We start from the raw sequence: 54,753 nt of genomic DNA, 5'->3' as shown, positions 1-54,753 counted from the left end.
TCCCAGCGGGGTCCGCCTGTGCTAAACGCGCACGCAAGCGCACACAACGCCCTAGTCGCTGAGATCGTCCAGCACGGCACGAAGCCCCTTGATCAGATCACCGAGCCGGTTGGTCGCGGTCGTGTAGAGGATCTCCAGATCGATCGACCAGTACCCGTGCACGATCCGGTTGCGTGTATCGGCAGGCCTGCGCCAGGCCACTTCGGGATGCTCGGCTTTCAGCTCGTCCGACACCTTCACCGAAGCCTCACCCAGGACGGTGAAGTTCCAGAGCAGCGCATCACGACGTTGCCGGTCGCTTTCGAGTTCATCCAGCGTGATTCCGGTGACCAAGGACCGCGCTTGTTCCGCGGCGTCGATCATCTCGGTGACGAACAGGCGATCACGCCGCATAGACCGGCTTCGATTCCGTCAGCACGTCCTCGCGCAGTAGCGGATGCAGGGCCCTCTTCGAAACCAGATCGACCGGTCGTCCGAAGAACTCGGCGAGCTCGTGCGCCAGGTCCTCGATCTCCCAGCCCAGCTCCACACCGGGACTCAACTCATAGATCAGGTCGATGTCACTCGAAGGCGTGTCTTCGTTCCGAGCCACAGAACCGAACACCGCGAGCCCGGCGACGCCGTACCTCAGGCATATCTCCCGGAGCTTGGCGTGGTCGATGTGATCGAAGCTCATCCTCCCACGCTCCTTCCAGCCGACTGCTAGAAGGAATTCTACTCTCGGGCGGTTGGCGTGCTCAGGAACCTTCGGGGGCGGTGAGGACCCAGGGGCCGTCTTCGGTGATCGCGACCGTGTGCTCCCAGTGGGCCGCGCGCGAGCCGTCGACCGTGACGACCGTCCAGCCGTCGTCGAGTTCGCGGGTCTCGCCGCCGCCGCCGGTGAGCATCGGCTCGATCGCCAGCGCCATGCCGACCTTGAGGCGGGGGCCCTTGCCGGGCTTGCCGACGTTCGGGAGGAACGGGTCCATGTGCATCTGGCGGCCGATGCCGTGGCCGCCGTACTCGAGGATCATCCCGTACTCGACGCCGTCCGCCTCGCCGACCTTTTCGGCCGCGGTCTGGATGGCGTGGGAGATGTCGGTGAGCCTGCCGCCCGGGGTCACCGCTTCGACGCCCGCCCACATCGCGGCCTGGGTGGCCGCGGACAGGGCGAGGTCGGCGTCGGAGACCGCGCCGATGGCCAGTGTCACCGCGGAGTCGCCGTGCCAGCCGTCGAGGATGGCACCGCAGTCGACCGAGATGAGGTCGCCGTCGGCGAGCACCTGGGTCTTGGACGGGATGCCGTGGACGATCTGCTCGTTGACCGAGGCGCAGATGGACGCGGGGAAACCGTGGTAGCCCTTGAAGGACGGGATGGCGCCGGCGTCACGGATGGTCTGCTCGGCGATCTCGTCGAGCTCGGCGGTGCTGACACCGGGTTTCGCGGCCTCGGTGACCAGCGCGAGTGTGCGCGCGACGACCAGTCCCGCCGCGCGCATCGCCTCGAGTTCGCCGTGGGTCTTGACTTCGATCATGCGCCCACGACGGAAAAACTGCAGAACACGCAATCCTCCGAGATTCACTGGCGTTCGCGCAGAGCTTCCAGCACCCGCGAGGAGATCTCGTCGACTTCGCCGACGCCGTCCACGGTGATCAGCTTGTCGGCGTAGTACTCCAGCAGGGGCGCCGTCTCCGACGCGTAGATCTGCTGACGGCGCCGGATGACGTCCTCGGTGTCGTCGCCGCGGCCACGCGAGAGCAGGCGCTCGACCACGACGTCCTCGGCGACATCCAGCTGGATGACCGCGTCGAGCGCCAGGTCGGCGTCGGACAGGATCTGCCCGAGCACCTCGGCCTGCTTGGTGTTGCGGGGGAAGCCGTCGAGCAGGAAGCCGGACTTGGCGTCCGGCTCCGCGAGCCGCTCCCTGACCATCTCGTTGGTGACCGTGTCCGGCACGAGCTCGCCGGAGTCCAGGTACCGCTTGGCCTCCTGGCCGAGCGGCGTCTGGTTGCCGACGTGCGCGCGGAACAGGTCGCCGGTGGAGATGTGCGGGATGCGGAGCTGCTCGGAGAGCGCCACCGCTTGGGTGCCTTTGCCCGCGCCGGGCGGGCCAACGAGAACCAGTCGGGTCACTTCAAGAACCCTTCGTAGTTCCGCTGCATCAGCTGGCTCTCGATCTGCTTAACGGTGTCGAGGCCGACGCCGACCATGATCAGCACGGCCGTGCCACCGAACGGGAAGTTCTGGTTGTTCGACGGGCCGGTGATCGAGAGGAAGAAGTTCGGGAGGATCGCGATGATGCCCAGGTACAGCGAGCCGGGCAGGGTGATCCGGCCGAGCACGAAGCTCAGGTACTCCGCCGTCGGGCGGCCGGGGCGGATGCCCGGGATGAAGCCACCGAACTTCTTCATCTCCTCCGCACGCTCGTCCACGTTGAACGTGATCGTGATGTAGAAGTACGTGAAGAAGATGATCAGCGAGAAGTACAGCAGCACGTGGACCCAGCTGGACTGGTTGACCACGTAGTTCTTGAGGAAGACCTGCCACCCGGAGTTGCTGTTCGGGTCGCCGACGAGGCGGCTGATCAGGTCGGGCAGGTACAGCAGCGACGAGGCGAAGATGACCGGGATGACACCGGCCTGGTTCACCTTGATCGGCAGGTAGGTCGAGGTACCGCCGTACATGCGGCGGCCGATCATGCGCTTGGCGTACTGCACCGGGATCCGGCGCTGGCCCTGCTCGATGAAGATGACGCTCGCGATGATGACGAGGCCGAACACCAGGATCAGCGCGAACACCACACCACCGGAGGACTGCAGGATGTTCATGCCCTCCTGCGGGATGCGGGCCGCGATGTTCAGGAAGATCAGGACGGACATGCCGTTGCCGACGCCGCGCTCGGTGATGAGCTCACCCAGCCACATCATGACGGCGGTGCCCGCGGTCATGGTGATGACGATGATCGCCAGCGTCCAGATGCTGTTGTCCGGGATGACCGGGTCCTTGCAGTCCTGGAACAGCGCACCGCGGTCGGCCAGCGCGACGACGCCGGTGGCCTGCAGGATCGCCAGCGCGACCGTCAGGTACCGGGTGTACTGCGTCAGCTTGGACTGGCCTGCCTGGCCTTCCTTCTTCAGCTCCTCGAACCGGGGAATGACCACGGTGAGCAGCTGGATGATGATGCTCGCGGTGATGTACGGCATGATGCCGGTCGAGAAGATCGACAACTGCAGCAGCGCGCCGCCGCTGAACAGGTTCAGCAGCGAGTAGACGCCCTGTTCCTGTACCGCGTTCTGGCAGGCCTGCACGTTGGGATAGGAGACCCCGGGAGCCGGGGTGACCGCACCGATCCGGTAAATAGCCACGACCATCAGCGTGAACAGGATCTTCTTACGCAGATCCGGCGTCGCGAGAGCCGAGCGGAAGGCGCTGAGCACGCGGGGGACCTCCTCGGCGTCGTCGGCCATCGAACCGACGAACGGCTTAGCCGGCACTGCGTCCGGCGGGAACACAAGCTCACTGGCAGGCAAGCCAGGAACGCTTCGGGGCACACTCGTCCCGAAGCGTGTCGCCGACTCTAACAGCTTCACGGACCGTGCCCGCAATGTGTGCGGCTTTTACCTACTCAGGTAGGTCGGGACGGATTTCAGGTCAGGCTTAAAAGGGCATGTCGCCACCTTTGGTGTCGATCATCGGGACCTCCGGTTCGACCGTCTGGCCCTGGGCCTGTTCGCTCCCGGCGTAACTCGCCAGGCAGGCGGCGAAGCCGATCAGAAAGGCTCCGACGGCCAGCCAGAAGCCGAGCCCTGGCGTGGTGCCGTTCGAATTGAAGGCTTGTAAACCCAGAGTGAGCAGATACCCGCCCAAGAATGCCGTGCCCGCGACCACCGGTCCCCTGGCGCCCCTGAGGCCGCCCAGCAACAGCAGCAGCGCAGCCACCACGGGCGCGAGGCCGTTCAGCGAGCCTTGGCCCGGTCTCTTCGTCCCCGGCGCTTCCGGATCGACGGCTTCGAGCCACCAGCCGGTGGCGGTCAGGTCGAGGGACGTACGGCCGCTCAGGCTGACGTGGGTGACCAGCTGCGGCAGGAACGTCGCGGCCACGGCCACCGCGGCGGCCACCACCCCGAGCACGAGAATGAGCTTCTTCTTCGCCATGGGGCCGAATCCTGCCAGCCCGCCTCCCGCTGGGGGTCGTGAGTGGTATCGCCGGTTCTAACCGGCGAAAACACTCACGACCCCGTTCTCGGTGGGTTCGCCCGCACCACGCGTGTGGCCTGGCTTGGGTGAGGGAGGCCCTCACCCAAAACGTGCAGTGAGGGCCTCCTTCACCCGCATATCTGGGTGAGGGAGGCCCTCACCACCTTGGGTTGGGTGAGGGAGGCCCTGACTCGGCTGCCTGGTGCACGGCCGGAACACTCACGACCCCGCGCTATCGAGCGGGCTTTGGGCGGGCGGGGGCGCTGGGGGTCGTGAGCGTTGCGGGCGGTTAGAACCGTCCGCAACGCTCACGACCCCCAGCGCCCACAAGTCAAGCAAGTTGACTGAGGTGGATTTGCGGCGTTGAACGACCCATTTCCCACTCAGTCAACCGGCCTGACCCTTGCACGGAGGCGGTCAGCCACCGCGAGCGGAAGTAATCCGGCCGTTCTCGGGGGTCGTGAGTGGTACGGCCGGTTCTAACCGGCGAAAACACTCACGACCCCCGAGCAAGCGAAAGGCCCCGCACTCCCGAGGGAGTGCGGGGCCTTCGCGGCGTAAAACCTACAGCGCGGTGGCGGAGCCACCGGCGGCTTCGAGCTTCGCCTTGGCGGAGCCGGAGAAACCGTCGGCGGTGACGTCGAGCTTGACGCCGTTGACCTCACCGTTGCCGAGGACCTTGACGAGCTTGCCCTTGCGGACGAGACCGTTCGCCACGAGCTCCTCGGTGCCGACCTTGCCACCGTCCGGGAAGACGCGGGCGATGTCGCCCACGTTCACCGGCTGGTACTCGGTGCGGAAGCGGTTCTTGAAGCCGCGAAGCTTCGGGAGCCGCATGTGGATGGGCATCTGCCCACCCTCGAAGCCGGCGGGCACGTTCTTGCGGGCCTTGGTGCCCTTGGTGCCGCGACCGGCCGTCTTGCCCTTCGAGCCTTCACCACGGCCGACACGAGTCTTCTCGGTCTTGGCGCCCGGGGCCGGGCGCAGGTGGTGGATCTTGATGGCCGTCATGCCTTGACCTCCTCGACCTCCACGAGGTGGCGGACCGTGTGGATCAGGCCGCGAACCTCGGGGGTGTCTTCACGCACGACGCTCTGGCGGATCTTGCGCAGCCCGAGGGTGCGCATCGACTCGCGGTGAGCGTGCTTCGTGCCGATGGTGCTCTTGACCTGGGTGACCTTGACCTGTGCCATGTCAGACCCCCTGGCCTGCGCGCTGACGCAGCATCCGGGCCGGAGCGACGTCCTCGAGCGGAAGACCGCGGCGGGCCGCGACCTCTTCGGGACGCTGCAGGCCCTTCAGGGCCGCGACGGTGGCGTGCACGATGTTGATCGCGTTGTCGGAGCCGAGCGACTTCGACAGCACGTCGTGGACACCGGCGCACTCCAGCACCGCGCGGACCGGGCCACCGGCGATGACACCGGTACCGGCGCTGGCCGGACGCAGGAGCACCACACCGGCGGCTTCCTCACCCTGGATGGGGTGCGGGATGGTGCCGGCGACGCGAGGAACGCGGAAGAAGTTCTTCTTCGCCTCCTCGACGCCCTTGGCGATGGCCGCGGGAACTTCCTTGGCCTTGCCGTAGCCGACGCCGACCTGGCCGTCGCCGTCACCGACGACGACGAGGGCGGTGAAGCTGAACCGGCGGCCACCCTTGACGACCTTGGCGACACGGTTGATCGCCACGACCTTCTCAAGGTGCGGGGTCTTCTCCTGGCCGGCCCCGCCACGGCCGCTGTCGCGACGATCCCGGCCGCCACCGCGGCGTTCATTGCGGTCGTTGCCGCCCTGCCCGCCGGGTCCGCCCTGTCCGCCGCCGAATTGCCGTGTACGTCCCGGCATCAGGCTTTCCTTCCGTTAACAAGCTGCTGCATCAGAATTCCAACCCCGCTTCGCGGGCGGCGTCGGCCAGCGCGGCGATCCGGCCGTGGTAGGCGTTGCCACCACGGTCGAACACCACGGAGGAGACGCCAGCGCTCTTGGCGCGAGCCGCGATCAGCTCGCCGACCTTGGCGGACTTGGCCTTCTTGTCGCCGTCCAGCGCACGGACATCCGCCTCGAGGGTGGACGCCGACGCCAGGGTGTGACCGGTCAGGTCGTCGATCAGCTGAACCGCGATGTGGCGCGAGGACCGCTTGACCGACAGCCGCGGACGCTGGTCCGTGCCGCTGATCTTCTTGCGAAGACGGAAGTGCCGACGGGCCTTCGCCACGCGACGCCGGGTCGAGATGTCCTTGCCGACCGGCTTGCGCTTGGTAGTAGTCGTGTCGCTCATGATCACTTACCCGTCTTTCCGACCTTGCGGCGGATCTTTTCACCCTCGTAGCGCAGGCCCTTGCCCTTGTACGGGTCCGGGCGACGCAGCTTGCGGATGACCGCGGCGATCTGGCCGACCTTCTGCTTGTCGATACCCGAGACCGAGAACCGGGTGGGGGTGTCCACCTTGAAGGTGATGCCCTCCGGGGCCTCGATCTTGACCGGGTGGCTGTAGCCGAGAGCGAACTCGAGGTCCGAGCCCTTGGCCGCGACACGGTAACCGACGCCGTGGATCTCGAGCTTCTTCTCGTACCCCTTGGTGACACCGACAACCAGGTTGTCGATCAGGGTACGGGTGAGGCCGTGCAGTGCCTTGCTCGTGCGCTCGTCGTTCGGACGCTTCACCAGCAGTGCGCCATCTTCGTCGCGCTCGACGGTGATGGGCTCGGCGATGGTGTGCTCCAGGGTGCCCTTGGGCCCCTTGACCTTGATCTGCTGACCATCGATGGTCACCTCGACCCCGGAGGGGACGGCGACCGGCAGCTTTCCGATGCGTGACATGTCTGTGCCCCCTTCCTTACCAGACGTAGGCGAGGACTTCGCCGCCCACGCTGTTGCGCTTGGCCTGACGGTCGGTCTGAAGGCCGTTCGACGTCGAGATGATCGCGACGCCGAGGCCACCCAGAACGGACGGCAGTTCGGTCGATTTTGCGTAGACCCGCAGGCCGGGCTTGGACACGCGCCGGAGACCGGCGATGCTGCGCTCACGGTTGGGGCCGTACTTGAGCTCGACGATCAGGTTCTTGTGCTTCTCGCCCGGCTCGTCGCGGTAGCCCGCGATGTAACCCTCACGCTTGAGGATCTCGGCGATGTTCGCCTTGAGCTTGGAGTGGGGAAGCACGACCTCGTCGTGGTACGCCGAGTTCGCGTTACGCAGACGAGTCAAGAAGTCTGCGATGGGGTCGGTCATCGTCATGGTGACCTGTCAACCTTTCTCGCCTGGTTCCCCGCCGGCCGAAGCCGGCGGGGCCTGTGGCGAATTGGGAGTTTAGAAAAAGCCTCTTACCAGCTGGACTTGCGAACGCCGGGGAGTTCGCCCGCGTGTGCCATCTCGCGAAGGCAGATACGGCAGAGCCCGAACTTGCGGAACACCGAGTGCGGCCTGCCGCAACGCTGGCAGCGGGTGTACGCACGGACGGCGAACTTCGGCTTCTTCGAGGCCTTGTGGACCAGTGCTTTCTTGGCCATCGGCTCAGTTCTCCTTGAACGGGAAGCCGAGCTTGCGCAGCAGCGCCCGGCCCTCGTCGTCGGTGTTGGCGGTGGTGACAACGGTGACGTCCATACCGCGCGGGCGGTCGACGGCGTCCGGGTTGATCTCGTGGAACATCGTCTGCTCGTTGAGACCGAAGGTGTAGTTGCCGTTGCCGTCGAACTGCTTGGCCGAAAGACCGCGGAAGTCACGGATACGCGGCAGCGAGATGGTCAGCAGCCGGTCCAGGAACTCCCACATGCGGTCGCCGCGCAGCGTGACGCGCGCGCCGATCGGCTGACCCTCACGCAGCTTGAACTGCGCGATGGACTTGCGGGCCTTGCGGACCTCGGGCTTCTGGCCCGTGATCGCGGTCAGGTCCTTGATGGCGCCGTCGATCAGCTTGCTGTCACGGGCGGCGTCGCCGACACCCATGTTGACGACAACCTTGACCACGCCAGGGATCTGGTGCACGTTCGCGAAGTCGAACTCCGCCTGCAGCTGACCCTTGATCTCTTCGCGGTACCGGACCTTGAGGCGCGGCAGCGTCTTCTCTGCGGTGGTCATCAGATGTCCTTACCGTTCCTGCGCGAGACACGGACCTTCTTGCCGTCCTCGCCGATGCGGTAGCCCACCCGGGTCGGCTTGCCGTCGGAATCGACGACCTGCACGTTCGACACGTGGATGGGGGCTTCCTGGGTGACGATGCCACCGGACTGCGCACCACGCTGGGTCTGGGTGATCCGGGTGTGCTTCTTGATCCGGTTCACGCCTTCGACGAGCACCCGGTCGCGCTCGGGGTAGGCCTGAATGACCTTGCCCTTGGCGCCCTTGTCCTTGCCGGCGATGACGACGACCGTGTCGCCCTTCTTCACCTTCATGCTCTACAACACCTCCGGCGCGAGCGAAATGATCTTCATGAACTTTCGGTCGCGCAGCTCGCGGCCCACCGGGCCGAAGATGCGGGTGCCACGGGGCTCATTGTCGTTCTTGATGAGCACAGCGGCGTTCTCGTCGAAGCGGATGTAGGAACCGTCCGGACGACGACGCTCCTTACGCGTGCGGACGATGACCGCCTTGACGACGTCGCCCTTCTTCACCCCGGCAGCCGGGATGGCGTCCTTCACGGTGGCGACGATGATGTCGCCGATACCCGCGTAGCGCCGCCCAGAGCCACCGAGAACGCGGATGCAGAGGATTTCCTTCGCACCCGTGTTATCGGCTACCCGAAGCCGCGACTCCTGCTGGATCACGTCTACTCCTGTATGTCGCGCCGGTTCTCGCCCCCGAGGGGGCGAGCCTTGCGGAACTAAGGGACTCTCGGAAGAGCCCTACTTACTTGGCCTTCTCCACGATCTGCACCAGACGCCAACGCTTGCTGGCCGAAAGCGGACGGGTCTCCATCAGGGTGACCCGGTCGCCGACGCCGGCTTCGTTGTTCTCGTCGTGCACCTTGACCTTGCTGGTGCTGCGCAGAACCTTGGAGTAACGGCGGTGCTTCTTGCGGTCCTCGAGCTCGACCACGATCGTCTTGTTCATCTTGTCCGAGACGACGTAGCCCTCGCGGACCTTACGGTCGTTGCGGCCCGCGGCCTCGGTGTTGAGCTCCTCGCTCATGCCACACCTTCACTCTCGGCATCGGGGGAAACAGACAGGCCGAGTTCACGCTCACGCATGACGGTGTAGATCCGCGCGATGTCCGTACGCACCGTGCGCAGGCGCCGGTTGTTGTCCAGCTGCCCGGTCGCCATCTGGAAGCGGAGGTTGAACAGCTCCTCCTTGTATTCCTTCAGACGCAGCACGAGCTCTTCAGCGGTGAGCTCACGAAGCTCTGACGCCACAGCGGCACCAGCCTTGCTCGCCATCAGAACTCACCACCTTCACGGGTCACGATTCGGCACTTCATGGGCAGTTTGTGGATCGCGCGGCGCAGCGCCTCGCGAGCCGTCTCCTCGTTCGGGAAAGAGATCTCGAACATGACGCGGCCCGGCTTGACGTTGGCGATCCACCACTCGGGCGAACCCTTACCGGAACCCATGCGGGTTTCCGCGGGCTTCTTGGTGAGGGGACGGTCCGGGTAGATCGTCGTCCACACCTTGCCGCCACGCTTGATGTGACGGGTCATGGCGATACGAGCGGACTCGATCTGGCGGTTGGTCACGTAGCTGTGCTCAAGCGCCTGGATGCCGTACTCGCCGAAGCTCACCCTGGTGCCGCCCTTGGCAGCGCCCGCGCGCTTCGGGGAGTGCTGCTTCCGGTGCTTGACCCTGCGTGGGATAAGCACGTCAGCCCTCCGTCTTTTCAGTCGACTCGGGCGCCGAAGCGGTGGCCACGGGGGCCTGTGCTTCCTGCGCCGCGGCCCGGCCGGCCTCGGTCGAGGTGGGGGTGGTGCCCGACGCGCCGGAACGACGCGGGCGGGCGGGACGGTCACCGCGGTCGCGGCGCGGGGCGCGCTCGGCGGCGGCGGCAGCGTCACGCGCTTCCTTCGCCTTGAGCCCGCCGACGATCTCGCCCTTGTAGATCCACACCTTCACGCCGATGCGACCGAACGTCGTCTTGGCCTCGAAGAAGCCGTAGTCGATGTCGGCGCGCAGCGTGTGCAGCGGGACGCGGCCATCGCGGTAGTGCTCGGAGCGGGACATCTCGGCACCGCCGAGACGACCGCCGCACTGCACGCGGATGCCCTTGACCTGCGGCGAGCGCATGGAGGTCTGGAGCGCCTTGCGCATCGCGCGGCGGAACGCCACGCGGTTCGACAGCTGCTCCGCCACACCCTGCGCGACCAGCTGGGCGTCGGCCTCGGGGTTCTTGACCTCGAGGATGTTCAGCTGGACCTGCTTGGAGGTCAGCTTCTCCAGCGCGCCACGGATCCGGTCGGCCTCGGCGCCGCGGCGGCCGATGACGATGCCCGGACGGGCGGTGTGGATGTCGACGCGGACGCGGTCACGGGTGCGCTCGATCTCGACCTTGGAGATGCCGGCGCGCTCCATGCCCGTGGACAGCAGCTTCCGGATCTTGACGTCCTCGGCCACGTACTCCGCGTACTGCTTGTCGGCGTACCAGCGGGACTTCCAGTCCGTGGTGATACCCAGGCGGAAGCCGTGCGGGTTGATCTTCTGGCCCACTACCGGCCACCTGCCTTCTTCTTGCCCTGCTGTGCCTTCGGCGCTGCCTTGGGACGGCTCTCCACCTCGACGGTGATGTGGCTCGTCCGCTTGCGGATCCGGTACGCGCGGCCCTGGGCCCGCGGGCGGATGCGCTTGAGGGTCGGGCCCTCGTCGGCGTACGCGTTCTTGACCCAGAGGGTGTCCGGGTCCAGCTGGAGGTTGTTCTCGGCGTTGGCCACGGCGCTCGCGAGCACCTTCGCGACCGGCTCGCTCGCCGCCTGGGGGGCGAAACGGAGCACGGCCAAGGCGTCGGCGGCGCTACGTCCCTTGATGAGCTCGATGACCCGACGCACCTTGGTAGGCGAGTCGCGGACAAAGCGAGCCCGCGCGTAAGCCACAGGCAGAGCCTCGGCCACGTCGTTCTGGGCGTTCATCGCTAGTTCCTTGTTCTCTCGTGCCCGCTCAGCGGCGGCGCGACTTCCGGTCGTCCTTGATGTGACCCTTGAAGGTGCGGGTCGGGGCGAACTCGCCCAGCTTGTGACCCACCATCGCCTCGGTGACGAACACCGGGACGTGCTTACGGCCGTCGTGCACCGCGATCGTGTGACCCAGGAAATCCGGGATGATCGTGGAACGACGCGACCAGGTCTTGATGACGGTCTTCTTGCCCGACTCGTTGAGAACGTCCACCTTCTTGAGCAGGTGGTCGTCCACGAAGGGGCCCTTTTTCAGGCTACGTGGCATGTGCTTCTACCTCCCTGCTCAGCGCTTGTTCTTGCCGGTGCGACGGCGGCGGACGATGAGAGCGTCCGAAGCCTTGCGGCGACGGGTGCGGCCCTCGGGCTTACCGTTCGGGTTGACCGGGTGGCGACCACCGGAGGTCTTACCCTCACCACCACCATGCGGGTGGTCGACCGGGTTCATGACGACACCACGGACCGTGGGGCGCTTGCCGCGCCAGCGGTTACGGCCGGCCTTGCCCCAGTTGATGTTCGAGTGCTCGGAGTTGCCGACCTCGCCGATGGTGGCGCGGTTGCGGACGTCCACGTTGCGGATCTCGCCCGAGGGGAGACGCAGCTGGGCGTACGGACCGTCCTTGGCGACGAGCTGCACCTTCACACCGGCGGACCGGGCGATCTTCGCGCCGCCACCGGGGCGGAGCTCGATCGCGTGGATCACGGTACCGACGGGGATGTTGCGCAGCGGCAGGTTGTTGCCCGGCTTGATGTCGGCGCGGGGGCCGTTCTCGACCGTGTCACCCTGCTTCAGCTTCTCCGGCGCGATGATGTAGCGCTTCTCGCCGTCGGCGTAGTGCAGGAGCGCGATACGAGCGGACCGGTTGGGGTCGTACTCGATGTGCGCGACCTTGGCGGGAACGCCGTCCTTGTCGTTCCGGCGGAAGTCGATCAGCCGGTACGCGCGCTTGTGGCCGCCACCCTTGTGCCGGGTGGTGATCTTGCCGGACGCGTTACGGCCGCCGGTCTTGCTCAGCGGGCGCAGCAGCGACTTCTCCGGGGTCGACCGAGTGATCTCGGCGAAGTCGGAGACGCTGGAGCCACGACGGCCCGGCGTCGTCGGCTTGTACTTACGGATACCCATGTCAGCTCAGTCCTTTACGCCGCGGGTCCGCCGAAGATCTCGATCGGCTTGCTCTCAGCCGAAAGAGTCACGACAGCGCGCTTGGTGTCCTTGCGCTTACCGAAACCGGTGCGGGTCCGCTTGCGCTTTCCGTTGCGGTTCAACGTGTTCACGCTGACGACCTTGACGCCGAACACCTTCTCGACCGCGATCTTGATCTGGGTCTTGTTGGCGTCGGGGCGCACGACGAACGTGTACTTGTGGTCCTCGAGCAGCCCGTAGGACTTCTCGGAGATCACCGGCGCGAGCAAGATGTCGTGGTAGTCAGGAATGGCGATCGCACTCACTGCTCGTCACTCCCTTCGAGCTCGCTCGACCGTGCGACGGCCTTCGCGCTCTTGCCCCTGGCGGGACCGGCGACGAAAACGTCGTAAGCGGCCTTGGTGAACACCACGTCGTCGTTGACCAGCACGTCATAGGTGTTGAGCTGGTCCGGCGTGATCAGGTGAAGTTCGGCCAGGTTCTGGGCCGAACGCCAGCTCAGGTCGTCGTCGCGGTGCAGGACCACGAGGACGCGCTTGGCCTGAGTGATGGCCTTGATGGCGGTCTTGGCCGACTTGGTGGACGGCTTGTCGCCGGTCACCAGCTCGGTCACGATGTGCAGCTGGCCGTTGCGCACCCGGTCGGAGAGGGCGCCACGCAGGGCGGCGGCCTTCATCTTCTTCGGGGTCCGCTGGCTGTAGTCACGCGGCTGCGGGCCGTGGACGACGCCACCACCGACGAACTGCGGCGCACGGGTCGAACCCTGGCGGGCGCGGCCGGTGCCCTTCTGGCGGTACGGCTTCTTGCCACCACCGGAGACCTCGCCACGGGTCTTCGTGGAGTGCGTGCCCTGGCGGGCCGCGGCCAGCTGGCCGATGACCACCTGGTGCATGAGGGCCACGTTGGCCTGCACGTCGAAGATCTCGGCGGGCAGCTCCACGGAACCTTCCGCGGCGCCGGCCGGGGTCTTCAGCTCGAGCGTGCTCATTCGGTGACACCACCCTTCACGGCGTTGCGGACGAACACGACGCCGCCCTTGGGGCCGGGGACGGCGCCCTTGATGAGGAGCAGGCCGTCTTCGGCACGCACGGCGTGCACGGTGAGGCCCTGCGTGGTGACCTTGTCCTGGCCCATGCGGCCGGCCATGCGAACGCCCTTGAAGACGCGGCCGGGGGTGGCGCAGCCACCGATGGAACCGGGACGGCGGTGCACGGCCTGCGCACCGTGGGAAGCGCCCTGGCCCTTGAAGCCGTGGCGCTTCATGACACCGGCGTAGCCCTTGCCCTTGCTGGTGCCGGTCACGTCGACCTCGGCGCCAGCGGCGAACACCTCAGCGGTGATCTCCTGGCCGATCTCGTAGGTCTCCGCGTCGGTCGTGCGCAGCTCGGCGAGGTAGCGCCGCGGCGTAACACCGGCCTTGTTGAAGTGGCCCGTCTCGGGCTTGTTGACCTTGCGCGGGTCAACGGCGCCGAACGCCAGCTGGACGGCGGTGTAGCCGTCCGTTTCCTTGGTACGTACCTGAGTGACCACGTTGGGTCCGGCCTGTACGACGGTCACCGGGATGATCCGGTTGTTCTCGTCGAAGACCTGGGTCATGCCGAGCTTGGTGCCCAGGATGCCCTTCACTTGCCTGTCAGACATGATGTCTCTTATCTCCGCCGCTCGCCCAACGCTTACTGGATGTTGACGTCGACGCTCGCCGGGAGGTCGATGCGCATGAGCGCGTCAACCGTCTTCGGCGTGGGGTCGAGGATGTCGATCAGACGCTTGTGCGTGCGCATCTCGAAGTGCTCGCGCGAGTCCTTGTACTTGTGCGGCGAGCGGATCACGCAGTAAACGTTCTTCTCGGTGGGCAGCGGCACCGGCCCGACAACACGGGCGCCGGTGCGAGTGACCGTCTCAACGATCTTGCGCGCCGAGGTGTCGATCGCCTCGTGGTCGTAGGCCTTGAGCCGGATGCGGATCTTTTGTCCCGCCATGGTGGCTGCTCGTTCCTTGTCGTCTCGTGCCGTTAATCTCATCAAAATCCCCGTCGAAGAGGGGATTTCTGCAGTTCAACGGCCCTGTCCCCGGTCCACGCGGTCGGGCGTGTCGCGCCCGACGCACAGACGGATCCCGCGGGATCGTTGTCTTGCCTGGTCTTCCTCAACGTGAGGGGGTCGTTCATTGGGCTTGCGCCGTAAACTTCCCTTGCCCGCCGCTCAGAGAGCTACGCGGACCATGGCTTCTCGTGAAGGAGCGGCCGGAACCTGAAACAGGTTCGGCCGCCCCTTCGACGAGCAACCCGAATAGTGTCGCACATGTGATTTGACGGCCAAGAGCCGGGGTGGGTATAAGCCCGCTCCCCGGCTCCTGGCGTTAAATCACTTGACGATTTCGGTGACCTGACCCGCACCCACGGTGCGGCCACCCTCACGGATGGCGAAGCGCAGGTTCACGTCCATGGCGACCGGCTGGATCAGCGCGACGGTGATGTCGGTGTTGTCACCCGGCATGACCATCTCGGTGCCCTCGGGAAGCGTCACAACACCGGTGACGTCCGTCGTGCGGAAGTAGAACTGCGGACGGTAGTTGTTGAAGAACGGGGTGTGACGGCCACCCTCGTCCTTCGACAGGATGTAGACCGAAGCCTTGAAGTCGGTGTGCGGGGTGGTGGTACCCGGCTTCACGACGACCTGGCCGCGCTCGACGTCCTCGCGCTTGATACCGCGGACGAGGAGGCCGACGTTGTCGCCCGCCTGGCCCTGGTCGAGCAGCTTGCGGAACATCTCGACACCGGTGACAGTCGTCTTCGTCGACTTCTCCTTGATGCCGACGATCTCGACCTCTTCGTTGACGTTGATCTGGCCGCGCTCGATGCGACCGGTCACCACGGTGCCACGACCGGTGATGGTGAACACGTCTTCGATCGGCATCAGGAACGGCTTGTCGAGCTCACGCACCGGGTCCGGCACGTTCTCGTCGACGGCTTCCATCAGCTCGAGGACCGTCTGGCCCCACTTCTCGTCACCCTCGAGAGCCTTGAGGCCCGAGACCTTGACGACCGGAGCGTCGTCACCAGGGAAGTCCTGGGAGGACAGCAGCTCGCGGACCTCGAGCTCGACGAGCTCCAGGATCTCGTCGTCGTCGACCATGTCGGCCTTGTTCAGCGCGACGACGATGTAGGGCACGCCGACCTGCTTCGCGAGCAGCACGTGCTCACGGGTCTGCGGCATCGGGCCGTCGGTGGCGGCCACGACCAGGATCGCACCGTCCATCTGGGCGGCACCGGTGATCATGTTCTTGATGTAGTCAGCGTGACCGGGGGCGTCCACGTGGGCGTAGTGACGCTTCTCGGTCTGGTACTCGACGTGCGAGATATTGATCGTGATGCCGCGCTGCTTCTCTTCCGGCGCGTTGTCGATCTGGTCGAACGCCGAAGCGGTGTTCAGCTCGGGGTACTTGTCGTGCAGAACCTTGGTGATCGCCGCGGTCAGAGTGGTCTTACCGTGGTCGACGTGACCAATGGTCCCGATGTTGACGTGCGGCTTGGTCCGCTCGAATTTCGCCTTCGCCACTGGAATGTCCTCCTGGACTGTTTTGCTTAATTCACCGGCCAACGTGGCTGTCGGACGGAGACTGTTGTCTATCTGGTGCTGCGGACGTTCAGGAGTAGTACCTCAATGCCCGCGTGCGGCCGGGAACTATTCCCCAGTCGCCTTCGCGATGATTTCCTTCGCGACGTTCGCGGGAACCTCGGCGTAGGAGTCGAACACCATGGAGTAGTTCGCACGACCCTGGGTACGGGACCGCAGGTCGCCTACGTAACCGAACATCTCCGACAGCGGGACCAGTGCCTTGACGACACGGGTGCCCGCGCGCTCCTCCATGGCCTGGATCTGGCCACGGCGGGAGTTCAGGTCGCCGATCACGTCGCCCATGTAGTCCTCGGGCGTGGTGACCTCGACCGCCATGAGCGGCTCCAGGATGACGGGGCCCGCCTTCTTGGCGGCTTCCTTCATCGCCATGGAGCCGGCGACCTTGAAGGCCATTTCCGAGGAGTCGACCTCGTGGTAGGCACCGTCGAGCAGGGTGAACTTCAGCCCCACCAGCGGGTAGCCCGCCAGCACGCCGTACTGCATGGCGTCCTGGGCACCGGCGTCGACCGACGGGATGTACTCACGCGGAACGCGGCCACCGGTGACCTTGTTCTCGAACTCGTACAGCGCGCCATCGGTGGTCTCGAGCGGCTCGAGCTTGACGATGACCTTCGCGAACTGACCCGAACCACCGGTCTGCTTCTTGTGCACGTAGTCGAGCTTCTCGACCGTCTTGCGCACCGTCTCGCGGTAGGCGACCTGCGGCTTACCGATGTTCGCCTCGACCTTGTAGTCGGACTTCATCCGGTTCACCAGCACCTCGAGGTGCAGCTCACCCATACCGGCGATGATCGTCTGGCCGGTCTCCTCGTCCAGGTTGACCTGGAACGTGGGGTCCTCTTCGGCCAGCTTCTGGATCGCCAGCGACAGCTTCTCCTGGTCGGCCTTGGTCTTCGGCTCGATCGCGACGCGGATGACCGGCGCCGGGAACGTCATCGACTCGAGGACGATCGGGTTCTGCGGGTCGGCCAGGGTGTCACCGGTCGTGGTGTCCTTGAGGCCCTGCACGGCGTAGATGTGCCCTGCCTGGCCCTCTTCGACCGGGTTCTCCTTGTTGGAGTGCATCTGGAACAGGCCGCCGATGCGCTCCTTGCGCTCCTTGGTCGCGTTGACGACCTGGGAGCCCTTGGCGATCTTGCCCGAGTAGACCCGGATGTAGGTCAGCTTGCCGAAGAACGGGTGCGCGGCGATCTTGAACGCCAGCGCCGCGAACGGCTCATCGGTGTTCGGCTGGCGCAGCTGGGTCTCGCCGTTGGGGAGGATGCCCTCCACCGCGGGGACGTCGAGCGGCGACGGCAGGTAGTCGATGACCGCGTCGAGCATGGGCTGGACGCCCTTGTTCTTGAACGCGGAACCGGTCAGGACCGGGTAGGCCTCGCGGGCGATGGTGAGCTTGCGGATGCCGGCCTTGATCTCGGCCTCCGTCAGCTCCTCGCCACCGAGGAACTTCTCCATCAGGTCGTCGTCGGTCTCGGCGATGGCCTCGACCAGCTTCTCCCGGTACTCGGCCGCCAGCTCGGCGAGATCCGCGGGGATCTCCTCGATGCTGTAGTCCTCGCCCTTCTGGACCTCGCCACGCCAGGTCAGCGCCTTCATGCGGACCAGGTCGACGACGCCCTCGAAGGCGTTCTCGGCACCGATCGGCAGCTGGATGACCAGCGGCTTGGCGCCGAGACGCTCGACGATGGTCTTCACGGTGTAGTAGAAGTCCGCACCGAGCTTGTCCATCTTGTTGACGAAGCAGATACGAGGAACCTCGTACTTGTCGGCCTGACGCCAGACCTGCTCCGACTGCGGCTCGACGCCCTCCTTGCCGTCGAAGACGGCGACGGCGCCATCGAGCACCCGCAGGGACCGCTCCACCTCGACGGTGAAGTCGACGTGCCCGGGGGTGTCGATGATGTTGATCTGGTGGTCGGCCCAGAAGGTGGTGGTGGCAGCCGAGGTGATGGTGATACCCCGCTTCTGCTCCTCCTCCATCCAGTCCATCGTCGCGGCGCCGTCGTGGACTTCGCCGATCTTGTAGTTGACCCCGGTGTAGAACAGGATCCGCTCAGTGGTTGTGGTCTTACCGGCGTCGATGTGCGCCATGATGCCGATGTTGCGGACCTTGTTCAGGTCGGTCAGCACGTCACGTGCCACGAGAGTGTTCCCCTGTTCTCAAACTTGGGGCCCGGCGATGTCCCGGGCGGTTGTTACCAGCGGTAGTGCGCGAAGGCCTTGTTGGACTCGGCCATCTTGTGGGTGTCCTCGCGGCGCTTGACGCTGGCCCCGAGGCCGTTGCTCGCATCGAGCAGCTCGTTCTGCAGACGCTCGATCATCGTCTTCTCGCGGCGGGCCTGCGAGAAGGACACCAGCCAACGCAGCGCAAGGGTGGTCGAGCGGCCGGGCTTGACCTCGATCGGCACCTGGTAGGTGGCGCCACCGACGCGGCGGCTCTTCACCTCGATGGTGGGCTTCACGTTGTCGAGGGCGCGCTTCAGCGTGACGACCGGGTCGGTGCCGGTCTTCTCGCGAGCACCTTCGAGAGCGCCGTACACGATGCGCTCGGCGAGGGACCGCTTGCCGTCCTTCAGCACCTTGTTCACCAGCTGGGTGACCAGCGGGGATGCGTAGACGGGGTCAGAGATCAGCGGCCGCTTCGGGGCCGGACCCTTGCGGGGCATTAGCTCTTCTCCTTCTTCGCGCCGTACCGGCTGCGCGCCTGCTTACGGTTCTTAACACCCTGGGTGTCGAGAGAACCGCGGATGATCTTGTAACGGACACCCGGAAGGTCCTTCACACGACCACCACGCACGAGCACCATCGAGTGCTCCTGCAGGTTGTGTCCCTCGCCGGGGATGTAGGCGGTGACCTCGATGCCGCTGGTCAGCTTCACACGAGCGACCTTGCGAAGCGCCGAGTTCGGCTTCTTGGGGGTCGTGGTGTACACGCGAGTGCACACGCCACGCCGCTGCGGGCTCCCCTTGAGGGCCGCGGTCTTCTGCTTGGCAGCCTTGTCCTGGCGGCCCTTACGGACCAGCTGCTGGATCGTGGGCAATGGACCAGCTTTCTGTTCGCGATCTTGCTTTGTTCGTAGTCTCACCGGCCCCCGCGGTCGGGCGTGTCGGCCCGCGTCACGGTCTGGCGACCGGTAACTTCCCGAAGGGATTTTCCGTCGAACCCCGCTTCGCCAGGGCGTTCGACGGGATGCGTTCAGCAGCCTGCCGATGCCGATAGGCACGCAGAGCGGCCCGACACCTGCCGGGCACGGTCTCCAAAGATACCCGCCGCGGTTCGGCACTCCCCATCGGGGGTGGTTTCCACCGTCTCAGCAGGCCTCGAACACCACGAGAGCCGCTCCGCGGGCCGGTCGACGGCCCCGCATGCGACCCCCATACCAACACCTACCGACCGGTACCTATTCCCGCCAGCCCGGCACCGGCCCCTTGAAAGCCCGAAAGCCACTTTCGTCAGATGCGATCTGACGAAAGTGGCTTTCGGGCTTTCAAGACCTGCCAAGAGTGGCTTTCGGGCTTCAGGGACCTACCCAGCCCGAGCGGGCCCCTGACCAGGCCCTGACCTCATCGGACTCGAAGGCGCCCTGGCGCCTGAGAGTCTTCACGGTGCGCGCCTCTCTTCGCGGCCGCCAGGCCGCCCGGATTCGCGACGCCAGGGCGGAGCCCTGTCGGCGCGAATCCGGAAGCGCGCATGAAAAGAGTCAGTCCTCGTCGGGCTTGGCGTGGTCCGCGCGGCCCGGGTGGGGGTCGCGGGACAGGTCGATCAACGGATGCCTGGGGGCCCCGTCCGGCGCGGCGTGTGAGCCGCGCTTCTCCTCGGCCTGGCCTTCGCCCTGCCGTTCTTCGGCGCTACTCATAACGCCCTCCCTCGCCTCTCGCGATTCCCCTTGCGCCGAATCACGCTACCTACTCGGAACCACGATGGACACCGTCACCCCCTGCGAGAACACTCACGGTATCCCCGCGAACCGGTCGTTCACCCGGGTAAGTGACTGTTGGCCAAGAACCCACGGTCCCCAGTGGACGCGAAAACGGCTGGACAGCGCGGAGACGATGGCCGGTATGACGATGTGGACGATCACCCCGGCCCCGATCGACGACATCGACGTGACGCTGGTCATGCGTGACTACATGGTCGAGATCGCCAGCCGCTATTACGGCAGGCCGGTGACGGACGACGAGCTCGAGGCCTCGCTGGCCGTGGCCCCGCTGACCGGGCTCGAGCCGCCGACCGGCGTGTTCCTGCTGGCCAGGAACAACGGCAAGATCGCGGGCTGTGTCGGTGTCCGCGTCGTCACGCCCGGCTTGGCCGAGCTGACCAAGATGTTCGTCCAGCCCCACTCGCGCCGCGAAGGCGGCGGCTCCCAGCTGCTGGCGGCCGCCGAGGACGCCGCGCGGGCGCTCGGCGCGACGACGATCCGGTTGGACACCCGCTCCGACCTGACCGAAGCCCGCGCGATGTACGCCAGGCACGGCTACACCGAAACCCCGCCCCACAACGCCGACCAGTACGCCGAGCACTGGTTTCGGAAATCCCTCATCTGAGCTACCCCGCCCGCGCTCAGGAAGGGGCGAGCTTCCCGGCACACGAAGCCACTTCTCCCTTGTGCGTCAGCACGACCGTGCCGTTGATCGAGACCTTGCACTCCACCTGCCCGCTCCCCTGCCCCAGCACCTGAACGCTGGGCGGCGCGCCGGAATCGGCCCACGTGAGTTCCTTGCGCCACGGCAGCTGGACGTTGAGTTCCTGGTGCACCAGCCCTCGGCCGTTCTCGTCGTAGACCACGGTCGCGGTGCCCTCGCCGCCGAGTTCATAGACGACGGCGTACTTTCCCTTGCCCTGCTGGGGTTTCGGCTGCGGCTGCGGTGCTTGTTGCTCGACCACCTGTGGCGCCGGCGCGGCGCTCGGCTCCCCGACCACTTGGACGGCGGCGGGCTGTGGCGGCGCCTCGTCCCGTCCGGTCAGCAACAGGAAGCCGCCGACGAGCAAACCCAGCACGACCACACCGATACCCAGCCTGACGAACACCATGCTCGAATTATTCGGCGCGCCGGGTATTACCGGAAGACCATTCCCAGGAAATGGAATCACCCGGTCGGTGCTTGTCTTTTCTGCCATGCTCTTTCCGGTAGGTTTTCCCACTTTGAAGAAAGGGCCGATTCATGAAGAAGACCCTCGCCCGTTCGATCGCCGCCTGCGCGCTCACCGGGGTCGCGCTGCTCGGCGCGGGCGCGCCCGCGTTCGCCGACGGACCCACGGTCGTCGACGAGCCGGACACCAGCCAGCTCAACAACATCTGGACGTTCGCGCCGCTCGGCGTCCCGGTGCTCGGCCTGATCCAGGCGCTGCAGAACGTCCCCGGGCGCCTGCTGCCCTCCTAAGGCACACGAAAACCGCTCTCGCACCGGCCCGTGCGAGAGCGGTTTTTTGTTGTTGCTTAAGAGATCGGCGTGATGATGCCGAAGACCGGCTTGAGCAGCTCGGTCGGCAGCTGCACGGCGGGGCCGAGCAGCGCGCCGACGTCGAGACCCGGCAGCAGCCAGATCGACGGTGCGTCCTGCGCGGTCACCTCGGCGGCGCTGGCGACGCCGCCCGCGAGGCCGGACAGTCCGGCCGCGATGGCGAGCGGGAGCAGCACACGGGCCGCGATTCGCTTCATTTTCTATTCTCCTTATCGTGGGGTTAACGGAGGACGTTGCTCACCGGCACAATGGTTCCGTTCGGCACCCATTGACCGGCGTAATCGCGATTCATCACCATTCCGGGAGCATGCGGCTCATTCGGATACATGGGCATCGCGTTGACCTGAGCGGCGGCGAACATCTGCACTTCGCCTCGCGCGGTCTGGTTCTGGCCGCCGAGCCAGCTGTGGAAGCCGGCGACCGTCGGGCTTTCGCCGCCGAACGCGTTGTGCACGGCGACGGCGTAGGTCACCGCCAGCTGTTCGCGGGGATCGAAGCGAAGCGGCAGCGAGGAGCTCGCGACCGAGTTCACGATCGGCCCGTTGAACAGCCACGGCGCGAGATAGAGGCCGTACTGGTGGGTGGGCTTGAGCCGCTGGGACTCGGCGGCCCGAGTCATCGCGACGTAGCCGTCCGCCCAGCCGGCGGTGACCAAGAGTGCGGTGTTCGGACCGGCGTCGGGCTGCACCGGGAGGCCGGACTTGGCCGCGGTGTCGCGCACGACCTTGGCCGCGGCGATCCCGCGTGGCGACTTGTCCTCCACCAGCGTGATCCCGGACGGCTTGCGGCCCGCCAGGAAGTTGACCAGCTTGACGAGCGCGTCACTGTCCTCGGCGGACAGGCCGTCGGCCGGGCAGCTCGTGAGCACGTCGCTCCGGTTCGCGATGAGCCCGCCGAACGCGGCGCCCGCGCACTCGGGCGCGTCGGCGTCGCTGATCACCGGCCCCGCGTCCTGACCGGCGTCGACCTCGATCGTCGTCTCGCGGTCACCCTTGCGGATGACCAGGTCGGAGCGGCCTTGCGGCAGATCGACGTCGGCCCAGATCCCCTCGGCGCCGGGCCGAGGGAAGGCCTTGCCGATCAGGCCACCCTGGACGCCGACCGACACGTCGTCGCCCGCGCTCGCCGGGAGGTGCACGATGTTGCGGCCCGGCCGTTGCGGGCTGACCAGCACCGGCGAACCCTCGGCGTGCGCCAGCAGCGGGACGCCGGGAATCGGGAGCGGCACGGGCTGCGGGACCGCGGCGAGCGCGCTCCACGCGACGAACCCGAGCGCGACGCCCGCGACGCCGTAGCGGTAGACGCGGCTTTCGCCGTGTTTGAGCAGGAACCCGGCCGCAGTGGTGACCGCGATGGGCAGCACGATGATCACGATGAGCGCCACGCCGAAGAGCGTTCCGTAGAGCCTGCGGTCGAACCCGATGCCGGAGAGCGCGAGCTGGACGACGCCCGCGAGCACGAGCAGCCCGCCGATGGTCAGCGAAAGCGGACCTCGGCGGAAGTTGGTGGTGCGCCATTCGGCGCCGGAGAGCAGGGTGACGCCGAACCAGATCGCCGCGCCCGCGACGTAAACGGTGTCGACGGCGAAGTCGATGCCCGAAGCGCCGAGCGAGGTCTCGAGCACGACCAAGACGATGAGCGCGACGGAAGCCCAGCGTCCCGCCGATGGCCGGCGCAGCAGCACCGGCACCGCCAGTGCGAGTACGACGTGCACCACGAGCGCGAGCACGTTCACGTCGACCGTCAGCGCGGAGACCACGGCCAGCGCGGCGGACAGCACGCCGAGCGCACCGACGGTGATCCAGACCTTGCGGCTCAGCTCCCCGACCAGCGGCCGCAACAGCCCGGTGCCCGCGAGGAACGCGGTGGCCAGCAACAAGACCAGCCGCAGCAGCAACGCCGCGATGTCCACAGTGGACGAGCCGGTCGCCACCACATCATGGTGATCCATCGGGAGCCTTTCCCTGGGGTTGATGGGATAAAGCGGGCTTTACGCCGCAGCGGGATAAAGCCCGCTTTATCCCGGTCACTACTTGAGGTCCGCGTCCGCCACGACGAAGAGTTCGCTGTGCGGCTTGGCGTTGCCGAAGTCCCCGTGCGGCCAGGACTTGCGGTTGAAGTTGATCCCGACCTGGCCGGTGAACTCGTCACGGAAGTTCTGGTCGACCGAGATCTTCCCGTCCTCGCCCAGGTTCAGCAGGTTGACCTTGTGGTCACCGTCCAAACCGGACCTCGCGACGAAGTAGTTCGAAACCGCGAGGTGCTGCGGCTTGTCGGTCTCGTGGTAGAAACCGTCTTCGCCGAGCACGAAGTTGTCGTACGCGCCCCAGTGCGGGCCCGCACCCGGGGTGCCGGGGTTGATCGGCGCCGCGCCGACGACGAACGGGAGGTCGTCCCCGCCGCCCTGCTGCGCCTTCTCCTTGCTGTCGATCCGGCCCTTGAAGTTCGTGCCCGCGGCCACGAGCTTCTGGATGTCCAGCACGTAGACGCCACCGGTGGTGCCGGGGTCGTCAGGGCCGAGCGCGCCCTTCTGGCGGCCCTGGATGGCCCGGTAGAGGTACTTGTCGTCCGGGCTGGTCTGGATCCAGCCACCGTTGGAGCTGCCACCGTTGGAGTCGTTGTTCGGGTAGATCGCCTTGTTCGCGGCACCGTCGTCGAACACCTCGGTCCAGTGCGGCTCGGCCGCGGTGATGTCCGGCGTGTAGAACACCGCGCCGCCCTGCATGGTCTGGGCGAACGCGCCCTTGTGACCAGGCAGGTTGGTCACCGTGGTCTCCATGACCGCACGACTCTCGGCGTGCAGCGGGTCGGCAGGGTCGGCACGCGGGCCGTCCTGCAGGTACGAGACCGCCCTGAGCTTCGGGTGGTTGCGGTCGGAGATGTCCCAGGTCCGCACGGTCGGGCGGCGCAGGTACGGCGACGGCTGCTTGACCGGGTCGAGGATGATGTTCCTCGGCTCGGCGTAGTCGCTGGTCACCAGCGTGTTGAGGTCCTCACGGGCCTGGATGCCGTGCGGGTTGGCGCAGGTCGCGTTGCCCAGCTGCGGGAGGTTGTCGCACAGCTTCTTGTTGTCGCCCTGCGGGGTCGCCGCCGGTGACTGCGAGAGCACGTTCGCGTTCTGGTCGAAGCGGACGACCTCGCCGGGGCTGCCCGCGAAGCCGTTGCCGAGCACGAGCTGCCCGTTCTCGTAGATGTACGGGCCTGGCACGACCGGGCCGCCCATGTACGTGCCGTACGCGGTGCCGTCCTTCAGCACCCAGTAGGCGTCGGGGACCGAGCCGCCGAGCGTCGACGTCGGCAGGCTGACGCCCTTCAGCCGCAGCTGCGGCAGCGCCGAGACGTCGAAGGCGTACGTCGCCGCGGCGAACAGCGCGCCGGCGTAGATCGTGTCGCCCTTGTGCCACACGTACTGCATGTGGTGCGGCTCGTTCTCGACGAGCGGGCCGACCGTGGCCGTGTTGACGACCTTGCCGTACGTCGGCGAACCCTGCGTCGCGTCGATGACGGCCAGGAAATCGGGGCCAGGCAAGGCATTCTTGAGCTTGTTAAGGCCGCCGCCGAGCGAACCCGGCAGGTTCTTGATGTCCTTGACGAGCGTGTCGGCGATGTTCTCGTCGCCAGCCCAGACGAGCAGCCACTTCTTCTTGGTGCCACCGGCCGCCGAGGTCGTCGCCGCGGCGACGTCCTTCTTGACCAGGTGGTTCTGCACCCAGTACTGCTTGCCGTCGGACGCCGTCTTGGCGTCGGTCAGCACCTGGACGTCGGCGTAGGCACTGGTATTCGACCCCGTGTAAGTGACGGCGCTGACGGCGAGTGCCGCCGCCATGGCGCCTATCGCCACTTTTCGCCACTTGGGCGAGCTGGATAGCATTCTTACTCCCTGTTTCTTTCGAAAGGCGCCAGGAATAGGCACACCTCTCCCCCGATTTCGGGCACGGGGGAAAGCGCGAGGTGCCACGGCGAACCGTTGGCACGTAAAGGAAACCCGTCAGCCGGTGCGGCGAGGGCGACTAAGAGAGAGGAATCAGAAAGTCATACAGAGCGCGCTGGCCTGGTGGCACAGATCGACGTGGCGACGCCAGACCAGTGAGGCGAAAGCGGACATGTGCGAAATACTCGTGTGGTCGGATGTAAGTGTCAATCTTGTGATCAAAGAATGAGACGCCACCCAGTGCGGTGACTTTCCCACTGACTGGACGCATTTGCGCGGGTTCGCTACGCCGAACGGGTTAGTACTTCCCAGTATGTGCGATCCGCTTGGTCTAGACCGTTACGTCGAGTCAACCAGGCCCCGTTGGGCCACCTGAGGCGTTATGCTTTTGTGATGAGAATTGGGGAACTTGGCCGCCGAATCGGCGCTCTGGTACTGACCTTGGGATTCGGCTTGACAGCCGCGCCGGCATCGGCATCACCGCTGCCGACCGGTTTCGTCCATCTGCGCGACATAGATCCGACGATCATCCAGGAGATGCGCTACGCGGGTCAGCACAACTTCGTCGGCCGCCGGGTCGACGGCTACCTGCGCCCGACCTGCATCCTGACCCGCCCGGCGGCGCTCGCGCTGCACGAGGCGCAGAAGCGCGTGCTGCGCCAGGGTTACAGCCTCAAGGTCTACGACTGTTACCGGCCGCAGCGCGCGGTCGACCACTTCGTCCGCTGGGCCAAGGACCTGGCCGACGAGAAGATGAAGCCCGAGTTCTACCCCCGCGTCGAGAAGTCACGTCTCTTCGAAGACGGCTACATCGCCGAGAAGTCCGGCCACTCGCGAGGCAGCACTCTCGACCTCACGCTCGTGAAGCTCCCGCCGCGCTGGCAGCGCCCGTACATCCCCGGCGAGCCGCTGCGGTCCTGCTTCACCGAGAGCCGCTTCCCCGACAACATGGTCGACATGGGCACCGGCTTCGACTGCTTCGACACGCTGGCGCACACCGACGACCCGCGCATCACCGGTCAGGCCAGGATCAACCGCGACATCCTGCGCGACGCACTGGTCGGCTTCAAGAACCTGCCAGAGGAGTGGTGGCACTACACACTCGTCGGCGAGCCCTACCCGGCCACGTTCTTCGACTTCCCCGTGAAGTAACGGGATAAAGCGGGCTTTACGCCACTTCGGCGTAAAGCCCGCTTTATCCCGGTCGTCAGAGCTTCGAGCCGCACTCGTTGCAGAAGATCGCGCCGGGCTTGTTGCCCTCGTTGCCGCAGCCACCGCATTTCGCGATGGGCGCCAGCGAGCCTCCACACGACGAGCAGAACTTGCCGCCGTCGGCCTTCGACCCGCACGACGGGCAGCTGACCTTGGCGCGGGTGTCGAGATCGATGCCCGAGGTCCAGTCCTTCTCGCGGGCCTTCTCCCAGATCTGGTCGCGCTGCGCGGACGCCTGCGCGCGCGAGACCTCCTCCGCGACGCTCGGCGAGCACCGCAGGCACTGGCCGATCTCGTCGTTCCAGCACTGGGTCGAGCACATCCAGTCACTACACCCGCGGCACTGCCGGAAGCTCGGCGTGATCTCCTCGACCGCGGCGCGCAACGCCTTGTCCTTGGCGGCCGAGTTGGTCGCCTGGTTGTAGCGCCAGCGATCCGCGGCGTAGCTGAGATCCTGGACCTTGCCGCCGAACAGCGAGCCGATACTGCGCAGCACGCCACGCCCGGTCTCGATCGCGTCGCGCCGGAAGGCCGAGCGGTAGCCGTTTCCGCAGCGCTCGCACCGGAATTCGAACTGGTATCCCTCGGAGTTCGAGAGATCGGAGAAGTTGTCCGTGAACGGAACCGCGTCTGTCACGGCGCGAAGTTATGTTCGCCCGCGCATGGGTCGCCACGGCAGAACTACCCACATTCGACCCGTTCCACCTCGCGAAACGCCGGAACGCAGGTGAGCAGCGCGAGCGCGAGGACAGCGAGTGTCCCACCGGCTACGGAGACCAGAACAAACCCGCCCCCGACGTAGAGCTGCCCCGCCGAAAGACTCGCGATCGCCGACGCGCCCCACACCAAGGCGTCCACCGAACCCTGCACCTTCACGCGTTCGTCGACGGGCAGGTCCCGGCTCAACAGGCTGCTCCCGCCGACAAAGCAGAGGTTCCACCCGTACCCGAGCAGGAAGAGCGCGAACGGCAACCCGGTCGTATGCGCGGTCGGCGCCGCGATGGCGGTCGCCGTGGCCAGCGCCAGCGCACCCAGCCCGGCCGCGATGGTCACCCGCCCACCGAACCGGTCCGCGATCCGCCCCGACAGCGGCGCCAGCGCGAACATCCCGATCATGTGCGCGCTCACCACCCAGCCGACCACGTCCAGCCCATGGTCGTGATCCTGGATCTGCAGCGGCGTCATCACCATGACGGCGACCATCACCAGCTGCGCGACGATCATCGCCAGCAACGGCCGCAGCACCACCGGCCGCCGCAACACCGTCCTGATCTCGACCTGCGCGGCCGCTTGGGTCGCGCCGTCGACCCTCGGCAACGTCACCGACGCGACCCAAGCGGCCCCGGCGGCCACCCCGGTCACCACGAGCGGCCCCGACAACGCCGGCAACCCCAGCCACCCAGCCATCCGCGCGGCAGGCGCGATCAGCGAGGGCCCGGCCAGCGCACCGACCGTCCCGCCCCAGACCACAGTGGACAGTGCGAACCCCCGCCGCTCCGGCGGGTACAGATCCGCTGCCAGGTAACGGGAAAGCTGTGCGCCACCCTGCCCGATCCCCAGCAGCAGAATCCCCGCGACCAGCGTGACGAGCGAACTCATGACCGCCCCGGCGAACGCCACCACGGCCCCGAGGCTCGCCAGCGCGTACCCGAGCGACAACGCGAACCGGCGCCCCACCCTGGCGAGCACGAACCCGGACGCGAACGCCCCCAGCGCGGTCCCGAGCACACTCGCGGTACTCGGCACCCCACTCCACCCAGGCCCGTTCGCCTTCGCGACGATCAACGTCGCGGTGGTCGTCGCCCCGGCCATGCCGGTGTTCATCAGCGCGACACACGCGAACAAGGTGACCATCGACCGCGTGCGCACCGGGTTCCCCATGGTTACCGATGCTAAGCAACCGAAGCGGGCCTCCACACCTCCGAAGGACTCGTGAGTGGTACGGCCGGTTCTAACCGGCCGGAACACTCACGACCCCTTCTAGGCTGCCTCGCCAGTGTCAGGGGTGTGATGCGGCTTGGGCGAGGGCCTACTTCGCTCGGATCCGGGGGTGAGGGCTCCCTCGTACCTGGGCTCCGTACCTGGGTGAGCGCCGTTTGCGTCGTTCAACGCTGCAAATCGCACTCACCCCGTCCCGAACGCCCCCTCAGTCACTGGACAAGCAGGTTGACTGTGCGGGTTTTGAGGCGTTCAACGACGCATTTCCACCACAGCCACCCCGGACGTGGCCGAGCGCACGAGACGCCACCTTTGACTTTCTGCCCAATAACCGGCCGGAACACTCACGACCCCTGGCTGGCCACCCATGCTTCCTCGGGCCCGGCGAACGCGAGCGTGCTGTCGCCCGCGTACAGCCGGTAGCCCTCGGCTGGCCAACGCCAATCCGCCGCAGGCAACGTCCGAAGCGGCGCCAAGATCTCCCGCACCTCGGAGAGCCCGAAAACGTTGGCCGCGTTGGCCGAGCCCATGATCGCCTCGAAGACCGCGACGTGCAGCAGAAACGTCGACAGCGGCACGCCCGTCGGCTGCCAGGGCACGCCGACCGCGTTTTCGCGATCGTGGACAGGCGGATCGTCACCGACCGGATCGACGGCCCACGCCCAGACGCCCTGGTTCTCCAGCCAGAAGACCAACTTCCCGTCCTCGAGCCGCGGTGTTTTCAACACGACGTTCTGTGTGTCGTCCAACGCCGTCCAACAGGAGGTCAGCTCGAACCACTCACGCAGGGGCCGCGGCAAGTCGTGCTCGACGACGGCACGTTCCCGGTCCGCCGGGCCGTGCCAACGCGAGAGGAATCGCTCCAAGCTGTCCGGGCCGACCTCGAAAAGCTCACGCACGAGCCCAGTCTTCCAGCGGTCGAGGCGTACCCGGATGGACGGCACGCGTGCACAGACGGACGACACGCGTACCTGGATGGACGACACGGCCCCCAAAGGAAAAGCCCCCGACCAAGGGAGGTCGGGGGCTTTTCGCGGGACTACTCGGCTTAGCGGAAGTCGCGGCCGAAGTCGTAGTCGTCCAGCGGCACCGCGGCACCGGTACCCGTACCGAACACGTCCGGGGTGTAGTAGCCGTCGTCGTAGGACGGGATCGCGTAAGCGGCGACCCGCGCCTCCTCGGTCGGCTGGACCTGGATGTTGCGGTACTTGTTGATGCCCGTACCGGCCGGGATCAGCTTACCGATGATCACGTTCTCCTTGAGGCCGACGAGCTTGTCCGAGCGGCCGTTGATGGCCGCGTCGGTCAGGACTCGGGTGGTCTCCTGGAACGACGCCGCCGACAGCCACGAGTCCGTGGTCAGCGAGGCCTTCGTGATACCCATCAGCACCGGACGACCCGAAGCGGGCTCGCCACCTTCGGCGACCGCGGCGCGGTTCGTCGCCTCGAACTTGGTCCGCTCGGGCAGCTCGCCCGGGAGGAAGTCCGTGGCACCGGAGTCGATGATCGTGACCCGGCGGAGCATCTGCCGGACGATGACCTCGATGTGCTTGTCGTGGATCGACACACCCTGCGCCCGGTACACCTTCTGGACCTCGTCCACCAGGTGCATCTGCGCCTCGCGGGGACCCATGACACGCAGGACCTCGTGCGGGTCCGGGGTGCCTTCGAGCAGCTGCTGGCCGACCGAGACGTGGTCGCCGTCGCCCAGCGGGCCGTTCGGGGTGTTCGCGAGCCGCTGACGCTTGGACAGCTTGTCGAAGATGATCTCTTCGCCGCCGTCGTCCGGGATCAGCGTGATCTTCCAGAACCGCTCGCTCTCCTCGATGCGCACGCGGCCATCGACGTCGGCGATCGGCGCCTTGCCCTTCGGCACGCGAGCCTCGAAAAGCTCGGTGACACGGGGAAGACCGGTCGTGATGTCGTCACCGGCGACACCACCCTGGTGGAACGTACGCATCGTCAGCTGCGTGCCGGGCTCACCGATCGACTGGGCCGCGACGATACCCACGGCCTCGCCGACGTCGACGAGCTGACCGGTCGCCATCGAGCGGCCGTAGCAGGTCGCGCAGATACCGACGACCGACTCACAGGTCAGCACCGAGCGGACCTTGACGCGCGCGATGCCGCTGGAGAGCAGCTTCTCGATCGCCGGGTCGCCCAGGTCGTCGCCCGCGTTCAGCACCACGTTGCCGTTGGCGTCAACGGCGTCGGTGGCCAGGTTGCGGGCGTAGATGCTGGTCTCGATGTGCTGGTCGCGCAGGACGCGGCCGTCGGACTGCAGGTCGCCGACCTTCATCTGGATACCGCGGGTGGTGCCGCAGTTGGTCTCGCGGACGATGACGTCCTGCGAGACGTCGACCAGACGACGGGTCAGGTAACCCGAGTCGGCGGTACGGAGCGCCGTGTCCGCCAGACCCTTACGGGCACCGTGCGTCGCGATGAAGTACTCCGCCACCGACAGGCCTTCACGGAAGTTGGCCTTGATCGGACGCGGGATGTACTCACCCTTCGGGTTCGACACCAGGCCACGCATACCGGCCAGCGACCGGATCTGCGTCATGTTGCCCGCCGCGCCCGACTTCACGATGATCGAGATCGGGTTGTCGGCCGGCAGGGCCGTCTCCATGATCCCGGCGACCTCTTCGGTGGCCTGGGTCCAGACCTTGACGAGCTCGTTGTTGCGCTCGGCGTGCGAGAGCTGACCGCGCTGGTAGCGCTTCTCGACCTGGTCGGCCTTGCCTTCGTACTCGTCGAGGATGGCCTTCTTGCCCTCCGGGACGAGCACGTCGGAAATGGCGACCGTGACGCCCGAGCGGGTCGCCCAGTAGAAACCGGCGTCCTTCAGGCGGTCGAGGGTGTGCGCGACCTGGGTCATCGAGTAGCGCTCGGCGAGGTCGTTCACGATCACGGCCTGACGCTTCTTCGGCATCAGCTCGTTGATGAACGGGTAGTCCGCCGGGAGCAGCTCGTTGAACAGCACGCGGCCCAGGGTGGTCTCGGCCAGCCAAGGCTGACCGGGAGCCCAGCCGTTCTCGGCGAGCTTGGCCTCGTCGGCCTTCGCGGGCTGACGGTCCTTGATCCGGATCTTGATCGGAGCGTGGAGGCCGATCGCCTTGCGGTCGAACGCCATGATGGCCTCGGCGGGCGACGAGAACGCCTTGCCTGCGCCCTCGGCGTCCTCGACGAGCCGGGTCAGGTGGAACAGACCGGTCACCATGTCCAGACGCGGCATGGCGAGCGGGCGGCCCGACGCGGGCGACAGGATGTTGTTCGCCGAGAGCATCAGGATGCGGGCCTCGGACTGCGCCTCCGCCGACAGCGGGAGGTGCACGGCCATCTGGTCACCGTCGAAGTCCGCGTTGAACGCCTCACAGACCAGCGGGTGCAGCTGGATGGCCTTGCCTTCGACCAGCTGCGGCTCGAAGGCCTGGATACCGAGGCGGTGCAGGGTCGGCGCACGGTTCAGCATCACCGGGTGGCCGGTGATGACCTCTTCGAGCACGTCCCACACCTGCGGGCGCGAGCGCTCCACCATCCGCTTGGCGGACTTGATGTTCTGCGCGTGGTTCAGGTCGACCAGCCGCTTCATGACGAACGGCTTGAACAGCTCGAGCGCCATGTCCTTCGGCAGACCGCACTGGTGCAGCTTCAGCTGCGGGCCGACGATGATGACCGAACGGCCGGAGTAGTCGACACGCTTGCCGAGCAGGTTCTGGCGGAACCGGCCCTGCTTACCCTTGAGCAGGTCGGACAGCGACTTCAGCGGGCGGTTACCGGGACCGGTGACCGGGCGGCCGCGGCGGCCGTTGTCGAACAGCGCGTCGACGGCCTCCTGCAGCATCCGCTTCTCGTTGTTGACGATGATCTCGGGCGCGCCGAGGTCGATCAGCCGCTTGAGGCGGTTGTTGCGGTTGATCACGCGGCGGTACAGGTCGTTCAGGTCCGAGGTGGCGAACCGGCCACCGTCGAGCTGGACCATCGGACGCAGGTCCGGCGGGATCACCGGGACGGCGTCGAGCACCATGCCACGCGGGTCGTTGCCGGTGGCCTGGAACGCGGCGACGACCTTGAGCCGCTTCAGCGCGCGGAGCTTCTTCTGCCCCTTGCCGTTGCGGATGGTGTCGCGCAGGCTCTCGGCCTCCGCGGCGACGTCGAACTCCGCGGCCAGCTTCTGGATGGCCTCGGCGCCCATGCCGCCGGTGAAGTACTCGCCGTACCGGTCGATGAGCTCGCGGTAGAGCAGCTCGTCGGCGATCAGCTGGCGGGTGTCGAGCTTGGTGAAGGTCGTCCAGACCTCCTCGAGACGGTCCAGCTCGCGACCGGCGCGGTCACGCAGCTGACGCATCTCGCGCTCGCCGCCCTCCTTGACCTTGCGGCGGACGTCGGACTTGGCGCCCTCGGCCTCCAGCTCGGCGAGGTCGGCCTCGAGCTTCTGCGCGCGGGCCTCGATGTCCGCGTCACGCTTGGTTTCGAGGTTCTTGCGCTCGACGCCGATCTCGTTCTCGAGGGTCGGCAGGTCGTTGTGGCGCAGCTCGGTGTTCACGCCGGTGATGACGTAAGCAGCGAAGTAGATGATCTTCTCGAGGTCCTTGGGCGCGAGGTCGAGCAGGTAGCCCAGTCGCGAAGGAACACCCTTGAAGTACCAGATGTGGGTGACGGGAGCGGCCAGCTCGATGTGGCCCATCCGCTCACGGCGCACCTTGGCGCGAGTGACCTCGACGCCACAGCGCTCGCAGATGATGCCCTTGAAGCGGACACGCTTGTACTTACCGCAGTAGCACTCCCAGTCACGGGTCGGACCGAAGATCTTCTCGCAGAAGAGCCCGTCCTTCTCCGGCTTGAGCGTGCGGTAGTTGATGGTTTCCGGCTTCTTCACTTCACCGAAGGACCACTGGCGGATGTCGTCAGCGGTGGCAAGACCGATCCGGAGCTCATCGAAGAAATTGACGTCCAGCACGTCTTTGCATCCCCTTGGGGTTGATTCGACTAGAGGGGTTGGCGGCCGAGGCGGGAGCCCCTTTCAGAGCTCCCGCCTCCGCGCTGATCAGTGCACGACGTCGTCCACCGAGGGCGACTCGTTGCGGGACAGGTTGATGCCCAGGTTCGCGGCGGCACGCTCGAGGTCTTCGTCGTCGGAGTCACGCATCTCGATCGACGAGCCGTCGCTGGAGAGCACCTCGACGTTGAGGCACAGCGACTGGAGCTCCTTCAGGAGCACCTTGAACGACTCCGGGATGCCCGGCTCGGGGATGTTCTCCCCCTTGACGATGGCTTCGTAGACCTTGACGCGGCCGACCACGTCGTCCGACTTGATCGTCAGCAGCTCCTGCAGCGTGTAGGCGGCGCCGTACGCCTGCATCGCCCAGCACTCCATCTCACCGAAGCGCTGGCCACCGAACTGCGCCTTACCACCGAGCGGCTGCTGGGTGATCATCGAGTACGGACCGGTGGAGCGGGCGTGGATCTTGTCGTCGACCAGGTGGTGCAGCTTCAGGATGTACATGTAGCCGACCGAGACCGGGTACGGGAACGGCTCGCCGGAACGCCCGTCGAGCAGCGTCGCCTTGCCGTTCTCCTTGACCATGCGCTCGCCGTCGCGGTTCGGCTTGGTGACGCCGAGCAGCCCGGTGAGCTCCTCTTCCTTGGCGCCGTCGAACACCGGGGTGGCGGTGTTCGTGCCGGGGTCGACGTCGTAGAGCTCCTGGTTGAGGTTCTTCGCCCAGTCGGGCTGGCCCTCGATCTTCCACCCCTGCGACGCCAGCCAGCCGAGGTGCAGTTCCAGCACCTGGCCGATGTTCATACGACGCGGGACACCGTGGGTGTTCAGGATGATGTCGACCGGGGTGCCGTCCTCCATGAACGGCATGTCCTCGGCGGGCAGGATCTTGCCGATGACACCCTTGTTGCCGTGACGGCCCGCGAGCTTGTCACCCGGCTGGATCTTCCGCTTCTGGGCCACGTACACGCGGACCAGCTCGTTGACGCCAGGGGGCAGCTCGTCGTCGTCCTCGCGCGAGAACACGCGGATGCCGATGACCTTGCCGGTCTCGCCGTGCGGCACCTTCAGCGAGGTGTCGCGGACCTCACGGGCCTTCTCACCGAAGATCGCGCGGAGCAGGCGCTCCTCCGGGGTCAGCTCGGTCTCGCCCTTGGGCGTGACCTTGCCGACCAGGATGTCGCCGTCGCGGACCTCGGCGCCGATCCGGATGATGCCGCGCTCGTCGAGGTCGGCGAGCACCTCCTCGGAGACGTTCGGGATGTCCCGGGTGATCTCCTCGGCGCCCAGCTTGGTGTCGCGGGCGTCGATCTCGTGCTCCTCGATGTGGATCGACGTGAGCACGTCGTCCTGCACCAGGCGCTCCGAGAGGATGATCGCGTCCTCGTAGTTGTGGCCCTCCCACGGCATGACCGCGACGAGCAGGTTCTTGCCGAGCGCCATCTCACCGTTCTCGGTGGACGGGCCGTCGGCGATGACCTGACCCTGCTCGACCCGGTCGCCCTCGCTGACGATCGGGCGGTGGTTGAAGCAGGTGCCGTGGTTGGAGCGGCGGAACTTGTACAGTCCGTAGCTCTTCCGGGTGCCGTCGTCGTGCATGATCGTCACGAGGTCGGCGGAGAGCTCCTCCACCACACCGGCCTGCTCGGCGACCAGCACGTCACCGGCGTCGACCGCGGCGCGGAGCTCCACGCCGGTGCCGACCAGCGGCGCCTGGTTGCGCAGCAGGGGCACGGCCTGGCGCTGCATGTTCGCGCCCATCAGCGCGCGGTTCGCGTCGTCGTGCTCGAGGAACGGGATCATCGCCGTCGCGACCGACACCATCTGGCGCGGCGAGACGTCCATGTAGTCCACGTCCATCGGGTCGATCAGCTCGACCTCGCCGCCCTTCTTACGGACGAGCACGCGGGGCTCGACGAAGTGACCGTCGTCGGTGATCGGCGCGTTGGCCTGCGCCTTCACGAAGCGGTCTTCCTCGTCCGCGGTGAGGTAGTCGACCTGGTCGGTGACCTGGCCGTCGACGACCTTGCGGTACGGGGTCTCGATGAAGCCGAACGGGTTGACCCGCGCGTAGGAGCAGAGCGAGCCGATCAGGCCGATGTTCGGGCCTTCCGGGGTCTCGATCGGGCACATGCGGCCGTAGTGCGACGGGTGGACGTCACGGACCTCCATGCCGGCGCGCTCACGGGACAGACCACCGGGGCCGAGCGCCGAGAGGCGGCGCTTGTGGGTCAGGCCCGACAGCGGGTTGTTCTGGTCCATGAACTGCGACAGCTGGGAGGTTCCGAAGAACTCCTTGATCGCGGCCACGACGGGACGGATGTTGATCAGCGTCTGCGGCGTGATCGCCTCGACGTCCTGGGTCGTCATGCGCTCACGCACGACGCGCTCCATGCGGGACAGGCCGACCCGGATCTGGTTCTGGATCAGCTCGCCGACGGTGCGCAGGCGGCGGTTGCCGAAGTGGTCGATGTCGTCGACCTCGACCGGGATCTCCTGGCCGTTGATCGTCATCTTGTCCTCGCCGGCGTGCAGCCGGACCAGGTACTCGATGGTGGTGACGATGTCCTCTTCGGTCAGCGTGCCCGTGTCGTACGGGCTGACCTGGCCCAGCTTCTTGTTGACCTTGTACCGGCCGACCTTCGCGAGGTCGTAGCGCTTGGTCTTGAAGAACAGGTTCTCCAGGAGGGTCTGCGCGCTCTCCTTGGTGGGGGGTTCGCCCGGACGCAGCTTGCGGTAGATGTCGAGCAGCGCCTCGTCGGTGCCGGCGGTGTGGTCCTTCTCGAGGGTGGCCATCAGCGTCTCCGAGAAGGAGAAGCGCTCACGGATCGCCTCGGTCGTCCAGCCCAGCGCCTTCAGCAGCACGGTGACCGGCTGGCGGCGCTTGCGGTCGATACGGACACCGACGGTGTCGCGCTTGTCGACGTCGAACTCGAGCCAGGCACCCCGGCTCGGGATCACCTTGACGGAGAAGACGTCCTTGTCGGTCGTCTTGTCGACGGCGGTGTCGAAGTACACACCGGGCGAGCGAACCAGCTGCGAGACGACGACACGCTCGGTGCCGTTGATCACGAAGGTGCCCTTGTCGGTCATCACCGGGAAGTCACCCATGAAGACCGTCTGGCTCTTGATCTCGCCAGTGTTGTTGTTCACGAACTCGGCGGTGACGAACAGCGGTGCCGCGTACGTCATGTCCTTGTCCTTGCACTCCTCGACGGAGGCCTTGACCTCGTCGAAGCGCGGGTCGGAGAAGGACAGGGACATGGAACCGGAGAAGTCCTCGATCGGGGAGATCTCGTTGAGGACTTCTTCGAGACCGCCGACGGGGTTCTCTTCACCTTCCTCGACGCGGCGTTCGAACCACGCCTCGTCGCCGGTGAACCATTCGAATGAACGGATCTGCACGTCAAGCAGGTTGGGGGTGCTCAGGGGCTCGCGGATCTTCGCGAACGAGACCCGCTTGGGTGCTCCTGGAATTCCCGTTGACGCCGTAGCCGTGGTGGTCGCAGCAGTGGCCTGGTTCGCGGGAGAGACTGCCAAGATGCGTCCTTCCGGGGACAAATGTGCGGTGAGCAGCCGCGATAGCAACAGCTATAACGGACTGTCAAGGGTGCCGTGTGCCCACTACTCTAACTACCGGCTCCGGGCAGCCTGAAAGAGGGCAGCGCAAAGAAGCAGTCTAGCCCGTAAGACGCACTCTGTCCAGGGGGCGCTCCCGATGGGGCCCAGCCTTGTCCGTGTCGTCTTCAGGTATGCCTCCGCAGCTCGTCCCTCCCGCAAGGGCTCGCTGTTGTCAGTAAGCGTGAACCCAGCGGGCGTTCCAGTCAAGATGCCACGCCTCCATCCGACCGGTTGGCTCAGCGTCTTACCGGAGTTCGCTCTGCGTGACCAGGGGTTCGGCGGGTCCCAGCAGGCGGTGCTTGCGCAGCTCACGAGAAGGATGGACCCCCCGTTGACGCCGGGCTCGTGAGCGTTGCGGGCAGGTTCCGGCCGCCCGCCGACACGGCTGCGGCTCCGCGTCGGCGGGCGGCGCGAGTGGAAGGTTTGCTGCGTCAGACGCAGCAGGGGCTCCCCTCGCCCGCTCCGCGCTCCAGACTCGGCCGACGTTTCGCCAGGTCAGAGGTCGTGAGCGCTGCGGGCGGGGGTAGCGGACGGGTACTTGGCTACCTACCGCCCGAGTCTCGCGCGAGTGGAAGGTTTGCTCCGTTGAGTGCAGAAATTCTTCCACTCGCTCGAACTCGTCCGCCGTGGCACGTGACAAGGGGGACCCTTGTCACGCTCTGGGTGACAAGGGCCGCCCTTGTCACCCAGACCGCGGCCGGGTGAGCGGGAAATAGGCGTTCAACGCCTTAACCAGCACACATAAGCCACTTTCGTTCCGCTGAGCGTGACAAACGCCCCGTCCGTACGCGCCGGCCAAGGCAACGTCTCGGGTAGGTCGTCGAGTACCGGTTCGTTCTAACCGCCCGCAACGCTCACGACCCCCGGGCACCACCACACAAAAGCCCCGTTTGTCACCTTGAGCGTGACGAACGGGGCTTTCGTGTGATGCCACGGCGGGGCGGCGGACCCCCGGCAGTATGGATCTTCGCGTTTCGGCAGCGTTCGGACAGCGATCGTCGTTACGATCCGCCGTGTGCTGAGTGTGCGTGGCCTGACGAAGGTCTATTCGGGCCGGACGGTGGTCGACAACGTGTCGTTCGACCTGCAGCCGGGCACCGTCACGGCGTTTCTCGGGCCCAACGGCGCGGGCAAGTCGACGACCCTGCGGATGATCACCGGGCTGACCCCGCCGACGCGCGGTGGCAGCCAGATCGCCGGGAAGGCGTTCCGGGACTGGCCGAACCCCGCGCACATCGCCGGCGTGCTGCTGGACGCGACCGCCGTCCACCCCGGCCGCACCGGCGGCTCCCACCTGCGCAACGCGGCGCTGCTGATGGGCGTGCCCACCGGCCGCGTCGACGAGGTGCTCGGGCAGGTCGGGCTCGGTGACGCGGGCGGCAAGAAGATCGGGCAGTACAGCCTGGGCATGCGGCAGCGGCTCGGGCTGGCGCACGCGCTGATGGCGAACCCGCCGGTGCTGATGCTCGACGAGCCGATCAACGGCCTCGACCCGGTCGGCATCAGGGCCGTGCGTGAGCTGCTGCGCGGCCACGCCGCCCGCGGTGGCACGGTGCTGCTGTCCAGCCACGTGCTGTCCGAAGTGGACCAGACGGCCGACCGGATCGTGATGATCGGCAACGGCCGGATCGTCGCGGACGGCCCGATCCGCGAGCTGCTCTCGTCGCATCGCTCACTCGTGCGCGGCCCCGACATGGCGGCGCTCGCGGGCGCGCTGCAGCGTGCGGGCATCCGCATCCAGCCGAGCCCGGACGGGCAGATACTGGCCGACGCGCCGAGCCAGGTCGTGTCGGACATCGCGTTCAAGGCGGGCGTCCAGGTGCACGGCATCACCGACCACCAGCAGAACCTCGAAGAGCTCTTCTTCCGACTTTCCGGGAGCAACCACCGATGACCGCGCCCGGCTATCACCCGGCTGCCATGGCGCCGCCGCAGCCACCGATGAGCTTCCCGCGCGCGATGCAGCGCACGCCGTTCGCGAAGCTCGTGCTGGTGGAGTTCCGCAAGCTCAGCGGCACCCTGTCCGACCGGATCCTGCTGATCGTCGGCCCGCTGGTGGTGATCGGCGCGAACGTGCTGCTGTTCCTCAGCTTGGACAGCGCGTCGTCGATGGCCTCGGCGAGCGACCAGATCACGCCGACGTTCTACCTGCTGCGGATCGGGCACGTGATCATCCACGCGGCGCTGATCAAGCTGATCGCGGGCGAATGGCAGCACCGCGCGGCCCAGCCGACGCTGCTCGCGCAGCCGTCACGCGGGCGCTACTTCCTGGCGCAGGCCACGGTCGTGTTCCTGCTCTGGATGTTCTGCGCGATCTTGCAGACCGTGCTCACGCTCACCCTCTCGCCGGTCGCCGCGGCCAACTCCGGCGTGGTCTACCTGCTGAGCTACCGCATCGGCTGGGTGATCGGGGTGTGCTTCCTCGGGTCGCTGCTGACCATGCTCGTGGCGCTGACGGTCGCCATGCTGGTCCCGAACGCGGCGGGCGCGCTCGCCATCTACTTCGCGACCGTGCCCGCGATGCTGACCATCTCCGGCCTCGCGCCGAAGGTCTTCGCCTGGTTCGACCCGTCGACACCGGCGGCGTCGCTCGCCACGTTGTCGGCGATCGACGGCCCGGTGCCGTCGATCGTCTCGCTCCTCGTATGGATCGGGCTGCTCGGCTTCGCCGGCTACCGCGTCTCGCGGCGCGACCTCGCCTAAGGAGTCGTGCGCGTTGCGGACGGTTCTAACCGCCCGCAACGCTCACGAGCCGCCCTGAAGGTAGTGAACGAGGCGTTCACAAAGCTCAACGTTGCGAAAGTGGCGTTCACGTAGATCAAGCAGCTACGCGCGCGAAGCCGCTCGGCTCGGCCGGGTCCTGCAGCCTCGCGCCGCGACCTCGCCTAGGTCGTGAGTGGTACGGCCGGTTCTAACCGGCGTAAACACTCACGAGGTCTAGTCGCTTGCGAGTGAGCCGCCGTCCGGGTCGATGCCGCCGAGCGCGGCCAGCGCGACCTTCTCGACTATCGGGCAGGCGTCGGCCATGAACTTGTCCGTGCCCGCGCGGTCGACCTTGTAGCCGGTCATCGTGTAGTTGAGCTCCGGGTAGGTCTCCGCGGTCTCCTTGGGCAGGATCCCGCGGAACTGCAGCGCGCTGGGCGAGCCGGTGTCGACCGTCAGGTAGCAGCCGGGCTGCCCGCCGTAGAAGTCGATGGTCTCCGTCGCGTAGTAGCGGTCCGCGAAGATCATCCGCCGGAGGTACTGAGCCTGGCCCGCACCGCGCCAGACGATCGGGAAGTACCGGGGCTCCGAGGTGTTGGGCGTCGGCTTCTCCTGCACCCACATCTCTTCGAGCATCCGGTCGCTGCCCTTGATCGCGCAGAAGCCGGGCCCGGACGGCCCGGGCGGCACCACGCGCGCCTCGCCCATGCCGACGCTGCTCAGCAGCTCGGGGGTGAGCCCGTCACAGTTGTTGTGGAACGGGAACTTGCGGTTCGTCGACTTGAGTCCGTCGTAGGCGATGGCCTCGGCGGGCAGCTTGGGCGCTGGCTTGCCGGGAGGCGGTCCCGGGGGCGTCGAACATCCCGCCACCACGGTGGCGGCCAGCAACGCGGCAAGACGGATCTTCACGACGGCAAGTCCACCACAGAGCGGGGCCGCTGACCTCCGAAACCGCGCAGAATGTCCACCTTCAGGTCACGCGGGCTGCAGCGGCACGACGATCTCCTGCCGGAGCCAGTCGTACTGCGCCTGCCACATGTCCCGCGTCGGCTCGTCGGGGCACGGCATCCCGTCGACGAGCTCGCCCAGCGACCAGCTGAACAGCCACGCCTGGATCGCCACGCAGAGGTCCAGCGCGACCGTGCCCCACAGGAACCGGTCGTGCCAGCCGTCCAGTTCGACCACCCCGCCGTTCTCGGGCAGCTTGGCCAGCAGCGTGGCGAACCGGTTCGCGGCCGGGATCAGCATCTCCAGCTCGGACGCGGCGAGGACGTTCTCCCCCATCCGCCTGCCCCAGAGCACGGCGTCGAGCCGTTTGTCGAGCGGGCCGAGCTCCTTGCCATCGGAATGCTCCGCGAGGCGTCTGAGCGCGAGCTTGCGCAGGCCGTCGACGTGCGTGCGCAGCAGGTCGACGTAACCGGGGTGGAAGACCCCGATCCAGTCGTCCCCGCGCTTATCCCAGCTGACCGCGCCCTGGAACGGATCCCCCATCGCGCTCCTCTCGCCTCCTCCAAAGACGTACGAGACCTCGCGAAGGTTCCCCCGAAAGTGTTACCGAGCTCTTAAGAGTCGTGAGTGGTCCGTTAGGTGCTTAGTAAGCACTTGGGGTCCCTCGCTGCGTGATCAGGCTTGAGTGCCGGCGCGCGCGTGCGAGGACGAGGTGCACGAGGGGGAAATGCGTCGTTCAACGCCTCAAATCCTCCTCAGTCAAGCTGCTTGTCTTGTCAGCTGAGGGTCGTGAGTGTTCCGGCCGGTTCTAACCGGCCGCACCACTCACGACCCCAACCAGCGACGATCCCCCGATGCCGGGACGAAATGAACGGGGCTTTTGTGTCGCTCAGCGTTGCGAACGTGGCGTTCATGCGGACCAGCGTCCACAGAGACCCCGTTCAGCGGGAACGCGGCAGGCAGCACTTCTTGTACTTGGCGCCCGAGCCACACCAGCAGGCGTCGTTCCGGCCGGGCGGCCAGGCGATTTCGACGCGGCCGTCGGTCAGGTCGGCCTCGTAGTCGTCGATGAAGTCCGGCGCGTACTCGTCAGGCCCGGCCAAGTCGATGAGCTCGCGGACCTCGCCGGGCAGCACGGCGAACGGGCCGGGTTCCTCGGTCGCGCCCAGCTGCATCTCGCGTTCGACCATGGCCCGGTGTTCGTCCCAGGTCCGGCCGAACTCCTCGCTGAGGGCGGGCCAGAGCAGCACCAGGCGTTCGAACTCGGCACGCGGCCAGAACAACAGGGCGGAGCCGCTGTACTCCGCGGGCTCCGGGGACCCGACCTTCTCGGCGAGCGCGTCGAACCTGTCAGGGCCGAGCCCGAGGTCCTCACGTATCCGCGCGCGGACTCGCAGCAACGTCCCGGACGCGTGGTGGGGGCTCAGCTCCGGATTCCGGCTGATCGCGTCGGGCAGCGCCTCGGTGATCCACTCGACGGCCAGTTCGGCGAGCCCGAGCTCTTCCATCGTGTCCGGCAACCGGTGACCGACCGACGAGTCGACGGCCAGCAGGGGCCGCAGCGACTCGAAGTGGGCCATCGCCTCTTCGGTGCGGCCCAGCTTCCACAGGTAGTCGCCGACCTGGACCAGGCCCCCGTTCGGGTCGAGCGTGCCTGGCCGCTTGCTCTCCTCCACCGCGCGCTCGGACAGCTCCAGCGCGCGCTCGAGGTCGCCCGCCGACTCGAATTTCTCCGCGGCCAGCGCCAACGCGTACCCGGCGTCCGACGGATCGGAGAGCAGGTTTTCGTCCACGATCCGGACGAGCTGCTCGCCCCGCTCGCGGTGATCCTCGCCCGCCACGATCATGCCGAACGCGTCGAGGTCGTCCGACGTGAAGAGTTCCGCCACGCGGCAGAAGGCTACTTGGACGGCGGCGGGCTCGCGGACGGCGACGCGGCGGGCGGCGTCTGGGCCTGCGGCGCGACGTAGGTGTCCATGTCGGTGATCTTCCACTTGTCGCCCTGGAGCTGGGCGTTCAGGTGGAGCTGGGCGCTGCCCGCGGTGGTCGCCTTGGTGTCGGTGCGCGTCGACGACTGGTCGATGAAGACCATCACCTTGGCCAGGTCGCCGTTGAGCATGATCACGGCCGAGCGGGTGACCGTGCAGGTGACGACCATCTTCTGCTGCGGCGCGAGGCGCTTCACCTCGCCCATGAGCTTGGTGTACTTGTCGCGGACGCCATCGGTGACCAGCAGGTCCTTGGCGGCGTTCTCGGTCTTGGCGATGTTGTTGAAGTCGTAGGAGAACAACGCCTCCGCCGCCTTCGACACCTGGTCCTTGACCTGCGCGGTGCGCGCGACGTCGAGCAGCGCGGTGTTGCCGGTGGCCGAGGAGACCTCGGAGTCCTGAATGCGGAACAGCACCGCCGCGCCCGCGAGCAGCACGCCGACCACGATCAGCGCGATCGACATCAGCAGCTCTTTGCTGGGGCCCGGCTTGGACGGCGCCGGATCCTCGACGACCTCGGTCTCGGCCTCGTCGAGGCTGGACGGCTTGGGCGTGCCTTCGTCGCGGGTCTTCGCGCGCGGGCTCGGCTTCGGCTTGGCTTCGGGGATCTCAGCCACCTCAGCCAGCTCAGCCACCTCAGGCGCCTCGGGCACCTCATCGACCTCGGGCACCTCGGTGACCGTGGCGTCCTCGACGACCTCGGGCTCGTCCGCGACCTCTTCGACGGCAGGCGCCACGGGCTTGGGCGACGGCCTCGGCGCGGGCGACGGGCGGGGCGCAGGCCTCGGCTTCACCGGCTCCATCACCTGGGTCGACTCGGCGTCGGTGATCTCCGTGATCTCCGTGGCCTCGGGCTCCGGCGCACCGGCGGGCCTGCGCAGCCCGGCCACGCGGGGTTTGCGCACCGGCGGGGTCGCGGCTGGCTTACGGCGAGAGGGGGGCAACACAAGCTCCGTTCCGGGGTGGGGCTACTGGCCGGCGGCGACGAGCGGCACGTCGCCGATGCCGGACAGCTTCCAGGCGTTGTCGGCGGGGTCCCTGGTCATCTGGACCTCGATCCGGATGGCCTTGGGCACCGTCTTGTCACCCTGCTTGACCTCCAGGGTGACCGCGGCGAGGAACTTCGCCTTGCCCTGGTGGTTGTCGAGCTCCTCGACGCCGATGTCCTGGACGGTGGTGGTGACCTTGGTCTTGGCTTCGGCCAGCGCCTTGCGGTAGGTCGGCTCGCTCTTCGCGAGCTGCTCCTTCATGCCCTGGTCGGACAGGTCCTTCTGCTTGGCGAAGAACGCGTCCAGGTTCTCGAAGTCGACCTCGGTGTACGCCTTGATCGCGGCACGGCCGGCCGTGACGACCTCTTCGCGCGCGGTCGCCAGGTCGGCGTCGTCACCGCTGGAGTGCACCCACCACAGGACGCCGAACACGGCGGCGGCCAGCAGCGCGGCGAGCGCGAACGCGGCCGACCCGAGTAGCAGCCAGCGCGGCTGAGGCCGCTCCGGCCCGGTCTCGGCGGGCTCCTCCACCGGCTCGAGGGTGTCCACCGACGACTCGTCCGAACTCATAACACTCCAGAGTAGGTAACCACTGTCAAAGCCCCATGAGCTGAGGCAGGCTCAGCAGTGTGACACCGGGGCTGCCCGCGATGCCGGGGATCGCCTTCATGCGCGCGTCCGCGAGCTCCTGTGCGCTCCTGCCCTTGTTGGCGTTGACCTCCGCCTGCGACGGGATCACCGGGACCCCGTTGAACGGCGCGTTCTGCGCGCCGCGCACGTCGATCGGGCTGCCCTTGGGTTCGGCACAGTACGCGTCGGTCTTCGGCTCGCGCGGAGCGGTCTCCGTGGCCGTGCGGAACTGGTTGTACGGCAGGTAGCCCTTGGTGCACGAGGGCGGGTTGAACAGGTTCAGCGCCAGCCCGAGGTGCGCGGTGCCGTCGCCCGGCGCCACCGTCTGCGCGCCACCGGCGAGCAGCGGATAGGTGACCAGGCCCTGCTCGATGCCGTCGAGCCTGGTGACCACCAGGTTCGAGGTGGTGAGCAGGTTCGCCGTCAGCGCGCCGAGTCCCGGCCCGGATTCGGCGAGCACCTCGCTGATCTGGTTCGCGACGCGCGGCGTGATACCGATCAGCTTGCGGAGGTCGCCGTCCGAGGACTTCAGCTGGCCGGTCAGCTCGTTGAGGCTCTTGCTGAACGACGCGAGATTGCCTGCTTCGGCGTTCTGCGTGTCGATCACCTTGCTGCCCGCGTCGAGCAGCTGCACGGTCTGCGGCAGGTAGTCCTGCGCGGTGCCGGTGAAGCTGCGTGCCGCGTCGAGCAGCTGCTGCAACGCCGGCCCGGTGCCCTGGAAGGCGTTGTACGACTCGTCGACCACCTTGCGCAGCGCGTCGGTCGGCACGGACGCCGCCAGCGAGTCGAGATCGCCGATGACGCGCTCGGTGCTGACCGGGGTCTTGGTGCGGTCGGCGGTGATCACCGAGCCACCCTTGAGGAACGGGCCGGCCTCGCTCTTGGGCCGCAGGTCGACGAACTGCTCGCCGACCGCGGACCGGTTCGCGATCACGGCTTCGAGGTCACTCGGCACCTGCGGCGCGCTCGGGTCGATGTTCAGATCGGCTTCGAGACCGGTCTTGGTCAGCCGCATCTCGCCGACCCGGCCGATGTTGTAGCCGCGGTAGGTGACTTCGGCGTTCTGGAAGATCCCGCCGGATTCGTTGAGCTGCAGCTTGACCGTGTATCCGCTGTCGCCGAAGACCTGGCCGAGCCCGGCGAACCGGATCAGCGCGTACACGATGAAGACCACGGAGATGATCGCGAACGCGACCAGCTGCAGTTTCGTCCTGCGCAGCAGCATCAGATCCCCCCGGACAGAAGGTTGAAGATCCCGCCGGGACCGGTCTGCTGCGGGCTCGCGCCCGTGCCGCCGGTCGGCGCCTGCTGGCTCCCGCCGAACAAGCCGGGGATCGGCAGCGGCGGCGGCTGGTTCGCCGGCACGCCCTGGACGCCACCGGTCAGCCCCGGCACCGGGAGGATGCCGTCGAGCGGGTTCTGCCTGCTGCGGCCCAGGTTCTGCAGGATCTCGTTCAGGTTCAGGTCGACCTTCGCGTACAGGTTGAAGTAGTCGCCCTTGACCGCGTCGTAAGCGCTGTCCGCGAACGGGAAGGTCAGCAAGAGCTCAAGCGCCTTCGGAAGGTTCGAGCCCGCTTCGCCGAGCTTCTGCAACGTCGGCAGCAGCGCCTTGAGGTCGGCGACGAGGTCTTCCTTGCTCTTGTTGATCGTCTCGGTCGCGACGCCGGACAGGTTGTTGAGCGCGCTGAGCATGGTGACCAGCTGGCCACGCTGCTGTTCGAGCACGCCGAGTCCGGGCCCGAGGTTGTCGATCGCCTTGACCGCGGTGTCCTTCTGCGCGTTGAGCGTCGCCGACAGCCGGTTCAGCCCGTCGAGCGCCTTGGTGATGTTGCCGGACTGCTGGTCCAAACTGGACACCAGCTCGTCGGCGTTGTTCAGCAGCGCCTTGATGTCCGGCTCGCGGCCCTCGGTGGCGTTGTTGAGTTCCTTGGTGATCGTGTTGAGCTGGTCGACCCCGCCGCCGTTGAGCAGCAGCGAGAGCGAGCCCAGTATCTCCTCGACCTCGACGTTGCGGTTGGTGCGCGCGAGCGGGATGGTCGCGCCGTCCGCGAGCGAGCCCTGGCCACCCGAAGGCGCGGCGAGCTCCACGAACTTCTCGCCGAGCAGGCTCGACTGCCGGATGTTCGCCAGCGCGTTGGCCGGCAGTTTGACGTCGCCGTTGACCCGCACGGTCACCTCGGCGTTCCAGCCGTCCTTGGCCAGCCCGACGGACTCGACCCGGCCGACCGGGACCTCGTTGACCTTGACCCCGGCCTGCGGCACGAGGTCGAGCACGTCGCGGAACTGGACCTTGACCGTGTACGGGTGATCGCCGAGCTCGGCGCCACCGGGCAGCGGGATGTCGTAGATCCCGCTGAACCCGCACCCGCTGACGGTGAACGCCACCGCGGTCACCGCGAGGAAAGCCTTGGTACGCATCACTTTCCTCCCGTGGTGCGCGGCGCGCCGGTGAGCGGCAGCGGCAGCTCCGGGATAGTGCCGTTGTTCGACGCCGCGATCACCTGAGCGATCGACGGCAGCGGCACCGCGCCGTCGAGCACCCCGGCGATCGACTTGCAGGTGTCGCCGATCAGGTCGAGCGCCTTCGGCGTCTGCTTGATCAGGTTGCAGATCATCACCAGCGGCGGCTGGGTGAGCTCGTTGAGGTTGGCGCGCGCGTCGAGCGTGCCGGACGCGGCGTTGTAGCTGTTGACCACGTTGCCGAGGCCGACCGGCGCCACGTCGAGGATCTCCGCGAGCGCGCCGCGCTGGTCGACCAGCGTCTTGGTCACACTGGCCAGCTTGTCCACATTGGACTTGAGCCGGTCGCGGTTGCGCTCGATGAAGTCGCTGACCGACTCCAGCGTGATGCTCAGCTGCTTGACCGTCTCGGCGAGGTTTTCCTTCTCCCCCGCCAAGAATCCGCTGACATCGGCGAGCTGCTGCTCGAACTTGCGCACCTGGCCGTCGCTGTCGGCCAGCGTCTGCGAGAAGCCCGCGAGGTTCTGGATGGTCTTGAACAGGTCGTCCTTGTTGCCAGCGAGGGTCCCGGACGCCTGGCCGAGCTTGGTGATCGTCTCGTTGAGCGCCTGGCCGTTGCCGTCGAAGTTCTTGGCGACGGTGTTCAGCAGGTCCGAGAGCGAGCCGTTCTTGTTGGCGCCGTTGGGACCGAGCGACTCGGTGACCCGCGCGAGGCTGGCGTAGAGGTCGTCGACCTCCAGCGGCACCGAGGTCCGGTTGAGCGGGATGGTCGCCCGGTCGGCGATCTTGGCGCCACCCTTGTACGCGGGCGCGAGCTGCACGTACCGGTCGCTGACCAGCGACGGGGCCACGATCAGCGCCTGCGCGTCGGCGGGCACCGGGACCGAGCTGTCGTACTCCAGCTCGACCTTGACCTGGTTGCCGATCGGCTCGACCTTGGTCACCTTGCCCATGTCGACGCCGAGCATCCGCACGCTGTTGCCCTCGTAGAGGCCGACGGCGGTGGCGAAGTAGGCGGTCAGGTGGTTGCGGCCGGCGTCCTTGAGCGTCCACCACAGCGCGGTGGCGACGACCAGCGCCAGCACCACGGCGAGCGTGAAGCCGCGGGTGAGCGTCTGTCCCAGTCGGGTGCTCATCATTTCTCGTAGCACCCCTCTTCGTTGATCGGGCCGATCGACGGCAGCAGCAGGCCGCAGATGTAGTTGTCGAACCAGCGGCCGTTGCCGACCGTGTTGGTGAACACCCGGATGAACGGCGCGAACTTCGCGATGCCCTGCGCCAGCGAGTCCTGGTTGCGCTGCAGCATCGAGGTCAGCTGGTCGAGCTGGGTGAGCACCGGGTCGAGCTGCTTGTCGTTGTCGTCGACCAGGCCCTGCAGCTGCGCGGCGAGGTTCTTGGTGCCCTCGAGCAGGTTGCTGATCGCCTGCTTGCGCTTGGCGACCTCGTTCAGCAGCAGGTTGCCGTCGTCGAGCAGCTTCTGCACCTCGGCGTCGCGGTCGACCAGCGTCTGGCTGACCTGGCGGGTGTTGGCCAGCAGGTTCGCCAGCTTCTGGTCACGTGAGGCGATCGTGTCGGACAGCTTCGAAAGGCCGTTGAGCGCGCCCTTCACGTTGTCCGGCGTGTCCTTGAAGGTGTCCGAGATGACGTCGAAGCTCTTCGCGAGCTGCTTGGTGTCGATGTTGTCGACCGTCGACGAGAGATCGCGGAACGCGTCGAGCACGTCGTACGGCGCCATCGTGCGCTCGCGCGGGATGGTCACGCCGGGGTCCATCGGCTTGGTGCCCTGTGGGTCGAGCGCCAGGTACTTCTGGCCGAGCACCGTCTTGATCTTGATGGCCGCGCTGGTCTTGTCGCCGATCCAGGCGTCGCTGACCTTGAACGAGATCTTGACCTTGTCACCGTCGAGCTCGACGTCGGAGACCTTGCCGACCTTCACGCCTGCGACGCGCACGTCGTTGTCCTTCTGGATGCCCGACGCCTCGCTGAAGTCCGCGCTGTAGGTCGTGCCGCCGCCGATCACCGGGAGGTCCTCGGAGTTCAGCGCCGCGATCAGGCCGAGCACCAGCACGGTGATGCCGACCAGCGCGATCGGCACCGGGTTGCGCTTCTGGAACGACTTCATGCGCCACACCTGGCCCTGGTCGCGGGCATGATCGGCAGGTCGATCGGCTCGTTGATCAACGGGGGCAAGGCCACACTGCCCTTCGCCTCACAGAGGTAGAAGTTGAACCAGGAGCCGTAGTCGGCCGTGCGGGACAGCGCCGCGACCTTCTGGGGCAGGAACTGGATGAAGTGCTCGACGACCGGCTCGTTGTCGTTGAGGTTCTTGGTCAGCGTGCCGAGCGCGGCGAGGTCGTCCTTGAGCGGCTGACGACCCTTCTCCAGCAGCCCGGCCGTGGTGTCGGCGAGCTTGCCGAGCGAGTCGATCGCGTCGCCGATCGGCTTGCGGTCCTGCGCCAGCCCCGAGACCAGCTGCTGGACCTTGACGATCAGATCCGACAGCTGTGGGCTGTGCGCGTTGACCGTCTCCAGCGTGCTGTTGAGGTTGTCGATGACCTGGCCGATCACCTGGTCCTTGTTGGCGATCGCGGTGGTCAGCGACGCCGTGTGCGCCAAGAGGCTGTCGATCGTGCCGCCTTCGCCCTGCAGCACCTGGATGACCTCGTAGGACAGCTTGTTGACGTCCTCCGGGTTGAGCGCGACGAACAGCGGCTTGAAGCCGTTGAACAGCTCGGTCAGGTCCAATGCGGGTGTCGTCCGGTCGATCGGGATGCTGCCGCCGGGCTCGAGCATCTTGCCCGAGTCGTCGGTGCCCTCGCCGAGCGAGACGTAGCGCTGGCCGACCAGGTTGCGGAACTTGATCTGCGCGGTGACCCCGGCGGGCAGCCTGCGGCCCGCGTCGACCTCGAACTCGACCTCGGCCTGGCGCTTGTCGACGATCTTCACATCCTTGACCTGGCCGACCCTGACGCCCGCGATGCGGACGTCGTCGTTGGCCAGCAGCAGCGTCGCGTCGGAGAAGCGCGCCTTGTAGCTGTTGGTGCTGGTCGTGTTGATGTTCGCGATGCTGATGCCCAGCACGGTGGTGAACAGCACGGTGACCAGGATGAAGATGCTCAGTTTGACGAGCGGTGCGAGCAGTCCCCTCATTTGACCGTCACCTCCGCGCCCCGGTAGAGCGGGCCGACGAGCAGCGTGGCCCAGCCGGGCACGGCCGCGGCGTCCATGCCGATCTGCGGGCCGAGCAGCTGGGCGAGGAAGCCCTGCTCACCGGCGGTGTTGGCCGGGTTTCCGCCCGCGGCGCCGTTGCCGTTGTAGCCACCGGCGTCGGCGATGAAGTTGCTCGGGTTGAGCCCGTCGTCGATGGTCTTCGCGGCGGGCGGCGAGACGCTGCCGTCCTTGATCGGGCCGTCCGGCGGATGCTGCGGGAAGTTGGCTGGCGGGTTCTTCATGGCGTAGCAACGCGGTCCGCGCTTGTCGAGAAACTCGGGCTCGTCCCTGCCCGCGATGTACGGCCCTCGGGTGTTGGTGATCTCGATGGTCGCGTGCAAACCGGGGTGATCGGTGCCCTTGCCGAGCGCCTTGTCGATCTTGGGCACGAGGTCGGCCATCTGCCCGATCACGCAGGGGTACTCGGGCGCGTACTTGGCGAGCAGCTCCGCGGTCGGCCGCGCCGTGTCGGCGAGCCGGATGATGTTGTCGGAGTTGGCCTCCAGGAACGCCTGCAGGTCGACCGACGCCTTGGTCATGCTCGCGTACAGGTTCGAGAGGTTCGACTGCTGGTCCACGATCGTCCTGGTCGTGGTGCTCAGGTTGTCGAGGCTGGACACCAGGTCCGGCGCCACCTTGTTGACGTTGTCGGTGAACTTCGTGAACGCCTGGAGATCGTGCTGCAGGTCGGGCAGCAGATGCGGGTTCAGGTCACCGATGTACTGCCCGAGCTGCGAAAGCGTCTCGCCGAGCGGCTTGCCCCTGTCCTGCAGCGCGGTCGAGATCGCGGTCAGCGTCGCGGAGAGCTTCTGCGGCTGGACGGCCTGCAGCACGGGTAGTAGGTGGGAGAAGGCCTGTTCCAGCTCGACCGCGTTGGAGGTGCGGTCCTGCGGGATGACGTCGCCGTCGTGCAGGGTGCGCGCCGACGGCTGCTCCGGGATCTCCAGCGAGACGAACCGCTCACCGAACAGCGTCTTCGGCAGGAACCGCGCGGAGACGTTCTCGGGGATGAGCTGGGCGTGGTCCGGGTCGAGCGCGAGCGTCAGCTCGGCGCCCTCGGGGGTGGCGTCGATGTTCTTGACCGAGCCGACGATCAGCCCGCGCACCTTGACATCGGACTGGGTGATCAGCTGGTTCCCGATCCGGTCGGCCAGCAGCTTCACGCTCACCACCTTGGTGAACGCCTTGTCGTACAGGGCGATGCTGAGCGCGACGCCTCCGACGAGCACGACGATCAGCGCGAGGCCCAATAGGCGCCGCTTGATCGTTGCGATCCCGCTCATCCAGCGATCCTTACCGTCACGTCGGTTCCCCAAATGGCGAAACCGATGAAGAAGTTCACGATCGAGACCGTGACAATGCTGAGCCGGACGGCCTTGCCGACCGCCACGCCGACGCCAGCCGGGCCGCCGCTGGCCCGGTAGCCGAAGTAACAGTGCGACAAGATGATCAGCACACTGAAGATCAGCACTTTTATGAACGAATAGAGCACGTCTTGCGGTGGTAAGAACAGGTCGAAGTAATGGTCGTAGGTTCCGGCCGACTGGTTGTAGATGTAGATAACGACCAACCGTGACGCCAGATACGAACTCAGCAGACCGATCACGTACAGCGGGATGACCGCGACGAACCCGGCGATGATCCGGGTGGTCACCAGGTACGGCAGGCTCGGCACACCCATGACCTCGAGCGCGTCGATCTCCTCGGAGATCCGCATGGCGCCGAGCTGGGCGGTGAACCCGGCGCCGACGGTCGCGGACAGCGCGAGGCCTGCGACCAGCGGCGCGATCTCGCGGGTGTTGAAGAAGGCGGTCAGGAAGCCGGTGAAGGCCGAGGTGCCGATCGAGTTCAGGGCCGAGTAGCCCTGCAGGCCGACCAGCACACCGGTGAACAGCGTCAGGCCGACCATCACGCCGACCGTGCCGCCGATGACCGCCAGCGAGCCGGACCCGAAGCTCACCTCGGCCAGCAGCCGCAGGATCTCCTTGGTGTACCGGCGGATGGCGCGGGGCGTCCACGCGAGCGCGCGCCCGTAGAACGACATCTGGTCGCCGAGCGTGTCGAGGGTCTGTAGTGGGCGGTTCGCGATCCGCTTCGCGCCCTGGGTGAAGGAACTCATGGGGCTAGTCCAGCTTTCCAGGAACGATCTGCAGGTAGATCAGCGTGATCACGAAGTTGACCACGAACAGCATCAGGAAGGTGATGACCACGGACTGGTTCACCGCGTCACCCACCCCCTTCGGCCCGCCGGACGGGTTCAGCCCCCGGTAGGAGGCCACGACCGCGGCGATGAAACCGAAGATCAGCGCCTTGAACTCACCGACCCACAGGTCGGGCAGCTGCGCGAGCGCCGAGAAGCTCGCCAGGTAGGCGCCGGGCGTCCCGCCCTGCAGCACCACGTTGAAGAAGTAGCCGCCGAGCACGCCGATGACGCTGACCATGCCGTTGAGCAGCAGCGCGACCAGCATCATCGCGAGCGTCCGTGGAACGATCAGCCGCTGCACGGCCGAGACCCCGAGCACCTCCATCGCGTCGATCTCTTCGCGAATGGTCCGCGCGCCGATGTCCGCGCAGATGGCACTGCCACCGGCGCCAGCGACGAGCAGCGCGGTCACCAGCGGGCTCGCCTGCTGGACAGTGGCGAGCACCGATCCGGCACCGGTGTACGACTGCGCGCCGAGCTGCCGCGCGAGCGAACCGAACTGCAGCGAGATGACCGCGCCGAACGGGATGGCGACCAGCGCCGTCGGCAAGATCGTGACGCTGGCGATGAACCAGGCCTGCTGGATGAACTCACGCAGCTGGAACGGCCGCTGAAAGATCCCGCGAATGATGTCGAGCCCGAGAGCGAACAGATTCCCGGTCTCTTTCAGCATGCCTAGACCGGGGATCTTGGCCTTGGTGGCCGATGAACTCATCCTTGTCCCTGCCCTGGATCAGCTGGTCGCATCCGATGCTGACCTGGTCTTTGCTGCCCGGGGAACTGGGCGACCTGATCGGCGGGCAGCTGGCCTTGGTGCTGGCTGGGCACCGGGCCGGGGCTCGGGGTCGGCCGGGGAGTCGACTTCACGAGCATGTGCGGGTGCACGCCGTAGCGCTGCTGGTCCTCCGGGCTGAGGGATTCGATGATCCCTTCCTGCGCGGCGGGCGGCAGGGTGTGCAGGATCCGCATGACCCGGTCCTTGCGTCGCCGCTCACCGGAACGCTCCGGCAGGCCGGGGCTGGGCTGCATCTGCGGGATGACCCCGCGCACGTCCTCATCGGGCGAACCGTCGTGGTGCCCGGCCGCGGCCTCGGCCTCCTCGCGGGCCATGGTCGCGGTGTCCTTTTCCTCGGACATCCCGATCGGCCCGCGCTTGCGCCCGTTCAGGAACTGCTCGACCACCGGTTCATCACTGGTCAGCAGCACCTCGCGCGGCCCGAACATCACCAGCTCCTTGCGGAACAGCATGCCCAGGTTGTCCGGCACGGTCCGCGCCAGGTTGATGTTGTGCGAGACGATCAGGATCGTCGCGTCGATCTGCGTGTTGAGATCGATCAGCAGCTGCGAGATGTACGCGGTGCGAACCGGGTCGAGCCCCGAGTCCGGCTCGTCGACCAGGATGATCTGCGGATCCAGCACCAGCGCCCTGGCCAGCCCGGCGCGCTTGCGCATACCGCCGGAGATCTCACCGGGAAGTTTCTTGTCCGCACCGGCGAGACCGGTCATCTCCAGCTTTTCCTGGACGATCCGGCGGATCTCGGTCTCGGACTTCTTCGTGTGCTCCCGCAGCGGGAACGCCACGTTGTCGTACAGGTTCATGGACCCGAAGAGGGCACCATCCTGGAAGAGCACCCCGAAGAGCTTCCGGATCTCGTAAAGCTTGTGCTCGGAGCAGGTGACGATGTCGACCCCGTTGATCACGCAGCGCCCGCGGTCGGGCTTCAGCAGCCCGATCATCGACTTGAGGAACACCGACTTGCCGGTACCCGACGGCCCGAGCATCGCCGACACCTCACCAGGGGGGAGCGTCAGTGTGACGTCCCGCCAGATGGCCTGCTTACCGAAGGACTTGGTCAGACCTTCGACGACCACCTCGGCACCCATCGCACCTCCAGGAGCTGTTCCGCATCGAACCGCCGCACTTCTCGCACCGTAGGTCCCGGTGTCAGACCGTCAACCAGGCTCAACGAGTGGAGTGGGCACAGGTTACTCACCAGTTTTGTCCCCTGACCACCCCCAAGGTGATCGTCATCCGGCCGTGACCGGACACCCGCAGCACCGTAGTGCACGTCACCCATTCCCGCAGAAAATGCGCCAGGTCGCCGTCACCTCGCGACCACCTCTTTCGCCACGTACAGCCTTCCAAAAGGGACTTTTGCAACACGCACGGCTTCAAAGACCACAATTTGGTGACTGGCCGTAACAGCGCCGCGTCTGCCGCCGAGTCAGAAAGCACCGATGACCGGAGGTAGGCATGCCACTGCGCACCGAACAACGCACCGCCGCGATCCTCTTCGCACTGGCTGTAGCCGGATCGCTTGTCGGCGGATGTGCGCAAACAGAGAGAACCGAACCGGCCGATCCACCTGTCCCCACAGCAACCTCGGCAACGACGGCAGTCGCCACACCATC

General features: G+C 66.8%; 61 protein-coding genes (1 of these 61 running past the window's edge). 6 read left to right on the top strand and 55 right to left on the bottom strand.

Annotation, left to right across the window (positions count from 1 at the left end):
* Positions 1-51: 51 nt before the first annotated feature.
* The 32 genes from BLV57_RS27755 to BLV57_RS43435 form a co-directional block, all read right to left on the bottom strand.
* Entirely contained in the window at positions 52-393 is a 342-nt protein-coding gene (locus BLV57_RS27755) for a HepT-like ribonuclease domain-containing protein (RefSeq protein ID WP_091293648.1), read from the bottom strand.
* A complete protein-coding gene (locus BLV57_RS27750) occupies positions 383-676 on the bottom strand; it encodes a nucleotidyltransferase family protein (RefSeq protein WP_091293647.1) in 294 nt (97 codons plus the stop codon). The genes BLV57_RS27755 and BLV57_RS27750 overlap by 11 nt, the downstream gene beginning before the upstream one ends.
* Before the next feature lie 61 nt (positions 677-737).
* On the bottom strand, positions 738-1,514 hold the full coding sequence (gene map / locus BLV57_RS27745) for a type I methionyl aminopeptidase (protein ID WP_091293645.1): 777 nt from the start codon (positions 1,512-1,514) through the stop codon (positions 738-740).
* Between the two features lie 44 nt (positions 1,515-1,558).
* Positions 1,559-2,113 carry an adenylate kinase gene (locus tag BLV57_RS27740; protein ID WP_091293644.1) on the bottom strand — a complete coding sequence of 185 codons (555 nt, stop codon included), beginning with the start codon at positions 2,111-2,113 and terminating at the stop codon, positions 1,559-1,561.
* A complete protein-coding gene (gene secY, locus BLV57_RS27735) occupies positions 2,110-3,417 on the bottom strand; it encodes a preprotein translocase subunit SecY (protein ID WP_091294224.1) in 1,308 nt (435 codons plus the stop codon). The genes BLV57_RS27740 and secY overlap by 4 nt, the downstream gene beginning before the upstream one ends.
* Before the next feature lie 220 nt (positions 3,418-3,637).
* Positions 3,638-4,135, bottom strand: a complete 498-nt coding sequence (locus BLV57_RS27730; protein ID WP_091293642.1) for a hypothetical protein — start codon at positions 4,133-4,135, stop codon at positions 3,638-3,640.
* A gap of 606 nt (positions 4,136-4,741) precedes the next feature.
* Positions 4,742-5,188 (bottom strand): 50S ribosomal protein L15, encoded by a 447-nt coding sequence (gene rplO, locus BLV57_RS27725; protein ID WP_091293640.1) that lies wholly within the window; start codon positions 5,186-5,188, stop codon positions 4,742-4,744.
* Positions 5,185-5,370, bottom strand: a complete 186-nt coding sequence (gene rpmD, locus BLV57_RS27720) for a 50S ribosomal protein L30 (RefSeq protein ID WP_091293638.1) — start codon at positions 5,368-5,370, stop codon at positions 5,185-5,187. Before rpmD ends, rplO begins: the two co-directional genes overlap by 4 nt.
* Before the next feature lies 1 nt (position 5,371).
* Positions 5,372-6,019 (bottom strand): 30S ribosomal protein S5, encoded by a 648-nt coding sequence (rpsE, locus tag BLV57_RS27715; RefSeq protein WP_091293637.1) that lies wholly within the window; start codon positions 6,017-6,019, stop codon positions 5,372-5,374.
* Between the two features lie 31 nt (positions 6,020-6,050).
* Positions 6,051-6,458 carry a 50S ribosomal protein L18 gene (rplR, locus tag BLV57_RS27710; protein ID WP_091293635.1) on the bottom strand — a complete coding sequence of 136 codons (408 nt, stop codon included), beginning with the start codon at positions 6,456-6,458 and terminating at the stop codon, positions 6,051-6,053.
* The gene (gene rplF / locus BLV57_RS27705; protein WP_091293633.1) at positions 6,455-6,994 is read right to left on the bottom strand and encodes a 50S ribosomal protein L6; all 540 of its coding nucleotides are present in this window, start codon (positions 6,992-6,994) and stop codon (positions 6,455-6,457) included. Before rplF ends, rplR begins: the two co-directional genes overlap by 4 nt.
* 16 nt (positions 6,995-7,010) lie before the next feature.
* A complete protein-coding gene (rpsH, locus tag BLV57_RS27700) occupies positions 7,011-7,409 on the bottom strand; it encodes a 30S ribosomal protein S8 (protein ID WP_091293631.1) in 399 nt (132 codons plus the stop codon).
* A gap of 86 nt (positions 7,410-7,495) precedes the next feature.
* Positions 7,496-7,681, bottom strand: a complete 186-nt coding sequence (locus BLV57_RS27695) for a type Z 30S ribosomal protein S14 (protein ID WP_091293630.1) — start codon at positions 7,679-7,681, stop codon at positions 7,496-7,498.
* Between the two features lie 4 nt (positions 7,682-7,685).
* A complete protein-coding gene (gene rplE / locus BLV57_RS27690) occupies positions 7,686-8,249 on the bottom strand; it encodes a 50S ribosomal protein L5 (RefSeq protein WP_091293628.1) in 564 nt (187 codons plus the stop codon).
* The gene (gene rplX, locus BLV57_RS27685) at positions 8,249-8,563 is read right to left on the bottom strand and encodes a 50S ribosomal protein L24 (RefSeq protein WP_091293626.1); all 315 of its coding nucleotides are present in this window, start codon (positions 8,561-8,563) and stop codon (positions 8,249-8,251) included. The genes rplE and rplX overlap by 1 nt, the downstream gene beginning before the upstream one ends.
* 3 nt (positions 8,564-8,566) lie before the next feature.
* Entirely contained in the window at positions 8,567-8,935 is a 369-nt protein-coding gene (gene rplN, locus BLV57_RS27680) for a 50S ribosomal protein L14 (RefSeq protein WP_020668416.1), read from the bottom strand.
* A gap of 82 nt (positions 8,936-9,017) precedes the next feature.
* Positions 9,018-9,299, bottom strand: a complete 282-nt coding sequence (rpsQ, locus tag BLV57_RS27675) for a 30S ribosomal protein S17 (protein WP_091293624.1) — start codon at positions 9,297-9,299, stop codon at positions 9,018-9,020.
* Positions 9,296-9,547: a 50S ribosomal protein L29 gene (gene rpmC / locus BLV57_RS27670; RefSeq protein WP_091293623.1), complete on the bottom strand. Its 252-nt coding sequence runs from the start codon at positions 9,545-9,547 to the stop codon at positions 9,296-9,298. Before rpmC ends, rpsQ begins: the two co-directional genes overlap by 4 nt.
* Positions 9,547-9,966, bottom strand: a complete 420-nt coding sequence (gene rplP, locus BLV57_RS27665; protein WP_091293621.1) for a 50S ribosomal protein L16 — start codon at positions 9,964-9,966, stop codon at positions 9,547-9,549. Before rplP ends, rpmC begins: the two co-directional genes overlap by 1 nt.
* A 1-nt stretch (position 9,967) precedes the next feature.
* Positions 9,968-10,807, bottom strand: a complete 840-nt coding sequence (rpsC, locus tag BLV57_RS27660; protein ID WP_091293619.1) for a 30S ribosomal protein S3 — start codon at positions 10,805-10,807, stop codon at positions 9,968-9,970.
* A complete protein-coding gene (rplV, locus tag BLV57_RS27655; protein ID WP_091293618.1) occupies positions 10,807-11,223 on the bottom strand; it encodes a 50S ribosomal protein L22 in 417 nt (138 codons plus the stop codon). The genes rpsC and rplV overlap by 1 nt, the downstream gene beginning before the upstream one ends.
* A gap of 28 nt (positions 11,224-11,251) precedes the next feature.
* The gene (gene rpsS / locus BLV57_RS27650; RefSeq protein WP_026468892.1) at positions 11,252-11,533 is read right to left on the bottom strand and encodes a 30S ribosomal protein S19; all 282 of its coding nucleotides are present in this window, start codon (positions 11,531-11,533) and stop codon (positions 11,252-11,254) included.
* An 18-nt stretch (positions 11,534-11,551) separates the two neighbouring features.
* On the bottom strand, positions 11,552-12,388 hold the full coding sequence (rplB, locus tag BLV57_RS27645) for a 50S ribosomal protein L2 (RefSeq protein WP_091293616.1): 837 nt from the start codon (positions 12,386-12,388) through the stop codon (positions 11,552-11,554).
* A gap of 14 nt (positions 12,389-12,402) precedes the next feature.
* Positions 12,403-12,714: a 50S ribosomal protein L23 gene (rplW, locus tag BLV57_RS27640; RefSeq protein WP_091293613.1), complete on the bottom strand. Its 312-nt coding sequence runs from the start codon at positions 12,712-12,714 to the stop codon at positions 12,403-12,405.
* Positions 12,711-13,397 (bottom strand): 50S ribosomal protein L4, encoded by a 687-nt coding sequence (rplD, locus tag BLV57_RS27635; RefSeq protein ID WP_091293610.1) that lies wholly within the window; start codon positions 13,395-13,397, stop codon positions 12,711-12,713. The genes rplW and rplD overlap by 4 nt, the downstream gene beginning before the upstream one ends.
* On the bottom strand, positions 13,394-14,050 hold the full coding sequence (rplC, locus tag BLV57_RS27630) for a 50S ribosomal protein L3 (protein WP_091293608.1): 657 nt from the start codon (positions 14,048-14,050) through the stop codon (positions 13,394-13,396). Before rplC ends, rplD begins: the two co-directional genes overlap by 4 nt.
* 32 nt (positions 14,051-14,082) lie before the next feature.
* Positions 14,083-14,388, bottom strand: coding sequence for a 30S ribosomal protein S10 (gene rpsJ / locus BLV57_RS27625; protein WP_003102098.1), 306 nt, complete (start codon positions 14,386-14,388; stop codon positions 14,083-14,085).
* 384 nt (positions 14,389-14,772) lie between these two features.
* Positions 14,773-15,966: an elongation factor Tu gene (tuf, locus tag BLV57_RS27620; RefSeq protein WP_091293606.1), complete on the bottom strand. Its 1,194-nt coding sequence runs from the start codon at positions 15,964-15,966 to the stop codon at positions 14,773-14,775.
* Between the two features lie 126 nt (positions 15,967-16,092).
* Positions 16,093-18,189: an elongation factor G gene (fusA, locus tag BLV57_RS27615; RefSeq protein WP_091293604.1), complete on the bottom strand. Its 2,097-nt coding sequence runs from the start codon at positions 18,187-18,189 to the stop codon at positions 16,093-16,095.
* Between the two features lie 53 nt (positions 18,190-18,242).
* Positions 18,243-18,713 carry a 30S ribosomal protein S7 gene (gene rpsG, locus BLV57_RS27610; RefSeq protein WP_007031033.1) on the bottom strand — a complete coding sequence of 157 codons (471 nt, stop codon included), beginning with the start codon at positions 18,711-18,713 and terminating at the stop codon, positions 18,243-18,245.
* Positions 18,713-19,087: a 30S ribosomal protein S12 gene (rpsL, locus tag BLV57_RS27605; RefSeq protein ID WP_003102113.1), complete on the bottom strand. Its 375-nt coding sequence runs from the start codon at positions 19,085-19,087 to the stop codon at positions 18,713-18,715. Before rpsL ends, rpsG begins: the two co-directional genes overlap by 1 nt.
* 660 nt (positions 19,088-19,747) lie before the next feature.
* Positions 19,748-19,903, bottom strand: a complete 156-nt coding sequence (locus BLV57_RS43435; protein WP_091293602.1) for a hypothetical protein — start codon at positions 19,901-19,903, stop codon at positions 19,748-19,750.
* Positions 19,904-20,108: 205 nt separating this feature from the next.
* Between BLV57_RS43435 and BLV57_RS27595 the strand changes: the two genes are divergently transcribed.
* Positions 20,109-20,591, top strand: a complete 483-nt coding sequence (locus BLV57_RS27595) for a GNAT family N-acetyltransferase (protein WP_218134892.1) — start codon at positions 20,109-20,111, stop codon at positions 20,589-20,591.
* 16 nt (positions 20,592-20,607) lie between these two features.
* On the opposite strand, the gene BLV57_RS27590 is transcribed toward BLV57_RS27595, so the two are convergent.
* Positions 20,608-21,078, bottom strand: coding sequence for a hypothetical protein (locus BLV57_RS27590; protein WP_091293599.1), 471 nt, complete (start codon positions 21,076-21,078; stop codon positions 20,608-20,610).
* 131 nt (positions 21,079-21,209) lie between these two features.
* Between BLV57_RS27590 and BLV57_RS27585 the strand changes: the two genes are divergently transcribed.
* On the top strand, positions 21,210-21,428 hold the full coding sequence (locus tag BLV57_RS27585; protein WP_091293597.1) for a hypothetical protein: 219 nt from the start codon (positions 21,210-21,212) through the stop codon (positions 21,426-21,428).
* Positions 21,429-21,484: 56 nt separating this feature from the next.
* Here the strand turns inward: BLV57_RS27585 and BLV57_RS27580 are convergent, their stop codons facing one another.
* From BLV57_RS27580 to BLV57_RS27570, 3 genes are all read right to left on the bottom strand, one after another.
* A complete protein-coding gene (locus BLV57_RS27580) occupies positions 21,485-21,706 on the bottom strand; it encodes a hypothetical protein (protein ID WP_091293595.1) in 222 nt (73 codons plus the stop codon).
* Positions 21,707-21,729: 23 nt separating this feature from the next.
* Positions 21,730-23,460 (bottom strand): hypothetical protein, encoded by a 1,731-nt coding sequence (locus BLV57_RS27575; protein WP_091293594.1) that lies wholly within the window; start codon positions 23,458-23,460, stop codon positions 21,730-21,732.
* Between the two features lie 78 nt (positions 23,461-23,538).
* Positions 23,539-25,335 (bottom strand): hypothetical protein, encoded by a 1,797-nt coding sequence (locus BLV57_RS27570; protein ID WP_091293592.1) that lies wholly within the window; start codon positions 25,333-25,335, stop codon positions 23,539-23,541.
* Between the two features lie 498 nt (positions 25,336-25,833).
* Between BLV57_RS27570 and BLV57_RS27565 the strand changes: the two genes are divergently transcribed.
* A complete protein-coding gene (locus tag BLV57_RS27565) occupies positions 25,834-26,592 on the top strand; it encodes a M15 family metallopeptidase (protein ID WP_091293590.1) in 759 nt (252 codons plus the stop codon).
* 55 nt (positions 26,593-26,647) lie between these two features.
* Here BLV57_RS27565 and BLV57_RS27560 read toward each other — a convergent pair whose 3' ends face one another.
* From BLV57_RS27560 to rpoB, 5 genes are all read right to left on the bottom strand, one after another.
* Positions 26,648-27,289, bottom strand: a complete 642-nt coding sequence (locus tag BLV57_RS27560; protein ID WP_091293589.1) for a zinc ribbon domain-containing protein — start codon at positions 27,287-27,289, stop codon at positions 26,648-26,650.
* Between the two features lie 44 nt (positions 27,290-27,333).
* Entirely contained in the window at positions 27,334-28,533 is a 1,200-nt protein-coding gene (locus tag BLV57_RS27555; RefSeq protein WP_091293587.1) for an MFS transporter, read from the bottom strand.
* Positions 28,534-28,934: 401 nt separating this feature from the next.
* Positions 28,935-29,489 (bottom strand): hypothetical protein, encoded by a 555-nt coding sequence (locus tag BLV57_RS27550; RefSeq protein ID WP_143047164.1) that lies wholly within the window; start codon positions 29,487-29,489, stop codon positions 28,935-28,937.
* A 149-nt stretch (positions 29,490-29,638) separates the two neighbouring features.
* A complete protein-coding gene (locus BLV57_RS27545; RefSeq protein ID WP_091293584.1) occupies positions 29,639-33,550 on the bottom strand; it encodes a DNA-directed RNA polymerase subunit beta' in 3,912 nt (1,303 codons plus the stop codon).
* An 87-nt stretch (positions 33,551-33,637) separates the two neighbouring features.
* Positions 33,638-37,129: a DNA-directed RNA polymerase subunit beta gene (gene rpoB / locus BLV57_RS27540; protein ID WP_091293582.1), complete on the bottom strand. Its 3,492-nt coding sequence runs from the start codon at positions 37,127-37,129 to the stop codon at positions 33,638-33,640.
* A gap of 1,096 nt (positions 37,130-38,225) precedes the next feature.
* On the opposite strand from rpoB, the gene BLV57_RS27535 reads away from it, so the two are divergent.
* Together BLV57_RS27535 and BLV57_RS27530 are read left to right on the top strand one after the other, a co-directional pair.
* Positions 38,226-39,104, top strand: coding sequence for an ABC transporter ATP-binding protein (locus BLV57_RS27535; RefSeq protein WP_091293581.1), 879 nt, complete (start codon positions 38,226-38,228; stop codon positions 39,102-39,104).
* A complete protein-coding gene (locus BLV57_RS27530; protein ID WP_091293579.1) occupies positions 39,101-39,913 on the top strand; it encodes a hypothetical protein in 813 nt (270 codons plus the stop codon). Before BLV57_RS27535 ends, BLV57_RS27530 begins: the two co-directional genes overlap by 4 nt.
* Positions 39,914-40,147: 234 nt before the next feature.
* Here the strand turns inward: BLV57_RS27530 and BLV57_RS27525 are convergent, their stop codons facing one another.
* From BLV57_RS27525 to BLV57_RS27460, 14 genes are all read right to left on the bottom strand, one after another.
* On the bottom strand, positions 40,148-40,822 hold the full coding sequence (locus tag BLV57_RS27525; protein WP_091293578.1) for a hypothetical protein: 675 nt from the start codon (positions 40,820-40,822) through the stop codon (positions 40,148-40,150).
* Positions 40,823-40,888: 66 nt separating this feature from the next.
* Complete coding sequence (locus tag BLV57_RS27520; RefSeq protein WP_091293576.1) at positions 40,889-41,404, bottom strand: hypothetical protein; 516 nt, start codon at positions 41,402-41,404, stop codon at positions 40,889-40,891.
* Between the two features lie 398 nt (positions 41,405-41,802).
* Positions 41,803-42,750 carry an SEC-C metal-binding domain-containing protein gene (locus BLV57_RS27515; RefSeq protein ID WP_091293574.1) on the bottom strand — a complete coding sequence of 316 codons (948 nt, stop codon included), beginning with the start codon at positions 42,748-42,750 and terminating at the stop codon, positions 41,803-41,805.
* Between the two features lie 11 nt (positions 42,751-42,761).
* Positions 42,762-43,796, bottom strand: coding sequence for a hypothetical protein (locus tag BLV57_RS27510; RefSeq protein WP_425426041.1), 1,035 nt, complete (start codon positions 43,794-43,796; stop codon positions 42,762-42,764).
* A gap of 21 nt (positions 43,797-43,817) precedes the next feature.
* On the bottom strand, positions 43,818-44,408 hold the full coding sequence (locus BLV57_RS27505; protein ID WP_091293573.1) for a hypothetical protein: 591 nt from the start codon (positions 44,406-44,408) through the stop codon (positions 43,818-43,820).
* A 25-nt stretch (positions 44,409-44,433) separates the two neighbouring features.
* Entirely contained in the window at positions 44,434-45,693 is a 1,260-nt protein-coding gene (locus tag BLV57_RS27500) for an MCE family protein (RefSeq protein WP_091293570.1), read from the bottom strand.
* Positions 45,693-46,886, bottom strand: coding sequence for an MCE family protein (locus BLV57_RS27495; RefSeq protein ID WP_091293568.1), 1,194 nt, complete (start codon positions 46,884-46,886; stop codon positions 45,693-45,695). The genes BLV57_RS27500 and BLV57_RS27495 overlap by 1 nt, the downstream gene beginning before the upstream one ends.
* On the bottom strand, positions 46,886-48,067 hold the full coding sequence (locus BLV57_RS27490; protein WP_176968843.1) for an MCE family protein: 1,182 nt from the start codon (positions 48,065-48,067) through the stop codon (positions 46,886-46,888). The genes BLV57_RS27495 and BLV57_RS27490 overlap by 1 nt, the downstream gene beginning before the upstream one ends.
* Entirely contained in the window at positions 48,064-49,050 is a 987-nt protein-coding gene (locus BLV57_RS27485) for an MCE family protein (protein WP_091293565.1), read from the bottom strand. The genes BLV57_RS27490 and BLV57_RS27485 overlap by 4 nt, the downstream gene beginning before the upstream one ends.
* Positions 49,047-50,078, bottom strand: coding sequence for an MCE family protein (locus BLV57_RS27480; RefSeq protein WP_091293564.1), 1,032 nt, complete (start codon positions 50,076-50,078; stop codon positions 49,047-49,049). The genes BLV57_RS27485 and BLV57_RS27480 overlap by 4 nt, the downstream gene beginning before the upstream one ends.
* Complete coding sequence (locus BLV57_RS27475; RefSeq protein WP_176968842.1) at positions 50,075-51,421, bottom strand: MCE family protein; 1,347 nt, start codon at positions 51,419-51,421, stop codon at positions 50,075-50,077. Before BLV57_RS27475 ends, BLV57_RS27480 begins: the two co-directional genes overlap by 4 nt.
* The gene (locus BLV57_RS27470; RefSeq protein WP_091293562.1) at positions 51,418-52,257 is read right to left on the bottom strand and encodes an MlaE family ABC transporter permease; all 840 of its coding nucleotides are present in this window, start codon (positions 52,255-52,257) and stop codon (positions 51,418-51,420) included. The genes BLV57_RS27475 and BLV57_RS27470 overlap by 4 nt, the downstream gene beginning before the upstream one ends.
* Positions 52,258-52,261: 4 nt before the next feature.
* Positions 52,262-53,014, bottom strand: a complete 753-nt coding sequence (locus BLV57_RS27465) for an MlaE family ABC transporter permease (protein ID WP_091294218.1) — start codon at positions 53,012-53,014, stop codon at positions 52,262-52,264.
* A gap of 38 nt (positions 53,015-53,052) precedes the next feature.
* Positions 53,053-54,225 (bottom strand): ABC transporter ATP-binding protein, encoded by a 1,173-nt coding sequence (locus BLV57_RS27460; RefSeq protein WP_091293560.1) that lies wholly within the window; start codon positions 54,223-54,225, stop codon positions 53,053-53,055.
* Positions 54,226-54,595: 370 nt separating this feature from the next.
* Between BLV57_RS27460 and BLV57_RS42975 the strand changes: the two genes are divergently transcribed.
* Positions 54,596-54,753, top strand: partial view of a hypothetical protein gene (locus tag BLV57_RS42975; protein ID WP_143047163.1) — the 5' portion only. It continues 475 nt past the right edge of the window; the window shows 158 of its 633 coding nt (coding positions 1-158); it begins with the start codon at positions 54,596-54,598; its stop codon lies off the right edge, out of view.

It is taken from the genome of Amycolatopsis xylanica (assembly GCF_900107045.1).
Taxonomy (GTDB): domain Bacteria; phylum Actinomycetota; class Actinomycetes; order Mycobacteriales; family Pseudonocardiaceae; genus Amycolatopsis; species Amycolatopsis xylanica.
The sequence above is the reverse complement of the archived record's forward strand: the minus strand, read 5'-3'. Positions and strand labels throughout refer to the sequence as shown.

Coding starts and splice junctions, on each gene's coding strand:
- BLV57_RS27480 (WP_091293564.1), bottom strand. CDS start 50,078: ATGAGGGGACTGCTCGCACCGCTCGTCAAACTGAGCATCTTCATCCTG.
- rpsE (WP_091293637.1), bottom strand. CDS start 6,019: ATGCCGGGACGTACACGGCAATTCGGCGGCGGACAGGGCGGACCCGGC.
- BLV57_RS27495 (WP_091293568.1), bottom strand. CDS start 46,886: ATGCGTACCAAGGCTTTCCTCGCGGTGACCGCGGTGGCGTTCACCGTC.
- BLV57_RS27460 (WP_091293560.1), bottom strand. CDS start 54,225: ATGGGTGCCGAGGTGGTCGTCGAAGGTCTGACCAAGTCCTTCGGTAAG.
- BLV57_RS27730 (WP_091293642.1), bottom strand. CDS start 4,135: ATGGCGAAGAAGAAGCTCATTCTCGTGCTCGGGGTGGTGGCCGCCGCG.
- BLV57_RS27575 (WP_091293594.1), bottom strand. CDS start 23,460: ATGGATCACCATGATGTGGTGGCGACCGGCTCGTCCACTGTGGACATC.
- BLV57_RS27695 (WP_091293630.1), bottom strand. CDS start 7,681: ATGGCCAAGAAAGCACTGGTCCACAAGGCCTCGAAGAAGCCGAAGTTC.
- rplC (WP_091293608.1), bottom strand. CDS start 14,050: ATGTCTGACAGGCAAGTGAAGGGCATCCTGGGCACCAAGCTCGGCATG.
- BLV57_RS27530 (WP_091293579.1), top strand. CDS start 39,101: ATGACCGCGCCCGGCTATCACCCGGCTGCCATGGCGCCGCCGCAGCCA.
- rplO (WP_091293640.1), bottom strand. CDS start 5,188: ATGACGGCCATCAAGATCCACCACCTGCGCCCGGCCCCGGGCGCCAAG.
- BLV57_RS27500 (WP_091293570.1), bottom strand. CDS start 45,693: ATGCTGCTGCGCAGGACGAAACTGCAGCTGGTCGCGTTCGCGATCATC.
- rplX (WP_091293626.1), bottom strand. CDS start 8,563: ATGAAGGTGAAGAAGGGCGACACGGTCGTCGTCATCGCCGGCAAGGAC.
- BLV57_RS27580 (WP_091293595.1), bottom strand. CDS start 21,706: ATGAAGCGAATCGCGGCCCGTGTGCTGCTCCCGCTCGCCATCGCGGCC.
- BLV57_RS27750 (WP_091293647.1), bottom strand. CDS start 676: ATGAGCTTCGATCACATCGACCACGCCAAGCTCCGGGAGATATGCCTG.
- BLV57_RS27570 (WP_091293592.1), bottom strand. CDS start 25,335: ATGGCGGCGGCACTCGCCGTCAGCGCCGTCACTTACACGGGGTCGAAT.
- map (WP_091293645.1), bottom strand. CDS start 1,514: ATGATCGAAGTCAAGACCCACGGCGAACTCGAGGCGATGCGCGCGGCG.
- BLV57_RS27755 (WP_091293648.1), bottom strand. CDS start 393: ATGCGGCGTGATCGCCTGTTCGTCACCGAGATGATCGACGCCGCGGAA.
- rplD (WP_091293610.1), bottom strand. CDS start 13,397: ATGAGCACGCTCGAGCTGAAGACCCCGGCCGGCGCCGCGGAAGGTTCC.
- BLV57_RS27590 (WP_091293599.1), bottom strand. CDS start 21,078: ATGGTGTTCGTCAGGCTGGGTATCGGTGTGGTCGTGCTGGGTTTGCTC.
- rpmC (WP_091293623.1), bottom strand. CDS start 9,547: ATGGCGAGCAAGGCTGGTGCCGCTGTGGCGTCAGAGCTTCGTGAGCTC.
- rplV (WP_091293618.1), bottom strand. CDS start 11,223: ATGAACGCCCAGAACGACGTGGCCGAGGCTCTGCCTGTGGCTTACGCG.
- BLV57_RS27465 (WP_091294218.1), bottom strand. CDS start 53,014: ATGCTGAAAGAGACCGGGAATCTGTTCGCTCTCGGGCTCGACATCATT.
- BLV57_RS27490 (WP_176968843.1), bottom strand. CDS start 48,067: ATGATGAGCACCCGACTGGGACAGACGCTCACCCGCGGCTTCACGCTC.
- rplE (WP_091293628.1), bottom strand. CDS start 8,249: ATGACCACCGCAGAGAAGACGCTGCCGCGCCTCAAGGTCCGGTACCGC.
- BLV57_RS27595 (WP_218134892.1), top strand. CDS start 20,109: ATGACGATGTGGACGATCACCCCGGCCCCGATCGACGACATCGACGTG.
- BLV57_RS27555 (WP_091293587.1), bottom strand. CDS start 28,533: ATGGGGAACCCGGTGCGCACGCGGTCGATGGTCACCTTGTTCGCGTGT.
- BLV57_RS27585 (WP_091293597.1), top strand. CDS start 21,210: ATGAAGAAGACCCTCGCCCGTTCGATCGCCGCCTGCGCGCTCACCGGG.
- BLV57_RS27475 (WP_176968842.1), bottom strand. CDS start 51,421: ATGAGCGGGATCGCAACGATCAAGCGGCGCCTATTGGGCCTCGCGCTG.
- BLV57_RS27485 (WP_091293565.1), bottom strand. CDS start 49,050: ATGAAGTCGTTCCAGAAGCGCAACCCGGTGCCGATCGCGCTGGTCGGC.
- BLV57_RS27470 (WP_091293562.1), bottom strand. CDS start 52,257: ATGAGTTCCTTCACCCAGGGCGCGAAGCGGATCGCGAACCGCCCACTA.
- rpsH (WP_091293631.1), bottom strand. CDS start 7,409: ATGACGATGACCGACCCCATCGCAGACTTCTTGACTCGTCTGCGTAAC.
- rplB (WP_091293616.1), bottom strand. CDS start 12,388: ATGGGTATCCGTAAGTACAAGCCGACGACGCCGGGCCGTCGTGGCTCC.
- rplF (WP_091293633.1), bottom strand. CDS start 6,994: ATGTCACGCATCGGAAAGCTGCCGGTCGCCGTCCCCTCCGGGGTCGAG.
- BLV57_RS43435 (WP_091293602.1), bottom strand. CDS start 19,903: ATGAGTAGCGCCGAAGAACGGCAGGGCGAAGGCCAGGCCGAGGAGAAG.
- BLV57_RS27505 (WP_091293573.1), bottom strand. CDS start 44,408: ATGAGTTCGGACGAGTCGTCGGTGGACACCCTCGAGCCGGTGGAGGAG.
- rpmD (WP_091293638.1), bottom strand. CDS start 5,370: ATGGCACAGGTCAAGGTCACCCAGGTCAAGAGCACCATCGGCACGAAG.
- BLV57_RS27520 (WP_091293576.1), bottom strand. CDS start 41,404: ATGGGGGATCCGTTCCAGGGCGCGGTCAGCTGGGATAAGCGCGGGGAC.
- BLV57_RS27565 (WP_091293590.1), top strand. CDS start 25,834: ATGAGAATTGGGGAACTTGGCCGCCGAATCGGCGCTCTGGTACTGACC.
- rpsG (WP_007031033.1), bottom strand. CDS start 18,713: ATGCCCCGCAAGGGTCCGGCCCCGAAGCGGCCGCTGATCTCTGACCCC.
- rpsJ (WP_003102098.1), bottom strand. CDS start 14,388: ATGGCGGGACAAAAGATCCGCATCCGGCTCAAGGCCTACGACCACGAG.
- rpsQ (WP_091293624.1), bottom strand. CDS start 9,299: ATGAGCGAGGAGCTCAACACCGAGGCCGCGGGCCGCAACGACCGTAAG.
- rpsS (WP_026468892.1), bottom strand. CDS start 11,533: ATGCCACGTAGCCTGAAAAAGGGCCCCTTCGTGGACGACCACCTGCTC.